A 41,068-nucleotide genomic window follows, 5' to 3' on the forward strand; every position below is an offset into this window, starting at 1 on the left:
GAAAAGCAAGCTTTTCTAAAGTCCGCTCGACTTGCATGTATTAGGCACGCCGCCAGCGTTCGTCCTGAGCCAGGATCAAACTCTCCATAAAAGAGAAAATTTGATAAAGCTCAAATTTTGTGCTGGCATCAATTTTGATGTCCAAAATTTTTGTTTCTCTAAATTAATAGAAGAAACTATGTTCATTAACGTTTTGTTGTTCAGTTTTCAAGGTTCATAATCACAGTTGTTTTACAGCGACCTTTATATCCTAACACCACAACTAAGTTGCGTCAAGTATTAATCATCATGTTTTAACAGCGACTTTAATATCATAACTCATCCTCAACTTGAAGTCAAACACTATTTTAAAATACTATTTAAAAAGTATCTGTCGTTAAGGACAAGTAATAATATACTACATCTATTTTTACTAATCAAGTATTTTTCTAAAAAACTTTTTAATAACTCTAATATCAACTACAAAGAGTAAAATACCAACTATAACAATAATACCTCCAATAATCTGAGTAGCAACTAATTTCTCTGCAAAAACAAAATAAGCTAGAATCGCTGCTCCTATTGGTTCAAATAAAACTGCTATTGAAATAACATTAGTACTTACCCATTTCACAGCCCAATTAAATAAGGTATGTCCTAATAGATTAGGAATTATCGCTAGCAATAAAAACCATAACCACGTCATTGATGAGTATGGCCCAAATGATTCCCCTTTAATAAGCACATAAAAGAATAAACAAATCGTACTGCTCGAATAAACAACCATAGTATAGGTAATTAAGGATACACGTTTTCGAACATCTTGCCCAAATAATAAATATGCTGTAATTAAAGCACAGGCAATTAATGCGAGTAAATCACCATATAACGCACTTCCGCTCACTTTGAAGTCTCCCCAGCTTATTAAAACACTCCCCATTATCGCAATGACTCCAGAAAGAATAGTCTTCACCGAGAATTTTTCTTTAAAGAAAAAGTAGGTTCCGATGAATGCAAAGAGCGGTTGTAGGGTAACTAGTACTGTAGAGCTAGCCACCGAAGTGTATCTTAAAGATTCGAACCATAGTATAAAGTGAAATGCTAGGAAAATTCCTGCTATAGATGAAAAAATCCAATCCCTCTTTGTTAAATCTTTTAATTCTTGAGTGTGCTTATAAAAGAATAAAGGACTCATGATTAATACCGAGAATAATAATCGATAGAATGCAATAACACCTGAATCTGCCTGTGCTAGCTTAACAAAAATAGCTGATAACGAAATAGAAATAACACCAATAATAATAGGTATGAATGGATGTATTTTTGGCTTCAACATATTTTAAACCTCAAATCTTATATTAATAAAATAGGAATCCACTTCATATTCTTTCATTTATAACCATTTTAATCAACAAGAAAAAAGGGGGAGAAAAAATGGACATCACAATATTAAACGAAACTCTTTCGTATGAAATTATAGTTAAACTAGTGATTGCAGCCACTTTAAGTTTAATAATCGGTATTGAAAGGGAATTAAAAAAGAAACCAGTTGGGTTAAAGACAAGTTTAGTTATCGCAACCTTTAGCTGTTTGTTAACAATTATTTCAATTGAAGCTGCGTATACTACACCTTCAAGGGATGATATTAATATTACAATGGATCCCCTTCGTCTAGCTGCTCAAATTGTCAGTGGGATCGGTTTTTTAGGTGCTGGTGTCATTTTAAGAAAAGGTAATGATAGTATAACGGGTTTAACCACTGCAGCCATGATTTGGGGTGCTGCTGGAATAGGGATAGCTGTTGGTGCAGGTTTTTATATTGAAGCTTTTATCACTGTTGTTATTGTTGTAGTGGGGATTGAATTAATTGCTCCTTTCTTATTGAAAATCGGTCCAAAAAGAATTCGCATGAAGGAGCTTGTCCTAAAAGCACTTTTAAAGGATGAAGAAAACATTCAAAATCTGCTTACATTTATGCGAGAAAATGAAATGCATATTGATAATATTCGCATAAGAGACGTTCACGTTACAGCTGACAATGCATTATTTGAAGTTGATATAAGGTTTTCTGCATTATTTAAGAAAGATACTATATCAATTTACCGTACATTGCACACACTACCGTATGTACAAAAAATCGAGCTCGAAAGCTTAGGTTAATGGAGGTAATTATGGGAGGACTATTCAAATTATTAAAAGAAGGAAATAAACCATCACTAATTGCTGCATGTGTAAACTTATTTTTGGGTCTCCTCAAAGGGGCAGCCTTTTTCTTTACTGGAAATGTAGCCATGTTTGCTGAAATGATGCACTCACTCGGAGATTCTGCTAACCAATTCTTTGTATTTATAGGTTCAGCTCTATCAAAAAAAACACCGACTAAACGATTTCCAAACGGTTTTGGTCGAGTAGTCAACCTAGTTTGCTTAGGTGCAGTATTAATAGTAGGGATTCTATCTTATGAAACAGTAAAAGAAGGCTGGCACCATTTTCGTCATCCAGTTGAACATTCTGAAGGTATTTTAATTGCAATAGGTGTTTTACTTATCGGCTTTCTTCTAGAATCCTTTGTGCTCCATAAAGCAGCAAAAGAAGTTCTACATGAGGCAGGTAAAGAAAAAGCAGGTATTATGTCAATCCCAAAATCAGTTGCCTATTTAAAACGTGCTAAACCCGCAACAAAATTAGTTTGGATGGAGGATTTAGTTGCAACAAGCGGTAATATTCTTGCATTATTAGCTATTGTTGTAGCATACTTTACAGGTTTCTATGCTCTTGAAGGCTTAGTATCAATGATTATCGGGTTTATGATGTTCTATGTAGTTGGTCGAGTATTCCTTGATAACGCTCGAGGGGCAATCGGTGAGACAGATGAAGAAATGCATGTTCATATCGGAAATTTAGTTATGGAGGATCCACATGTAACAGATATCAGAAGATTAGAGGTAGTTAAAGAAGGCGAGTTTTTACACGTTGAGCTTGTTGCTGAAACAGACCCTAATCAATCCCTTGCCTATTTAGATGATGTGCGCGATCACTTAATAGAACTAATTATGAGTCAAAAGAATGTAACAAAGGTTACGCTTTCCTTCGATGAAGAAGACGGAAAGACTGAGTGGAAGCATTCTACAAAAGATAAAAAAATACTTAATGATGAAGTAAACAAACCAAATAATTCATAAACGCTACAAACCCTTGTGAAATTATATCACAAGGGTTTGTTTCTTATTTTATAGGGACATCTCTAAGATAGTTCTTACATCCTCAGCCTGTAATTTTTTAAATCTTCCAAACGGACCATTTACCATTGATTTTTCAACAAGGACGTCTAATTTTGAATTATCGATATCATAGTCAGCTAAGCGACTAGGTGCTCCAATGGAAGTCCAAAACTTGCTTAATCGATCAATTCCTTCTATAGCGACCTCTTCTGTTGTTTTCCCTTCTGGATTTACATTGAACACTCGCGTAGCAAGTCCTGCAAATCGCTCAGGGTTCACTGATAAGTTATGCTTCATCCAGTGCGGGAAGATAATAGCTAACCCACCACCATGCGGGATATCATAGACTGCTGAAACCGAGTGCTCGATGTTATGAGTAGCCCAATCTCCACGTGACCCTATAGAAAGGAACCCATTCAAACCAACTGTCCCTGCAAGTAAAATCGTTTCACGTAGCTCATAATTTTCTAAATCATTTATTAACTTAGGAGCTGTATCAATCACTGTACGTAATACACCCTCACACATCTCATCTGTGATAGGTGTGTTCGTAGCATCATGGAAATATTGTTCAAATACGTGTGACATGATATCCACCATTCCATAAACAGTATGGTTTTTTGGAACAGTAAATGTGTAAGTTGGATCCAATATAGAAAATTTAGGGAATACTAATGGGTGTCCCCAACCATACTTTTCTTGAGTTTCTTCATTTGAGATTACAGAGCCTGAGTTCATTTCAGAGCCTGTTGCTGCAAGTGTTAGGATCGTTCCTAATGGTAGTGCATCAACAACATTCGTCTTTTTAATAACAATATTCCAAGCATCCTCATCGACTTTCGCACCAGCTGCTATAAGCTTAGAGCAGTCAATTACAGAACCTCCACCAATTGCTAATACAAAATCAATCGATTCTTTTTTACAAATTTCAATTCCCTTACGAGCAGTCTCTACTCGTGGATTAGGTTCTACACCACCAATTTCAAATACATTCATATTTAACTCTTTTAAAAGCGACATAGCCTCATCATAAAGGCCACTTTTTTTAATACTTCCTCCACCATAAACGATTAAAATATTACGTCCATATTGAGGCAACTCTTGCTTTAACTGTTCAATTTGACCTTTTCCAAAGTGCAAACGAACCGGATTGTGAAACGTAAAATTATTCAAAAAGATGACTCCCCTTTATTAGAAAGAAATAAAAAAGCTATGCAAAGAATTGATCTTTACATAGCTCATTTTAGCAGAATGGAAAACAGAATTCCCGCAATCTGCCCGGCCAGTGATTAAGCCATTTTTATAAACAAATTATACCCACCCGCGGAAGCGTGATGCTTCAGCAGTACGTCGAACACCGACCATATATGCAGCTAAACGCATATTAATGTTACGAGTTGTGGCAGTAGTATATACATTTTCGAATGCATCTACCATTTTTCTATATAATTTTTCACGTACTTCTTCGGCAGTCCAATAATAGCCTTGGTTGTTTTGTACCCATTCGAAGTAAGAAACTGTTACCCCACCAGCAGAAGCTAATACGTCAGGAACAAGTAGAATACCACGATCAGTTAATATTTTAGTCGCTTCAGAAGTTGTAGGACCGTTTGCTGCTTCCACTACAATACTTGCTTTAATATCATAAGCATTTTCTGCAGTAATTTGGTTTTCAATTGCTGCTGGAACTAAAATATCACAATCAAGCTCAAGTAATTCTTGGTTTGTAATTGTATTTTCAAAAAGAGTTGTTACTGTTCCAAAGCTGTCACGACGATCAAGTAGATAGTCAATATCTAAACCGTTTGGATCTGTTAAAGCCCCATAAGCATCAGAAATACCAATAACCTTGGCACCTAAATCACTCATGAATTTAGCTAAGAAGCTACCCGCATTCCCAAAGCCTTGAATAACAACACGTGCGTCTTTAATATCGATGTTGCGTTTTTTTGCTGCCTCTTGGATAACAATTGTAACACCCTCTGCCGTAGCACGGTCTCGACCTTGAGAACCACCAAGCACAATTGGTTTACCTGTAATGAAGCCAGGTGAATTAAATTCATCCATACGACTATATTCATCCATCATCCATGCCATGATTTGAGCATTCGTGAAAACATCTGGTGCTGGAATATCTTTTGTAGGTCCAACGATTTGTGAAATAGCACGAACATAGCCACGGCTTAAACGTTCAAGCTCACCCATCGACATTTGACGAGGGTCACAAATAATACCGCCTTTACCACCACCATAAGGTAGATCCACAATTCCACATTTTAATGTCATCCACATTGAAAGCGCTTTAACTTCATCTTCACTTACCATCGGATGGAAACGTACTCCACCTTTTGTTGGACCAACCGCATCATTATGCTGAGCACGGTAAGCAGTGAATACTTTTGTTGTACCATCATCCATTTTTACTGGAATTCGTACATGTAACATACGAAGTGGTTCCTTTAATAATTCATACATCGCTTCATCATAACCAAGTTTATTTAACGCGTCTTTAATTACATCTTGGGTTGACGTAAAAAGATTTAAATTTTCAGCCATTATTTTCGCCTCTTTAGAAATAGTAATAATTAGTTATATCGCAAACATTGTAACATACTTTAAATCTTATTTGGTTAATAATATTGCCACAATTTAGAATGATTACATTTAATTAGATAAATGGAAAATATTATTAAAAAAATATCATTTATTATAAAAATATGTGCCAAAAAGCTCGAATTATAGACTTTGTAAAAAAAGCAGACGCATACGAACGCCTGCTTCTAGTTAATAACACAAATTATAGAGCTTCAGAAACTGATTTCGCTTGCATATGAAGCACTAAATAATCTGGACCACCGGCTTTTGAATCTGTACCTGACATATTGAATCCACCAAATGGTTGGTAACCAACTGTTGCTGCTGTACATCCTCGGTTAAAGTATAAGTTACCTACATGGAAGTCTTCACGAGCTTTTTCTAAGTGGAAACGATTATTCGATAATACTGCTCCTGTTAATCCATAAACAGTATTATTTGCAATGTCGATTGCTTCATCAAAATCTTTTGCTTTAGCAAATGCAAGAACTGGTCCGAAGATTTCTTCTTGCATTACGCGAGCTTGTGGATCAACATCAGCAAAGATTGTTGGGTTAATGAAGTAACCTTTAGAATCGTCGGCATTACCACCAGCGACTAGGCGACCTTCACCTTTACCAATTTCAATGTACTCAGTAATTTTCTTAAATGCACCGGCATCATTAACTGGACCTACGAATGTATCTTCGTTTGTTGGATCCCCAATTATTAATTCATTAGTTAACTCAACTACACGGTTTAATACAGTTTGGTAAGCTTCTTCTCCAACAATTACTGCACGAGAACACGCAGAACATTTTTGACCACTGAATCCAAATGCACTTGTTACGATTGATTGAGCAGCTAATTCAAGATCAGCATTGTCATCAACTACGATAGTATCTTTACCGCCCATTTCAGCAATTACACGTTTAATCCAAATTTGTCCATCATTTAATACTGAAGCGCGTTGGTTAATGCGTAAGCCTACATCACGAGAACCTGTGAAGCTGATGAAGCGAGTACGCGGATGATCAACTAAGTAATCTCCAACTTCAGCACCAGAACCAGGAATATAGTTAACAACACCAGCTGGTAGACCTGCTTCTTCCATGATTTCCATAAATTTATATGCGATAACTGGAGTTGTTGAAGCTGGTTTTAATAATACTGTGTTACCAGTAACAACAGCAGCTACAGTAGTTCCAAGCATAATCGCAAATGGGAAATTCCATGGAGAGATCACTACGCCTACACCTAGTGATACGTAAGAATATTTATTAATTTGATTTTGATTTTGAGCTAAAGGTTTACCCTTTGCAAGCTCTAACATTTGACGACCATAGTACTCTAAGAAGTCAATTCCTTCAGCTATATCACCATCTGCTTGAGCCCATGGTTTACCAGCTTCTTTTGTTAACCATGCACAAAGCTCAAATTTACGACGACGAGAAATTGCAGCAGCTTTAAATAGAACTTCAGCACGTACAACAGGGTCAACTTTTTTCCATGTATTAAATGTTGAATCCGCAATTTGCATTGCCTTTTCAGCTAATTCTTGATTTGCTTTTGAAACCGTACCAACTACTTCTGCTGTATTAGACGGGTTATAAGAAACGATCTTTTCTTCAGTTGTAACTCGTTCTCCACCGATAATTAATGGATACTCTTTACCAAGCTCACCTTCAACTTTTTTTAAGGCTTCTAAATATGCTTGGCGATTTTCTTCAACTGTAAAATCAGTTAGTGGCTCACTTTTGTACGGAATCATAAATAATCCTCCTTAAAATAATTACGCTTATAGTGCGTGATTAGCTAGAAATTCATAAGTGCAAAAAATATTTGCACTTATTTCACATTTCTATATATAATAATGCAAAAGATTATTGCGTTTTTCAAGCGATAATTGTTATAAAAGTCAAAATTTTTCGAGGTGAATCACTTTGGATGTGAAACTAAACCAAATTATAAAATTTCTTGAATTCGCTATAGAACACGTATCAGTTGGTATACACGCTATAGACCATAAAGGGCATACAATCCTCTACAATAATAAAATGAAAGAAATTGAAGGATTTAATATTGAAGATGTATCAGATCGTTCAATTTTAGAATTATTTGCCTTTAGACAAAACGACAGTACATTATTACGTGTACTTCAAACAGGTTTAAAAGAAATGAATGTAAAGCAAACTTATTGGAATAAGGATGGTCATGAAATTACAACTATTAATGATACCTACCCTATTTTTGATAATGAAACCATTATTGGTGCCATAGAGTTTGCTCGAGATATTACCTCATTAGAAAAGCTCGTTTACCAGCCTCTACGTCGCTACGGTGAACCCTTGACTTTTGACATAATCACCGCAGTTTCAGAACAAATGCAATCTGTCATAGACAACTCAAAAAAAGCTGCTCATGCTAGAGTACCCGTATTACTAGTTGGTGAATCAGGAACAGGGAAAGATTTAATTGCCGAAAGCATCCATCATGAGCTACTACCTGCAAATGATAAATTTGTAACCTTATTTAGTAGAAGAACAAAGCAATCCATACTCGAAAAACTTAATAATTTTTTAAAAACGAATAAAAATTACACCTTCTTTTTTGAGCGAATAGAATTCTTATCCATTCCTATGCAACAGCAATTGCTTGAGATATTTAATGAGCTATCTCTAGAAAGGCATATGTTTATCGGAAGCATTGGAGATGACCCGATTGATTTAATAAGTAATGGACAGCTACTTAAGGATTTATATTATTATTTTGCATCAATGACCATTAATATACCCCCGCTAAAGGCTCGCAAAGAGGATATAATGCCCTTTGTGCATGATTATTTTAGTCGGCATCGAGAACGGTTTGCATCAGATATAAAAGGATTAGCAGAAGATGTAATACAAATCTTCCTACAATATGATTGGCCGGGGAATTTAAAGGAACTCGAAATATTATTAGATGAAATCGCATCAATGATTACAAACGAAAAGCTTGTAACCTACGAAATGCTCCCGCTACACTTCCGTTTTAAAGTGCAGCAGTTGGATGATATAACACATAAACCTGATTTTTTCATCGTTCAATCAAGTAAGGAATTGTTACCATTAGATGATTACCTGCGAGAGGCTGAGAAGTATTATGTACATAATGTACTTAACATGTACGAGGGGAATATTACTAAGACAGCAAATGCCCTTGGAATGAGTAGACAAAATCTGCAGTATCGCCTGAGGAAATTTAAGAAAATAGATGACCCTAAGGATTTGAGTTAAGATTTTTTTTAACAGAGAATTCTCTATCTATAGGGGAAAAAACAGAGAGCAGCTCTCCTGCCCTCTGTTTTTTAATGCCCAGATTGTTCAATCCAATGCTGTAGTTTGTCTTTTAAAGATTTAAAACCATCTGCATCACTTTCATCAACCCGATCTTGTAAGGTTTTTCTTGGCTGATCTTTTTTCTTAAGTGGCGGGGCTTCCTGCAATGCACGAGTAGATAAGCTAATTTTGTCTGATTTCTCATCGATATCTAAAATTTTAACTTGAATCTCTTCGCCCACTTTTAAAAAATCAGCAACATCCTTCACATATCCATACGTAATTTCTGAAATATGAACTAGACCCTGCGATTCGTCATCTAAAGCAACGAATGCCCCATAAGGCTGTATGCCAGTTACCTTACCGGTTACAACTTCACCTACTTCGTATTTTTTTGTCATAAAACGGTTCCTACTTTCTGTATCTACGTAAATGTCATGTTAAATTATAACATATGTGTACTAGACGAACAAAGATTCACCTTAACGATTCAGAAAATAATTTCAAAACTATCCGAAAAATCCACTTTCACAAAATATTTGACTTTCCGACTAAAAAATTCATATTTCAGACAAATTATTAGCATAAGTTATATATTAAAATATAATGTATAAGAGTAAGGTATAAGAAAGAAAGGGCGTGTTTAGGTTGAAACAGAAATTCAATGAGCAACTTAGATTTTTAAGAGAAGAAAAAAATTGGTCCCTTGAGGAGTTATCGAAAAAGGTACAAGTTGGTGTAGAAAAGTTAGCTCAGTATGAAAATGGCGATCTAACTCCTTCTGTACAAACAGTTTTGAAGCTATCAACAGTTTTAGAGGTACCTGCTTCTAATTTAATGGATGGTATTCAAGCATAGAGTGAACTTATGATAAAAAACTCAAAACGATTTAAAACAAACAAAAAAGGACTTCCTAAAAAGTGATGTGTGGCCCAAACATTAGATTAAGTAATCTACGGTTAGGTCAGATCGTCCACAGTAGGAAATCCTTTTTTCTTATTCAGCAATAATTGAAGCTTCTGCCATCTTTATACGATACATTTTGCTTCAAATTTAATTGCAATTAATTTATATGAAATCTCAACACATTTTTCGAAAGGAATCCATTGTAAAAATGAATGCTCGTAAACTTGTTGAATTACTTTTGCAAGCTTACTAGGATCGTCTATTCCCTGGAGTGCCGCAACTACGTCAGCTGTCTCAGTATCGTAGCCATCTTCCCCAATATTAAAAGGATCCCATTCTTCTAAAATCTTTATTGCGGCTTTGTTCATTAGTATATTGTCCAAAGTTTTCACCCTATTTTTACTATTATGTATGCTATTATATAATACAGAATTGAAAAAAGAAATGAGGGATACGATTGTTTAATTTTGATGAGCTTTTTGATCGTAAAAATACGAGTAGTTTAAAATGGGACCAATTCAAAGAACGTCTCAAGCTGCAATATAATGTAGAGGATGCTTCTGACATTCTTCCAATGTGGGTAGCGGATATGGATTTTGCAATACCACAAGTTGTTTCAGATGCTATCAAAGAACGTCTTGATCACCCAATTTTCGGTTATTCATATGTTAGTGATGAATGTAAAAATGCAATTATTGGTTGGTTCGACCGTCGCCATAATTGGCAAATTGAACCTCATACATTAATGTTCCATCAAGGAGTCGTTCCAGCATTAGGAACTATCCTCGAAACATTTACTGAGCCTGGCGATAAAATTTGTATTTCTACACCTGTTTACCCAGCATTCTTTAGTATTCCAAATGCACAGAAACGCGAGGTTGTCGAATGTGATTTAGTACTAGCAGACGACACGATGAAATTTGACTTTACTGAGCTTGAAGAGAAATTCAAATCAGGCGTAAAGGTTTATGTTCTTTGCAGTCCACATAATCCTGGTGGTGTTGTTTGGACAAGAGAAGACCTAGAACAGCTTGTTCAACTATGTATTCAATATGATGTATTGCTAGTTTCAGATGAAATCCATGCCGATATCGTTTTTGATGGCTACAAACACATCCCTACATTAACGGTTAAGGATGCTGACAAAGCTAAAATTATCACTTGTATCGCTCCAACAAAAACGTTTAATATTGCTGGGGTTCATGCAGCTATTATGGTAGTTCCAGATAAAGAGCTTCGTGCAAAGTTAAATGCAGATAAACTAGCACATGGTCGCGACGACTTAAACGTCTTAGCCGCTGCTGGGGTTCAAGCTGCATACGAAAAAGGCGATGATTGGGTAGATTCAATGATTGCCTATGTTTCTAATAATCTAGATTATGTTGTAGAAGAATTAAACAAACTAGATGGCATCCAGGCAACCAAGCCACAGTCTACCTACTTAATTTGGATTGATTACCGTGAAACGGGACTATCTGAAAGTGATATGATGCATCGTCTCTTAGAAAAAGGGAGGCTCGCAATCGAGCCTGGTACAAAGTACAGTGAAGCCGGACGAGGCTTCTTACGCATGAATGTTGCCTGTCCTTTAGAAATTGTAAAAGACGGTGTTGAACGATTTAAGACAGCATTATTATAAATAATAGATTAATAATATCCATTACGAAAAGTCACGACCTTTACAAAGGCCGCGACTTTTTTGTTCTACACATTACAGCTAAACACTTTAAGCTCCAAATATAAGATTCCCTAAAATGATGTTAATCGCAACTGTGAAAGGACTTAAAATCGTTGTATATACAACAATAGCTGCTGCCTTATCAGGAACATTATTATACTCTAAGGCTATTAAAGCCGCACTGCGATTTGAAGGAAAAGAGCTTGATAAGAATAAGGCTTTAGCTAATAGACCAGTAATTCCTAAACTAAATAAAATCAATAAGCTAATTACCTGAGAAAACAATACTCGAATAATGATGGCATTTACAACAACCTTGTCTACCTGCTTCATTCCTTTAAAGGAAATTTGAGCCCCTAATGTCAATAAAGCAATTGCTATAAAACCATCATCAATTTGTTTTAAAGGAATCTCTAATACTGAAGGTATCGGTAAATTGAATAGCTTCATAATAACCGCTAATAACAAACCATAAATAATAGGTATTTTGAGCATCTTTTTTATCTGCTCTTTTGAAATTTTCCCATTTACGGAAGATGCATTTAAAAATCCCCATGTGTAGGTCAGGACATTTTGGATTACGGCGATAATAACCTGAACAGATGTCCCTACTGGATCTGTTTTAAACACTAAGTTACTTACTGGGATACCATAATTTGCTGAATTACTTAAAACTGCCCCGTTCTTAAAGGTTGCAGATTCTTCAAAGGTTAAGTTTAAACGTTTCCCATAGAGAATTGTTAGTACAATTAAACTGACATTATACAAAACTACGTACAGAATTATATTGATAATAATCGCTTTCTCAAAGGAAGTATTATAAATATTAAAGAAACAAACGATTGGTAAAAAGAAATAAATCAATATATTACTAAGCGTATTTAGATTCAAGTTAAACTTATAATTCAAAGCAGTCCCTGAAATTATAAGAACAAACATCGGTAAAATAATTGTTACTATAATTTCGAAGATAATCATAATCGCACTACACTATACAGTTTGATTTAATAATTGATTTAGGTTATTTTCATTTTCAATAGTTAAAATAACGGATTTAATGGTTGCAGATTTTTCAGTACCTAAAATTGGTTCTACTAATTTATTAAACTTTGCTGTTAATGCCTCTAACGTCATAGGGTTTTCAACGCTACCCGTTGCTCGTTCAATATAAATCTCTTCCGTCTCACCATTTTTTAGAGTGATTACCCCTTTAACTGATTCTTCTGGTATGTTTTCATCAATTACTGGGTTAATTTTTTCTCTAAATGCTACCACTTCTGCCGAATTTACAATTTCATCCTTATATTCACTTTCACCCGCATCCCCATACAAGAATGCAACCGAACCTGTATGGTAAATACTAAATTTCCCTTCTAAGCCTGTTTTAGGAGTAGGCTTACCTGTAAGCTCCAATACATATTGGTTAACATAGAGGTTGATTTTCTCTACCTCTTCAACCTTATACTTCTTCCCAAAATGAATACATGCATCAATAGCTGGATGTAATACAATTCCACAAGCATAAGGCTTAAAGCTATTCTTATAAATTTCCCATGTTTTCCCCCAGTTAGTATTTACTTCTTCAAGATTGCTTTCTGGGGCATATACATTTGCAAATCCTCTTTTCGCCTCAATAACCTGTTCTGAACTTGTAAAGCCTTGCTTTGCCATTAAAGCTGCTAATAGACCGTTTTGAGCAGCCTTACCTGGATGGAACGGTTTTGTCATAGTACCAAACATTTCTCTTAAACCAAAAGATTGTGTACCCGCAATTCCTAATGCATAGGTAAGCTCTGTTTCATTTAAATCTAACAGTATCCCTGCAGCAACCGCTGCTCCAAATACCCCAGTCGAACTTGTGATATGATAACCAAGTTGGTAATGACTTGGATAAACAGCATTAGCAATTCGTAATTCAACCTCACATCCCAGTGTAAAAGCATGTATGATTTGCTCGCCTGTTAAATTGTATTTCTGCCCTAATGCTAATACCACTGGTGCCACAGGACCACTTGGGTGATGGATTGTATCTAAATGTGTGTCATCGTAATCAAAGATATGGGATGACATACCATTAATAAGTGCTGCCATTAAGATATCTACCTTTTCTTCTCTACCTAAAATATTGACATCTGCTTCCTTATTAACTTCATTAGCCACAGCTAATACCATGTCTACAGATTCATGCCTAGATGCTCCGATTGCTACACCCATCCAGTTATAAAAACTCTTTTTGGCATGCTCAATTACTTCAGCCGGAATATCTTCATACTTAGTATTTAAAATATTTTTTACCAATTCTTTTGTCACCATAAAATTAATCCCCCTTAATTTTTAACAAAATATTGTCTCTTGATTTCCGCACGTGGAATTTTGCAGTTTCTTCAGCTAAACTCTTATCCCCAGTTTTAATAGCGTTAATAATCATCCTATGCTCTTGAATATTCTCATAGGGTCTTCCTTTGTTCGATAATGATTGAGACATTAACAATGAAATCTGCATTTGCAGGTCACTCATGATTTCTAACAAATAATGATTCCCGGACAATCTGGCGAGAGTGTTATGAAACTCAGAATTTATTTCTGACAGACGTATAAGACTCCCCTGCTCTGCTTCTTTTTCAGCTAGCTCAATATAATTCTCAAGAAGCTTAATATCTTCAGCACTGTGTGATTCAGCAATCCTTCCAACTGAAAGCCCCTCTAATAGTTCTCTTATTTCATATAAATCTTCAATTTTTTCTTTAGAATATAGAGTTACCTTCACACCCTTGTGCGGCTCGTATTCCATTAACCCCTGCTCTATTAGCTTTTTAAACGCCTCTCGAATCGGCGTTCTACTTACACCAATTTCATTTGCAATCGCACGTTCTGTTAACGTTTGACCTGGGACAATATCCCCCATTTTAATTTGTTGAATGATAAAATCATAAACCGAGTTACCTTTGACTGACATTTCATTACCTCATTTATACTTGAATTTCTTTCGAATCTTTTTGCTCCTTATGCTTTTGACGGATTTTCTTCACTAATGGAAGGAAAAACATTAAAATAGCCAAGATTATCAAAACTAACGCTATTGGACGTGTGAAGAAGAACGAAACTCCCTCTGTCGATACAATCATGGCTCTTCTAAAGTTTGTTTCAATCATAAATCCTAAAACCATAGCAAGAACAATTGGTGTGGTAGGAACATGTAATTTTCTAATGAAGTAACCTAATATACCGAAAATAAGCATAATCCAAACCGGATACATTGAATTGTTATATGCATAGGCGCCTACAATACAAATGGTAGATACAATTATTGCTAATATATTCTTCGGAATCTTAATAACTTTTACCCATAAGTTAACACCTAATAGGCCTATTAAAGTCATGATTGGTACAGAAATTAACAAAGATGCAAACAATGTATACGGAATCTCTGGAGTTTCATGAAATAATTTGGGACCAGCTTGTAATCCTTGAATGGTTAAAGCACCTATTAAAATTGCTGCACTTGCAGATCCCGGGATTCCTAAGGCTAACATCGGTGCTAATGCTCCTGGAACCGCTGAGTTATTAGCCCCTTCAGCCGCAGCCACTCCTTGAATATTTCCTTTACCAAAGCTTTCTTTTTCTTTTGATGAATTTTTAGCCTCACTATAAGCAACTAAAGAAGCAACCGTTGCACCAGCACCTGGTATCACGCCAATTACATAACCAATAATTGGTGCCTTAATGATCATGGTCTTCCAAATTTTTTTAAAATCTTCCTTTGTAAAACCCAGTCCCTTTACTTTCTCCACTACTGCCTTCTCGTTTTTAGTATTTTCTAGCATATAAAACACTTCTGATAAGGCGAATAATCCAATTAGGGCCGGTAGAAAAGGAATGCCTCCTAACAAGCTCCCACTTTCAGCAAAACGAGTAACCCCTACAATTGGGTCAATGCCGATACAAATAATGACAAGACCAAAAAACATACCTATTAAACTCTTAACCAATGATCCTTCGCTTAGAACACTAATTAAACTAAGTCCAAAGATAGCTAGAGCAAAATATTCCAACGGGCCAAAATTTAATGCGAACTTTGCCATTGGTACTGCTGTTAAAATTAATAAGATAGCACTGACAAATGCTCCTATACCTGACGATAAGATTGAAACTGTTAACGCTTTATTGGCTAATCCTTTTTGCGCTAGTGGGTACCCATCCCAAGCTGTTGCAGCAGCCGCTGCAGTACCTGGTGCATTTAAAAGTATCGCAGTAATTCCTCCACCATATTCGGCTGCACCGTATAAAGAAACAAGTAACACAAGAGCTGCAATCGGATCCATTCCAAAAGTTATGGGTACTAATATTGCAATACCAATACTAGGAGTTAGACCAGGAAGAGCACCAACAAAATATCCAATTAACGAACCTGCTAATATCATTAGCAAAATTTCAAATGTAAATATATTAGAAAATCCTTCTATTAAGTTAGCTAACATCCTTTTCCCCCCTTACGGTATAGGTATTCCTAACAAAAAATCAAACACTACAAAAATAAAAGCTATTGTAATAACGGTAGAGAATCCTAATCTAGTAACTTTTCGAACGTCATTAATCCATAGCAAAATAGGAATCATTATAATAGAAGCTATATAAAAATTAAAAGCACTTATTAAAATCAAGAAAATCACTAGACCTACCATGGTTAAAACTACTTTTGTAAAGTTTTGGAACTTTAATTTTTCAATGTTTTTTTCAAAAATGCTTGTCATTAAGTTGATTCCAGAAAAAATTATAAGTCCTATGGCAACCAAGAGAGGAAATGCTCTTGGTCCCACATCATTACCTGAAACTAAATTTTGAATTTGGAATGTGTCGATAAGAAAATAGAATCCAATTGATAAGAAAGCAACACTAAATATAATATTTCCTAATTTAAAGGTCATAGCGTAGCCTCCCTATTCAACTCCTAATTTTTCATACCAATTTACCATTATCTTTGATTGATTATTAACATAATCAGTGAACTCCTTATAATCCATATCACCTGTTAGCATTTGTGAGTTTTTCAGATATGTTTGATAGCCCTCAGTAGCAATTGCTTTTTCAAATATCGAGCTTAGCTCTTGTAAAATAGCTTCATCAATCCCCGAAGGTCCATAAACTCCTCTAAATTGCGCCCAGCTCGTATCTACATCAAATCCTGCTTCCTTATATGTTGGCACATCTGGTAAGTCTTCTAATCTTTCTTCACTCATTACTCCTAATATTTTCAAATCCCCAGATTCATAGTATTGAGAAACTTGCCCCGGATTTGAATTTGCTACATCAATATGTTTTCCTAAAATAGCTGTTACTGCATCTCCTGTACTTTCATAGGCAGTCCATACAGTTTCTACTTGAGCTGATTCACTAAAAATATTCCATGCAACATTATGACCGGAGCCAATTGCACCATAACCACCTACTGTTAATTTCCCTGGATTCTCTTTTGCATAATTCACTAATTCTTCTAGCGTATTAAATGGACTATCCTTATGAACCGCAATTACATAAGGATCTATTTGACCTTGTGATATCCAAGAAAAATCCTCTAAATCGTATTGATTCTTTAAAGTGCCTTCTATTAGCCCGATTTGACTAGGTGTCATTGCACCTAATGTATAACCATCTGCTTTTGCGTTAGCTATTTCTGCCATTTGTACTGCACCACTTCCCCCTGGGCGGTTTTCAACAATAAATGTGCCTCCCGTAACTTCTTCAGCAGCTTTTGCTAATTCACGAGCCATTAAGTCTGTTGGTCCTCCCGCAGTGGTATGCACTAAAATGGTAAATTGTTTTTCAAAATCTAAAGTAGTATCAATTGTAGCCGCTTCCCCTTTACCCCCCGATAAAGCGTTTTCATTTCCATTAGAACAAGCCGATAAAATGCAAAGTAAAATAAACATTAATAACAAACTGAACTTTTTCATTTTATTCCCCCCTAGTAATGATGGTATACCATTTGACTAAAGATTATTACAATAAGTCGCAATAGTCAAACTTTTTTTTACATTTTTTGAATAAATGGTATACAATCATATAGTGCGATAATGTAAAATTCAGGAATAAATAAAATCATATAGCAATAATTGTATGGAAGGTATCCTACTTTGCTGTGCTGGATTTACTTTAACAATCACATTACTTTATTAATAAAATAAAAAATAAAAAAAACCAAAATGCGAAATTTTGGTTTTTTTATGACGGATTTGTCTTCTCTTTATTTAGTTAGAAAATAAACAGCCTTATTTTCGTAATTGAGTATCTTTATCCTGGGTGCCTTGTTGTTTAGTTAAAACATATTCTTCTAGAGCTTTTGTTTTTTGCTCTTCTTTTTTAGATAAACGCTTCACTAATCTAAATACGAACACACACAAAATAAAGATTGCTAAAAACTCTAATGCAGCTGGAATATATGATGATTTATCCTCTGGAAAATATAGAAATCCTGCGTAAAGGATACTCATTTTTCACTCTTCTTTCTAATAGTTATTCGATAATAGTAATCGACTCTATTTTAACATCTTCTAATGGCTTATCGCGCATATCCTTTTCAACGTTCGCAATATTGTCAACAATGTCCATGCCTTCAACAACATGTCCAAATACTGTATGTTTGAAGTCTAACCATGGTGTACCACCGTTTTTAGCATAAGCTTCGATAATTTCTGCTGGATATTTTGCTTGCTCTAATTGTGCAATCATATTATTTGGCGTATGTTCCATTTGAACGATGAAGAATTGAGAGCCGTTTGTATTTGGACCAGCGTTTGCCATTGAAAGAGCCCCACGAAGGTTAAATAAGTTCTCGTTAAATTCATCTTCAAAAGAGTCGCCCCAAATTGATTGTCCACCCATACCAGTACCAGTTGGATCTCCACCTTGAATCATGAAATCAGTAATAACACGGTGGAAAATAATACCGTTATAATAACCTGATTTAGCATGTCCTAAAAAGTTTTCAACAGTTTTTGGTGCATGCTCAGGGAATAACTTGATTTTAACTGCACCTAAAGTTGTATTCATTTCTACTAATACTTCACCTGGATTTAATTCTTTAGTTAATTGTGGAAACATTATAATTCGCTCCTTATTAAAAATGTTAGTTTTGGGTATATCTTTAAATAGAAGATTACCTTTTGACACCTCGTTACAGTTTAACATAGAACTTTTAAATTTGCCGCTAATTTACTTTTAGGACTTTCTTCGAGTTACGAAATAAGTTATACTTACCAACAAGAAAAAAACCAATCTTGAAATTCATTTCAAATTTGGAAAACAACGGCTAGGAAGAATGTGATTGAAGTGAATAACCGAAAGCACAATTTTATTATTATTTTAGTATCAAATTTCATCGTAGCAAGCTCTATGACGATGATTATGCCCTTTTTGTCTCTTTACATTGAAACCTTCGGAGATTTTCCTGAGAGCTATGTACAAAAATGGGCTGGCTTAATCTTTGCAGCCACATTTGTTACAGCGTTTATCATGTCGCCGATTTGGGGGCGAATTGCCGATAAATACGGCTACAAACCAATTATGATCATTAACTGTTTCGGCATTGCTCTAAGCATCTTTTTGATGGGTTATGTAGAAAATGTTATACAGTTTTTCATCCTGCGCCTATTTATGGGAATTGTTACAGGCTTTATACCCACATCTATGGCATTCATCAGTAAGCATACACCTAAAAATATTGCGGGAAAAACACTTGGGACACTCCAAATTGGTAGTGTTGGCGGTTCTTTATTTGGTCCTGTCATCGGAGGATCCTTAGCAGATGCAATTGGATTTAACTTTACGTTTATTTATACCTCTATTGCAATTACAATTGCAGCCATCATCATTATTTTTGGCATTCATGAGCCAGAAATTATTCAAAAAGAGAAAAGCGTACTCTATTCAACAAAAAATATTCTTTGGGCTTTGTTCCATCACCCACTAATTCTGAGCACAATGCTTGTTGCTTCTTTAATTCAAATTGGAAATTTCAGCATTCAGCCGCTATTATCTCTATATGTTTCTCATTTAACTACCTCAGAGCAAGTAGCAATGCTTGCTGGTATTACCTTTAGTGCAGCTGGGGTTGGAAATATCTTAATTGGACGATTTTTTGGGAAGCTCGCTGATAATATTGGCTACGAAAAAGTCTTGATGTCACTGTTATTTATCAGTGTTTTCTTCATAATACCGCAAGCCTTTGTAACTTCCCTTTGGCAGCTTATTGTCTTAAGATTCTTGCTCGGTATCTTTTCTGGAGGATTAATTCCTATTGTCACAGCACTTATAAGACGTGAAGCACCTGTAGCGATTCAAGGTGAAGTCATGGGCTATAACCAATCTTTTCGTTTTTTAGGGAATATTATAGGTCCTGTGCTAGGTGGCTTTATAAGTGGATTTGCCGGTATTTCAGCTGTGTTTTACTCGACCGGACTACTATTTCTTATTGCAGCAATTGTCATTTTCATTATTCAAAAACTACCAAAAAAATATTTTGAGGATGTTTTAAAAAGTCATATTTAAGCTCGATATAATAGGAAGGGGATCTACTAATTCTAGTAGCCTCCTCCTTTTTTATTTGAAACTATGATATTCTATCTTTTGTTATGCTCGCATTTTTGGAGGAATTAAATGAAACAAATAGTAGGTTTCTTACTAATCCTTTGCTGCTTTCCATTGCTATTACTACTTGGTACTAAAATTATAGATGAATTTACCTCAGCGAAAGAATATGAGAATACGATTCAACATAATATCAAGCCGCCAGAACAAGCAAATCCACTTCCTGTTACGATGTTAGATCGAAATGGAAATATATTTAGTGAGGAATATGTGGAATGGAGACAGCAGGTTCCATTAGAGGATGTACCAGAAATTATTAAACAAATCTATCTACTAAGTGAAGATAAAGAGTTTTACACACATATCGGCTTTAATGTAAGTGCCCTCGCACGTGCAGTCGTAGTAAATTCTCAAGGCTCCATCGAACAAGGCGGCAGTACAATCACACAGCAGCTGGTTCGTATGCGCTATCTATCAGTTGAACAAACCTATGAACGTAAATTAACCGAGTTATTTTATGCTTATGAGCTTGAACAACTATACAATAAAGAAGAAATTCTAGAAATGTATTTAAATGAAATCTATTTTAGCAATCAGGTATACGGAATCAGTGCAGCTGCAACCTATTATTTCCAAAAACCGTTAGAAGAGCTAACAATTGCTCAAATGGCATTTATTGCAGCGATTCCAAACAATCCTTCTCTATATGATCCTATAAAGAAATTTGATAATACGAAAGCAAGACAAGAACGGTTATTAGATATTTTAGCTGAAAATAAGATACTTACTGTAGAAGAAGCTGCCTTATATAAACAAGAGCAAATTATTTTGAATTTGAAGGTAAAAAAACAACAGCAGCCTGCTTATAGTACATTTGTACTTGCAGAATTAGAGGATCTAGTTGCTTCAGCTGAAGGCTATACAGACCAGCTTAAGGCTGCACAAACTGATGATGAAAAGAAAATAATCGAGGAACAGATTGATGCAAAGGTTCAGCAATTACTACAATCAGGTATCTCGATACACACTGCATTAGACCCGGAAAAACAGCGACAGGATGAACAAAAAATCGATGCGATTCTAGGGAATGGTAATTTACAAAGCAGCTCAGTAGTTATAGATAATTCAACGAGGGAAATTGTTAGTGTTTATGGTGGAAAAAACTATAAAAAATTCGACTTCCATCGGGCTTACCAGGCAGTTCGTCAACCAGGCTCTGCCTTTAAACCAATAATAGTTTATGCACCGCTTTTTGAAACAACCAACTATTCACCAAGCTCGATTGTTAGTGGCAGTAGTTTTTGTGTCGACAATTTCTGCCCTCAAAATTATGGTGGTGGTATTTATGGGAATGTGTCGATTTCGACTGCCTTTAAGCACAGCTATAATACTTCAGCTGTTCGTCTGTTAAATGAAATCGGTTTGGATAATGCCTTTCAATTTGTCGATAAATTTAATTTTCAATCACTAGTTCCACAGGATAAGACCTTTGCAGCAGGATTAGGGGGTCTTAATTATGGTGTAACTGCATTGGAGCTGGCTGACGCCTATACAAGCTTTATAGATGGAAGTTATATGAAAGCCAGAAGTATTCGAAGTATTACCGATGCAGGTGGACATGTTCTTTATAGCTGGCCAACAGACAAAGAAATCGTTTGGACTGGTAAAACAATAGGCAATATTCGTTCATTACTACATGATGTAGTGACAAGCGGGACTGGACGAGGAATCATTTCTAATTCTGCCTATATTGGGGCTAAAACAGGAACAACCAATGATTACAAAGACTTTTGGATTGCAGGGTTAACTAACGAATACACAACTGCTGTTTGGATCGGATTTGATAATCCTTCGTCCATGCAATCTCTCCAGAATGACAAAATCCATTTTAAAATTTTTAATACAATAATGAATTAAGAGGCATGACTTTTAACAGTCAGTGCCTCTTTTTTAATTTCCAAAGGGTAAGCTTGCTAATACCCCATTATAAAGCTTCAACACAACATAACAAATGAATGTGATAAAAATGGCCCAAAATAGAATTTCAAAAAAAATCAGACCCACAGTTCCACCTAATGATAAAAACTGACTCATCTTGTATATGTTATAAATAAAATAACTAAAGATTGTCACTACAAAAATACTAAGTAAGATAAGAATAGATTGTATGCCAAATACTGAAAGCAATGCCCCAAAGAAAAAGATGAGGTAGCCTCCTCTAGCAGCACTAATCATTTCCCCATTATTATGCTTTGAGAAAAACAGCATTCCTACTTCATGAATCGTTTCTCCTATTAATTTCAATGCTGAAAATAGCATAAAAAAACAAAGAGCAAATACACTTAATAACAAAAGGCGTAATTCTAAATCTGTTAAAAACTCCCGCATCCCCGCATATACGCCGATAGAGGTTAAAAATGCTAATGATTCTCCTACCAAATAAATTCCGAAAGTTAAACTAAATAAAATTACAGAAAATAACGGTAAATAACCATACAAATATGGATTTTTCATGACAATTTCCTCTAAACTAAATTTTTTCTACCTATTTATAATAACGGGTAAATAATAAGGTTATCAAGTTCATACTATTCTCACCCAAGTGAAAACAGGGATAATAAATGTTATAATCTTTAGTATTCGAGATAATTCATTGATATTTTTTATTTTTTTGAAAGGGGGATTATTTTTGTTTCAAGTATTTTGTATTTTCATTCCATTACTAGCTGCAATTTTCATGCCTTTCTTCTTTAAGAAAATCAGTTCAATACATACGGGATGGTTTGTTTTAGTCGTACCAGTCTTTCTTGTTATTTACTATGCTACCTTTGTACCGGCTATCTCTAAAGGAGATACAATCATTGAACAGTTAGAATGGATACCATCACTTGGAATATCGTTCGTTTCCTATCTCGATGGGTTGAGCTTATTGTTCTCTTTACTCATCTCTGGGATTGGAGCACTGGTTGTTCTTTATTCAATTTACTATTTAGATCGTACTAGAGAGAAGTTGCATAACTTTTATATCTACTTATTAATGTTCATGTGTGCGATGCTTGGTGTCGTTCAATCAGACAACATGATGACGCTATATCTATTCTGGGAATTGACTTCGATTTCCTCATTCTTATTAATTGGCTATTGGAACAACCGTGACAAGTCTCGATTCGGTGCACTTAAATCTACCATGATAACAGTAGCCGGTGGGATGATGATGCTAGGGGGATTCGTATTACTCTCCATTATGGGAGATACATTCTCTATTCGCGAATTGATTGCCCAAGCACCAGAGCTTGTAACAAATGATCTATTTGTAGTTGCACTTGTTTTAATATTACTCGGGGCATTTACAAAATCAGCCCAATTCCCATTCTATATTTGGTTACCAGATGCAATGGAAGCGCCAACACCAGTTAGTGCCTACCTTCACTCAGCAACAATGGTTAAAGCTGGAATTTATCTAGTAGCCCGTTTCACACCTATTTTCGCCCAATCAGAGGTTTGGGTTTGGTTAGTAAGCGCTACTGGTTTACTGACATTATTCTGGGGCTCCTTCTTTGCACTGAAGCAACGAGACTTAAAAGGGATTCTTGCCTTCTCAACTGTCAGTCAGCTTGGTCTAATTATGTCTTTACTTGGCGTAGGAGCAATTGCTTATCATGTAGAAGGTGCAGAATCGTCAATTTTTAAATATGCAGCCTTTGCAGCAATTTTCCACCTTATAAATCATGCTACCTTTAAAGGAAGCTTGTTTATGATTGCGGGGATTGTGGACCATGAAACTGGTACTCGTGATATCCGAAAGCTAGGTGGATTAATGAGTATCATGCCAGTCAGCTTTACTGTTGCTATTATAGGAAGCTTCTCAATGGCGGGCTTGCCTCCATTTAATGGATTCTTAAGTAAAGAAATGTTCTTAACTGCCATGATCTCAATCGCCCAATTTGATTTATTTAATTTCTCAACATGGGGTATTTTATTCCCTATTATAGCTTGGATCGCTAGTGTATTTACATTTATTTACAGCTTCTACTTTGTATTTAAAACATTTACTGGAAAAGGAAATATCGAGGAATTACCACATAAACCACATGAAGCACCTGTGGGGATGTTAATTTCACCAGTTATTTTAGCTGGTTTAGTAGTTGTATTATTCTTTATCCCAAACATCCTTGCAGATACTTTCATTAAACCAGCAGTAATGGCTATTCAGCCTTTCCTATACAGTAGTCCAGAACAGATTAATATCCATGTAGCTGCATGGCATGGAGAAATTACAACAGAATTATATATGACATTTGGTATCATTGCTTTAGGACTGGTATTATACTTAACGCTAGCTAAATGGCAAAAAATGTACAATCTATTCCCTTCAAAATTAACCTTGAACAATTTATATGACTTTGTTATCTATGAGTTATTTGACAAATGGGTTGCACGCTTATCTGGGCAATATATGACTGGATCAATCCGACGTTATTTAAGCTATATGCTCGGGTCAATTGCCATCATAGTTATTGCAACTTTATTTATTCAGGATGCATTTAGAGTAAGCTTTGAAGATGCTTCACCAATACGTCCACATCAGATTATCGTAATTCTTGTTTTAGTTGTAGGTACAATTACAACTGTGTTTGCAAAATCGAGAATTACTTCAATTGTTGCATTAGGATTAGTGGGATACACTGTTTCGCTGTTCTTCGTAATGTTTAACGCACCAGATTTAGCACTTACACAATTAGTAATTGAAACGATTTCAGTAGCACTATTCTTACTTGCTTTCTATCACCTTCCTCAGTACAGGAAGGAGGAGGAACGAACTCGTTTTAGATTTAGTAGAGCGTTTGTATCTATAGCAGTTGGTGTAATGGTAACGCTTGTTGCTCTTTCAGCTCATTCTCAAAAATTTATCGGTTCTATTTCTGAGTACTATAAAGAAACAGTGTATTCCTTAGCAGGTGGAGGAAATATTGTAAATGTAATTTTAGTGGATTACCGCGGATTCGATACATTATTTGAGGTTGCTGTTTTAGCCATTGCCGGTATTGGTATCTTTGCAATGATTAAGCTTCGCTTGAGCACGAAAGGAGATAAACTATGAAAACAAATGATGTAATTATGCAGTTTACTGCTAAACTTGTCTTTTTCATAATTTTCTTCTTCGCCGTTCACTTATTCTTTGCTGGTCACTATACGCCTGGTGGAGGTTTTGTTGGGGGCTTAGTAACAGCAAGTGCGATTGTTCTACTAATTATTGCATTTGACTTAAAAACGGTTCAAACGATTCTGCCGATCAATTATATTAATATGGTTGCAATCGGTTTAATTCTTGCATTAGGTACAGCTGCATTTTCCATGTTTACTGGTAAACCATTTTTCACACATTACTACGATTATTTCAATTTACCTATTTTAGGAAAAACATCTCTTCATACCGCAGCTTTATTTGATTTAGGTGTATATTTGGTTGTTGTTGGTGTGACGATGACCATTATTCAAACGATTGGGGAGGATGAATAATGGAGATAGTTATGGCATTTGTTTGTGGATTTCTATTTATGGCTGCTGTTTACTTAATACTCTCTCGTAGTCTTCTCCGAATTATTATTGGAACTGGATTATTGAGTCACGGTGCACATTTACTGATTTTAACAATGGGAAGCTTCAAAGGTACTGTCCCACCTGTTTTAAGTGATGGTGTAACAGATTTCGCCGATCCGCTTCCACAAGCGTTAATCTTAACAGCTATTGTTATTAGTTTCGGTGTTACAGCCTTTTTCTTAGTTCTTGCCTACCGTGCATATTCTGAACTAAAAACAGATGATATGTCGTTAATGAGAGGAAGTGAAGAAAATGAGTAACTTTCTTTTACTGCCTATAATTATTCCCTTTTTCTTCGCCATGCTATTGCTGTTCGGGCAGAAGAATATTGCTTATCAACGTATTACAACTTTATTAGGGCTTGTAATTTCTATCATTTGTGCAATTGGTCTTGTATCAAATGTTTATATGGACGGTCCTCAAACCGTCACTCTCGGAAATTGGCCAGCACCTTTTGGTATTACAATGATGGGAGATATGGTTGCTTCAGTTCTAATGCTAACAACCTTAGTAATTTCTCTCTTCATAGTATGGTATGGATTTGGCTCTATCGGAAAAGAACGTGAGCAATTCTTCTATTATCCTGGGATTATGTTTATTATCACAGGGGTAAACGGAGCCTTTACTACGGGGGATATATTCAACTTATTCGTATTCTTTGAAGTATTATTAATGGCTTCTTATTTATTGATTGTACTTGGTGGAGAGAAAGCACAGCTTCGTGAATCCATTAAATATATTTTAGTGAATGTGATCTCGTCTGCACTATTTGTAGTAGCAGTTGCTTACCTCTACTCAGTTGTAGGTACGCTAAGTATGGCAGATATTTCACTTAAGATTGCTGAAATAAACCAACCAGGGATTATTACTGTGATTGCTGTTTTATTCTTGTTAGTGTTCGGTATGAAGGCTGCGATTTTCCCGTTATACTTCTGGTTACCAAGCGCTTACTCTGCACCACCTATTCCGGTTCTTGCGTTATTTGGTGCTTTACTAACTAAAGTCGGTGTTTATGCTATTACACGTACATACACGTTATTCTTTACACATGACTTATCCTATACACATGAGTTACTACTCATCTTAGCTGTTGTTACTATAATAGCTGGATGTATTGGAGCACTTGCTCACTTCGATGTGAAACAAATTATTATTTACAATATCATCATTGCAGTTGGTGTTATTCTATTCGGTGTAGCTCAGATGAACGAAGTAGCTTTACAAGGAGCATTTGTTTATCTAATCCATGACATGATTATTAAAGCTGCATTATTTATGTTAATAGGCATTGTGATTTATGTAACCGGTACGTCTAATTTACGAAAAATGGGTGGTCTAATTCAAACTTATCCTACACTAGGCTGGTTCTTCTTAATAGCTGGCTTTGGTTTAGTAGGGGTACCTCCCTTAAGTGGATTTGTAGGAAAACTACTTATTATTCAAGGTGGGTTTATAGCTGGTAACACATGGTCTACCTTAGTAGTATTAGCATCCAGTATTATTGTACTTCTATCTGTTATGCGTATCTTTATCTATGCTTTCTGGGGAGAGCAAGGACAGCTTTCTACTGACGTACAAAAAAGAAAGTATAATCGTATGTTTATTCCAACAATGCTTTTAGTAATTCTTTCGATTTTCTATGGTATCGGTGCAGAATGGCTAAATCCATTTATGAGTGATGCAGCTAAAATTTTAATGGATCCATCTATTTATACTGATGCAGTTATGAAAGGAGGAGAATAAATGTCCTTTCAAATCTTACTAAATCTATTTTTAGCTTTTTTATGGATGTTTTTATCCTCTAATTATTCCTTGTCTCGCTTTATAATTGGTTTCTTGTTAGGACTAGCGCTCATTATCGCTTTCCGCAAATTCTTTAAATCTAGACTCTATATTGACCGAGTTTGGTCTGTTATTAAGCTATCCTTCCTCTTTATAAAGGAGTTAATCTTAGCAAATGTTTCTGTTTTAGTTTTAGTACTGAGACCAAGACTAGAATTACAGCCAGCTTTCTTTAAATACGATACAAAGTTAACAGAGGATTGGGAGATTACTTTGCTTTCAAGCTTGATTACCCTTACTCCTGGTACTGTAGTTGTCCATGTTTCAGATGATTCAAAATCATTATATATCCATGTACTTGATAGTAATGATATTGATGAAACAATTGATTCTATTAAAAATACATTCGAAAAAGCGATATTGGAGGTGAGCCGTTCATGACAACTTTTATTTGGGTAGCAATTATTATTATTGTCTTATCCATCGTTGGCCTGGTGTATCGTCTTGTGAAGGGCCCGACCCCTTCTGATCGCGTTGTGGCATTAGATGCAATTGGTGTTGCTCTAATCTGTTTAGTTGGTTTGTTTTCAATCATCGTTGATACAAGTTTCTTTTTAGACATAATTTTACTGTTGGCGATCCTATCTTTCATCGGTACAATTGCCTTCTCTAAATATATAGAGAAAGGAGATATTATTACCCGTGACAATTCTCGCTAATATCTTAATTATTTTCTTTATCAGTTTAGGGGTACTATTCCTCGTTGTAGCTGCTATTGGCTTGTTTCGCTTACCAGATCTTTATACGCGCGCGCATGCAGCCTCTAAAAGTGCTACATTAGGTGTTATGTCTATATTGCTCGGTGTTTTCTTCCACTTCTGGTTAATGGAAAATCATTTTAACCCGACGATTCTATTAGGGGTATTATTCCTGTTTATAACAGGTCCTGTAGGTGGACATATTATGAGCCGCTCCTCTTATATAGCTGGAGTTAAACCGTGGGCTGGAACAGTACGAGACGACTTGAAGCCTGAAATTGAACGTATGAAAAAAGAACAGAATATTAAATAGAATGAAAAAGAAGTGCGAATTTTTAGGTTCGCACTTCTTTTTATTTACCAGTGTCTTCTGTAAGGACCGCGTCTTTGTGGGAATCTTGGGTATCCATAGTATGGATACGGCTGATAAGGATAAGGTCTACCGAAGCCTCTATTATCAGGAACGATTACGTTACCAAGTAAACCACCTAAGAATCCGCCTAGAAATGGATATCCAAACTCAGAAAATCCACCGCCATATCCACCATAACCACCATAATAATTTACCAATAACATCTACCTCCTTTTCATTAATAACTTATGTTAGAAATGAAAAGTAAGGTATGCTATATGCCCACTAGACTTAAAGTTCTCAAAAAGTAAGATATTTAATTGTTTTGTTCGCCTAATCGTTCTACAAACGTTGCGAGAGTTCTTACCATCACACCTGTCGCTCCCTTTGGCCCTAAATCATGCGCATTTGAAGCATTTGAAGTTCCAGCAATATCTAGATGAATCCATGGTGTTTCCTCTACGAATTCACCGACAAAGCCACCACCAAAAATCATATGACCATCACTGCCCGGTGAGTTATTTAAATCAGCTACATCTGATTTGCGAATGCGCTTTTTATCTTTTTCTGTTAAAGGCATTCCCCAAACAAATTCACCAGTCTCAATGCTAGATTCGATGAATGCATCGAAGAACTCTTCATTATTTGTTAGAGATCCTGTTTTATCGAATCCTAGCGCTGTGATAACCCCACCTGTCAAAGTAGCTACATCTATTAAGTAGTTAGCTCCCTGCTGCTTTGCATATGTCACAGCATCTGCCAGTACAAGGCGCCCTTCTGCATCAGTATTTAATACTTCCACTGTTTTGCCACTATACATTGTAATGACATCATCTGGTTTAAAGGCTTCACCAGAAATCATGTTATCAGTTGATCCGATAACGGCTACAACGTTTTTATTTGGTCGTACTTCCCCAATAATTTTCATAGCTCCCAGGACAGCTGCTGCTCCCCCCATATCGCCTTTCATACCAACCATACCAGTTTTCGTTTTAATAGAATAACCACCTGTATCGTAGGTTACACCCTTCCCAACTAGACCAATAACATCTTCCCATTTTTCAGTTGCTTGGTATTTAATCGTGATTAGACGAGGCTCTTCAACAGACCCTTTATTGACGCTTAAGATCCCGCCCATACCAAGCTCTTCTAGTTCAGTTTTTGTTAGGATTTCAATCTCAAAATCATATTGTTTTGCTAATTTTTCAGCATAATTGCCAAGCTCAGTTGCTGTTAATAAGTTTGGAGGTAAATTTACTAAGTTACGTGCTTCGTTTACAGATTCTGCATAGATTTTACCAACCTCATAAGCTGCCGCAATCTCATCAATATCTCCATTTGTTACAAAATGTACTGTATCCATATATACATCAACTTCATTGGATGTTGTTTTATAGTTAGGTGTTTGATAGAATCCTAGACCAGCTCCTTCAGCAAATAAAAAGGCAATCGTCTCCTCATCAATTGGGTTTGCTGTGAAGGATTCTAACCAAATAGAAACTTCATTTACTTTTAAAGCTCGTAGTTGCTTCCCAACAATCCCAAAAGTCTCTCTTAGTTCATTTTCAGTTAATGTTTTTGTATCACCTAATCCAACGAATAAAACACGCTTCAGCTGACCATTTTGACCTGTATAAGGAAGCTTCGTTAATTTCTTTCGATCTGTGTCGATATCACATGTACGAATCCAGTCTTCAACACTTTCACCGTAGAACGAAACGAAATCCTTCCACCCTTCAATGTGATCACAATTTTTCTGTACCCCTACGATAAGTACTTCGGTATTTACCTGATTAAAGGTTTTTGCTTCTTTTACAATTTTCATTTTTAAAATTCCTCCATTTTTACCGCTACTTTATATGTACTACTTTCCCAAATTGGGTATGAATGTATCTATATTCATTATAGTAAAGATATACCTAATTTTCGAATATTTCAAATTACGAATTGGTATATGTTGAAATTACATCGTTCGGATATGCTATACTTTAGACAAAGATAAGAAAGGTAGGGATTGTTAGTTTTGGCACTCCTTCAAAATACACCAATACTTTTATCCATTTTTTCAATACTATTTGCGCAATTTATAAAAGTCCCTATTCATTTAATTGCGACAAAAAAGTTAGATTGGTCTTTAATGACCTCAACTGGTGGAATGCCAAGTTCTCATTCGGCAGCAGTGACAAGTCTCGCTACAGCAGTAGGCTTTGAAACTGGAATGGACTCCCCAATCTTTGCAGTAGCTGCAATGTTTGCTGCGATAGTTATGTATGATGCCACTGGTGTACGTTGGCAAGCTGGGCAGCATGCAGTAATTATCAATCGTATACGAAATGAGTTAACAGTCTTTTTCAACGAAGTAAAGCATTGGCCAGAAAAAAATGAAGATGAGAAAATAAAAGAGTTAAAAACATTATTAGGACATAAGCCGAGTGAAGTTTTCATGGGCGCTTTAACTGGAATCTTAGTATCTGTTCTATTTTATAATTTGTTCTAATAATTTTATGTACAAAAAAAACTGACCCGAATTGGCGTCAGTTTTTTTGTTAGAACATACGATATCCTGCTTTTCGAAGGTAAATCATCACAATACCTGCAACAATTGCCCCTGCAAAACCACCAATCAAAATTGTGATATCTACAACCTGCAATGCTTGCAGCTTATCTAATAATGCTGGAAAAGCAGTATTTGCTTTAAAAATATAATCTAAAAAGCTAACTTCATCAATAATAAATATAACCACGATTGGGTAAACGATTGCCATTAACCAAGTCATACGTAGCAACATGTTTAATAAGAAACCGATTCCAAAAAACATGACGAAGAAAAGTACGACTGAGATGATTAACTGGACTAACGATACTGAACCACTCATTTTATGTATAACCTCCGTTTTCCTCTCATTAGTTTACATGATAAAAGCCCTCCTTTCAAATATAAATACAGTTGCAACAGAGCTAGATATGAACAACTTCTGAACTTTTGCTATGCTCAGAATCGGTGTGAATGCTGCTACTTATTAAAGAATAATCGATAAGAAGAATATTCAAAGACATCGCCAGGATTGATGCCATCTTTTTTAAAGAGCTGATGATGAATCAACTCATGGCTTGCCATTTCCTCCAGCATTACAGAAGCCTCACCACTATCAACAAGCTCTTCAACAGATAGCCAGCAAGCTTCCGATACTTCAGATTCTTGTATTTTGATAAATTGTTCTCCATCTGTCGGTATACAATAGAAAATCGCCATATTATCACTTATTTCCCCACGAATAACACCCGTACGGAAACCAATCAAGCCGGACACCTCACATTGTATCCCAGTCTCTTCTAATACCTCTCGCACTACTGCCTCATCTGCCGTCTCCCCAACCTGTACAAAACCAGCAGGCAATGACCATATGCCTTTAAGCCCACTATACGTCTTCTTCACCACAAGCCACTTGCCGTCCCCATTAATGACTACTCCAGCAACCCCAAGCCATACCTTCCCACGATCCTTTTTCATTTGCTTCCTCCTCGTTTCTATTAATTTATCTGTTATTGTTAGTATACGCTTAAGTAGGAGAGTTTAAGAAATGAAAAAACCTTCTGCAAGGGAGTTATTGCCTTTTGAGAAGGTTGAATTTATTTAGATTAAGTTTAATAGTTTTTTAATCTTTAATAAATAGTTTTCATAGTTTGAGGTTTGTGTAAACTTCTTAAAATATTCAAAGAAGTATTTGCCTGACTTTAAAGTACTTTCGAGAAATTCAAATTCTGGTAAGATAAATTCTTTTGAATCAATTTTATTAATAAATAAAGTTGAATTCCCACACGCTCTTTTAATCGAAATTCCCTCGGGCTCTATCATCTTTGCTTCACCATTATTAATATACTCCTCAAGCCAATCGATAGTTATTACCCATCTAAGAACTAAGTAATTCCGAAAATCCTCATTGAATAATTCTTCTTCATTATAAGTGAGTTTAATAAAGCCATAGGTTGTATCCAGATGCTTTTTAATTATTACAGATAGCTCCTTAGCATTATTACCACTGAGAATGAGTGCATCAAAATTCAAATTTGAACTAACTGAAGATGGGAATAATTCAGCATTCGGACCACCAAGGACTATACTTTCGACTTTTATTGGCATTATTTTTTACTACTTTCATAATAAAATTTTCATTTTAAATCTATTTATTTCTTTCAAGAAAGTAAAAAGCCTTTCAATTCCTAACGTTTCGTAAAACATCGAATCAAAGAGGCTCTTAACTCAAATCTCATTTATCTAATTTTTGGTGATATAATTCTATTGAACATTTCAAAGTAAGATAAATTATTACTCACAAACCTCCGGCGTACCTTCAACTTTAGCTGTTCTAAACGAAGTACCACAGCCACATGAAGCAATGGCATTTGGATTATTGATGGTAAAACCGCCACCCATTAACGATTGTTTGTAGTCAATTTCCGTACCCATTAAGATTGGTGCGTCTTCACGGGAAACAAGAATTTTCAAACCGTGTTGCTCATCTATATAATCATCTTCACCTTGGCTCTGGTCAAAATTCATGCCATATGAAAGACCGCTACACCCTCCACCATGGATTGTTACACGTAAAAAAGAGCCTTCTTCTTCATTATGCTTTTGCATTTCTTTCACACGTACTGAAGCAGCTTCAGATAAGTTAATTACCTTCTTTTCACTTGTCATCCCATTCACCTTCCTTCTACCTATATAATATCAAGGAGCAATACAAAAATAAAGATATGTGCACTCAGTGCTACAATATGCATTCACAATAATTCCCAATACATTATCATTATAATAATACTAACCAAACTCATAAATAGGTCAATTTATTCACTACTTTCTAGTATGCAGATGATATAATAGTCTTAATATAAAATAAATGGGAGGGGTCAAACTATATGGAATTATCACCTTTCTATGAGAAAAAAGTTGAGTGTATCTGCTGTAATAAAGCATTTACTACAACGAAAATTCGTTCTAAGCTAGTTAAAGTTGAAAGTACCGATACTGATTTTTGTCCAACTTATTCTGAAACATCTGTGCCAGCTTTATACTACAATGTTTTTGTCTGTGAGCATTGTGGCTTTTCTTTTACTGAAGACTTTTCTAAATATTTTGGCCCTAGTATTAAAGAACAAATTCTAGAGCAGATTTCAAAAAAATGGGTGCCACGCAGCTACAACCATGAACGCTCACTTGCAGAGGCATTAGAAACTTATAAATTAGCATTTGTTTGTGGGTCAATCAAAAAAGAAAAATTCATCACGCTTGCCGGACTTACATTAAGAATTGCCTGGATTTATCGCAAGCTTCAGAATGTTACCCAAGAACAACGATTCCTTAAAATCGCTCGCGATCAATATATTGAATCTTACTCAACTGAGGATTATGCCTCAACCCAGATGTCAGATACGCGAGTTATATATATGATCGCAGAGCTTTCCAGAAGAATTGGCGATTTGGATTTAGCAACTCGCTACTATTCTAAAATAATCGAGAACCAACGTGTTGGCGGTGAAGCAAAAGTAATCGAAATGGCTAAAGAACAATGGCAGCTTGTTCGAGAAGAGCGTGAAAAAGTTAGAGCAGCTGAGGCTGTTTAAAATAAGATGTCTTAAAAGTTATAGTAGTAACTTTTGAGGCATTTTTTTGTGGAGGAAATTAATGATGGATTGGAGATGGGTTTGTTTTATTTTGATTTGAAACTACCGATGCGTTTCGTCCCCTTCATGAAACGCGTTTTGAGCTGCGATTATCCATCCGATACACTTCATCCCCTCTATGAACTCATTACTCACTAACCAAGGTCTCCTTTCACGTTTCATTCCCTTCATGAACGCGTTCTAAGCTATGATTACCCTTCCAATGCACTTCATCCCTTCGATGAAACGCATTTCACACTAACCATAATCTCCCTTCACGTTTCACCTCCTGCATGAAAGGTGTTTCGATCTTCGATTACCCTTCCGTTGCACTTCCTCCCCCATCAACCGCATTAAAATTTACTCTCTCCTCCCCAACCAGTCAAACCAACAAAAAAAAGCCCGATTCAGAAAACTTCACCGTTTTCCGAATCGGGTTTCATTATATTCTTTATATTAGAATACTTGCTCTACTTCGATGATTCCTGGTACTTCTTCTAATAGTGCACGTTCGATACCAGCTTTTAGAGTGATTGTAGAACTTGGGCAGCTTCCGCATGCACCTAATAGGCGTAAACGAACGATACCGTCTTCAACGTCTACTAATTCACAGTCTCCTCCATCGCGTAGTAAGAATGGACGTAATTTATCTAAAACTTCTTGTACTTGTTCTTTTTGTTGTTCTAAATCTGTCATTTCCCTCGACTCCTTTCATTAAAATAATTATAATGTGAAGAAAGAAAAAAATCCATAATTTGAGTTCATGAAAGGTTGATTCTATGAAAGAAAATAATCCCATTATTGAAGTTTTTGGTGCCGAAGTGATTTGTGCTAGCTGTGTCAATGCTCCATCTTCAAAAGATACATATGAATGGCTACAGGCTGCAATCAGTCGAAAATTCCCAAAGGACTCGTTTTCTATTCGCTATATCGATATTGAACAGCCTTTAGAGAACGAGCGTGATAAGGAATGGGCAGAACGTATTCAAAATGATGAGTTCTTTTATCCACTGGTTCTTATCAACGGTGACGTCATCGGTGAAGGATATATTCAAATTCAACCAATCTTCTCTACATTAGAAAAACTTGGATTTGTAGCAACTGAATAAAATCTTACTTAACTAAACAAAATCTCTATAGGCTCGTTAAGCTTTAATGTAACAAGTTTATAGAGATTTTGTATTTTTTTATTATGCTTCAGTTAATTGAAAATTATTTGTTCTTATTGAGAATCGTTTTGGCGTTTATACATCCAAAGTAGACCTGATTTCATTAAACGAGCAATACGACCTGTTACTGTTGTATCTGCTAAATGAACAAAGCCTTGTTTCTTCCCTAAAGAACCCATGAAACCTTTAAGCTTGATTGGTGGCATTTTTTCAGGAAGTGGTTCGTTTCTCCAACGCTTACTTAATACTTTGACAATACGCTCCGCTTGTTCTTCAGCTAGCTGGGCGCTTGCTGGTAAGTCCGATGAAGCACAGTCTCCAACTACGAAAACATTCTCATCATCTAATAGGTGGAAATATTGGTTCACGATTGGACGACCTTTGCGATCCTTTTCTGCATCCATATTGCGTACAATTTCAACTGGTTGAACGCCAGCTGTCCAAACAACAGCATCCACTTCTATCACTTCTTCATGATTGTAGAGCTTCGTTGGTTCAACTTTAGTAATGTTTGACTCAGCAATTACTTCAACATCATGCTTGATAAACCAATCTTTTACATAGTTACTTAATTTCTCAGGGAAATCACGTAAAATACGTGCTGAACGGTCAAATAATTTAATTTTTAAATCTGAACGACTTTCACGTAATTCACTTGCTAGTTCAATTCCACTTAATCCAGCTCCAACGATACCAACAACCGAGCCTGGTGGCAGACCTAACAGCTTTTCAAAAGTTTTGCGTGATTTAGCGATTGTTTGAATGCTATAGCTATTTTCTTGTGCTCCTGGTACGTTGTGGTAGTCATCCTCACAGCCAAGACCAATTACTAAGTCATCATAAGAAATTGTTTGGCCATCCTCTAGATAAACAACTTTTTCTTTGCGATCAATATTAGTAATTTCACCATAAACTCGTTTTAAGCGATCATGCTCTGGGAAACTAACACGAACATTTTTGTCTGTTGTCGTACCTGCTGCTAATGCATAAAACTCTGTTTTTAAGCTATGGTGTGGTGTTCTATCAACTAAAGTTATCATTGTATCTTCTGGAAAGTTATTTGGTAATAGGCGCAGTAAAATACGCATATTTCCGTAACCTCCACCTAGTAAAACTAGTTTTCTCATAAAATACTCTCCTATATCTGATGTCGATTGTTTAAGTAAAAATCGTTCACAATTTATCCATAAAGAGTATAACTTATTGTGAGATGTTTCACAATATCTTTATCTAATTTTTTGTGAAAAGTTTCACAAAAACTCATTCATTGACGAAAGCTAAAAAACAGAGTAGAGTGTCTAGTGAGGTGACAACGGCGTGAATCCATTAGTAGAGTTTTGCATTAGTAATCTAGCAAATGGTGCTCAAGAAACCTATGATGTTCTAGAAAATGATCCAGAGATCGATGTTCTCGAATATGGGTGCTTAAGCTACTGTTCATTATGCGACCAAAATTTATACGCACTTGTAAATGGTGATATCGTAGAAGCTGATACACCTGAAGAATTGACTAAAAAAATCTATCAATACATTGAAGAAAATCCTCTTTTCTAAGGAGGATCATTCATATTGAAAAATTCCGCGCACAATTGTACGCGGAATTTTATTTTATACGATTTCTAGCTCTTCTATACAATAAGTAGGCTTATTGTCCTTTTGTAAAACAATCTCCGTACTCACTACCCCAGTATTAACATGAATCGTATCGCAGCCAAATCGGATCCCACATAATATATCGGTATCATAATTGTCTCCAATCATCACCATTTCATCCTTTTTGAATCCATACTCTTCCTGAATCACTTCAAGCATAACTGGCGAAGGCTTTCCTACAAAGATTGGCTCCACTTGCGCTACATTTGCTACCAGACGTACAAAGGAGCCGTTCCCCGGAAGAAATCCTAGCTCACTAGGAAAACGAATATCTTCATTTGTTCCTACTAATTTTGCCCCTGCCTGGAGTGCAAGGGATGCCTTTACTAACTTCATGTAGTCTACTGTTCGATCTATTCCCATGACAACCACATCTGGTCGTGCTTCATCAGTATCCACAAGATTTAATCCCTCTGCCTCCAAAGCCGATTTGATACCATCAGATCCAATCATAAAAATAGTTGCATCCTTATAATGCTGTGTAACATACTTTGCAGTTGTTAAAGCACTGCTATATATTCTATGGGTAGGTGTATCAATTCCAATATCGGCTAAAACCTTTTGTAATTGCCCTGGTGTTTTTGAGGAATTATTTGTTACGAAAAAATACTCTAGCTGTTCTTTTTGCAGCTGATGAATAAATCGAACAGCAGAATCAATTCCCTTTTTCCCACGATAAACAGTTCCGTCTAAATCAAAACAATAGGCTTTATATTTTTTCATTCAGCATTCTCCGGTAAAAATGCTGAAACCGGACCAAGCTCGTTTTCTAAATAGTTAGTTACAAGTGGTGTGAACTGTTTAATGGCCTCTAAATTGTCTGTAAGCACTTTCAGAACAATTTGGTTATCTACTTGTACAAATTCACGCACTAGCATTTTACGCAAGCCCACAACCTCTTTAAAAGGCATTTCCATCTCAGAAGTAATTACTTTTTCATCTAACAGGATTTCGATAATATCTTCATAGCTTCCTGGGTCACGCATGATGAATCCATCGATTATTAAGTTCCCTACATCCATTAAGGCTTCCATTGTATTATGACCAATACGTTGTAAAGCTAGGGCTGTAATATCATTCTGTAACCAATTCTGTTCTTTTTCAAAAATAGTAATTAGCTCGTCTAGGTGCTTTAAAGTTACTGAAATTTTATTACGATCTACAAAATACATAAATGGTTCCCCCATTATTTAAAGTTGATAGTTATTTCCCTTATATAGTAACATATTCTTTATAGTTGGAAGGAGTCCTATACAAAATGGAGCGTTTTTTCTTATATGATGATGTAGAAGAGTCAAAAACAAGATTTGTCAGCTTTACTGGCAAAAAATTACGTTATGATTTAGCGATTATGCAATCCTCTCGTTTTTTCGGGAAGGTATTAGTTTTAGATATGCAAATGGGTCGCTTTGCGATTATCGGCCCAGATGATGTAGAAGAACCTGGATATCTGGAGCACGTCTTCAACAAAACTGAAGAAGAAGCTGAGGATTTACGTGAGTATCTAAATGAATTATTGGCTTAAAAAATGACACTTGATGTTTTCCATCGAGTGTCATTTTTCTTTCTATGATGCCTCTTCTACTGTCATTTCAGTCTTTACTGGTCTTTTTAACGGTGTGAACAATGTAATCAGTAAAGCAAGAACCGCTAAAATTGCCATAAAGTAATAGGCGTCTCCTGAAGCAAATATTGATGACAATGCTTTAATGCCCTCTGTTGTACCTTGAGCACTTAAATCCACTGCATAGTTTGTTTGTTTTCCTGTATAAATTGTGACAATTATTGCTGTACCAATCGCACCAGCAATTTGACGGACTGTATTATTTACTGCAGTACCATGTGTTACTAGCTCCTTCGGTAAGGCATTTAAAGCTGCTGTATTTAATGGCATTGTTATAAAACTTAACCCAATACGTAAGAAAATCGTACGAATCATTAGGAATGTAAAGGTTGTTGTTTCACTTAAGTCAGTTACAACCCACATTGACGGAATGACGAATAGTAAACCGATTATAAATAAAGGCTTTGCACCGAATCGGTCAAATAATTTCCCAGTAACAGGCGATAATAACGCATTAATAATTGCCCCTGGAAGTAATAATAGACCTGCATCAAATGCCGTAAAACCACGACCATCTTGTAGATAGATTGGTAACAGAATCATATCCGCATATAACATCATCGTAACGATAATGTTAATAAGAGAGGTCATAGTAAATGTTTTATTCTGAAATACACGTACATTTAAGAATGGATCGTTGGAACGTAATTGGTGAATGGTAAAATAAGTTAACACTAACAATCCACCGATAATTTCTGTCAATACCCACACATCATCCCATCCATGACTTCCTGCATTACTAAATCCATATAATACTAGTCCAAAGCCAAGAGTTGAAAGTATCACACTAAATATATCTAATTCAGCTTTAGACCCTTCATTTACATTAACTAAATATTTTAGGGCAAGTAGAATGACAAGAGTAACAAAAGGTATGATGCCAATGAACAACCACCGCCATGATACATATTCAATTAAAAAGCCCGACAAAGTAGGAGCAATTGCTGGCGCGAAGATTAGGGCAATCCCTACAAGCCCCATCGCACTCCCTCGTTTTTCAGGCGGGAATATAAACATAACGATACTCATCATCAACGGCATAATAATTCCTGCTCCAGCTGCCTGAATCATACGACCTGTAAGTAATATCGCAAAATTCGGAGCAACTGCACAAAAAATTGAACCGATTAATAATAATAGCATCGAGCTAAGAAACAATTGACGTGTTGAGAAACGCTTCATTAAAAAAGCGGTTATCGGAATTAAAACACCGTTAACCAGCATGAAGCCTGTTGCCAACCATTGCACCGTTGTTCCATTTACACTGAACACTTCCATAAACTTACTTAGAGCAACATTTAAAATCGTTTGATTTAAAATGGAGATAAACCCTCCAAGTAATAGCACAAAAAGTAATATTTTCTTATTTATTTGTTGAGTCATAACTTATAATAGGCCTCCCTTTACTTTATCAACACAGTGACGATAAAATGAATTGTAGCAACTTTTAAATTAAGAAACCACCAACAGTTTTTCATAAATCGTCAACTATACAACACTTCAAATTAAAGTGTTGATAAACCATTTATTTAATAGATAAAGGAAGGGTTAAAATGTCATCAAAGAAGGAAGATCCTCGTGCCATTCGCTCAAAGCGTTTGTTGAAGGAGGCGGTTATATCTTTATTAATCGAAACACAGAGTATACATGAGTTAACTGTACGAAAAGTTACTGAAAGGGCTGAGTTGAATCGTGCTACCTTCTACTTACATTTCATAGATATGCGTGATTTAATGCGCAACGTGGTATATGATATTTACGATGACCTGTCTATGAAATTATCGCCTTTGCTTCGTATAGAGCGTGGGAGCCAGGAGCATTTACTTACTTTCCTCGATTATTTTTATGAGCATCGAAAGTACTTAGCTGTGTTATTTGAAGAAAAAGCGTTCCAAAGAAAGCTGCATGACTTTATAGTAGAGTTCATTCAAGCAAGACGTGACGCACTCGATATAAATAATGAGGAAGAACTTGTTTCTAGAGATATTATTGCAGCCTCAATTCTTGGCATTTTAATGTGGTGGATTCGAGATGGTAAAAACCATAGCTCCGAATATATCGCAGAGCAAATGTCCGTTTGGCTACTTAGGAAATAATATGATTGACTTCAAAATCGAGTAGGAGGGAGTGATTAACTCCCGACCTCTCACACCACCGTACGTACGGTTCCGTATACGGCGGTTCAATTAAGATGAATAACGCAAAGT

Annotated in this window: 46 protein-coding genes and 1 rRNA gene; 20 read left to right on the top strand and 27 right to left on the bottom strand. The window is 35.8% G+C overall.

Annotation, left to right across the window (positions count from 1 at the left end; translation table 11 throughout):
• Together BJ095_RS15255 and BJ095_RS15260 are read right to left on the bottom strand one after the other, a co-directional pair.
• Window positions 1-91, bottom strand: a 16S ribosomal RNA gene (locus tag BJ095_RS15255); the annotation flags it as partial.
• A 321-nt stretch (window positions 92-412) separates the two neighbouring features.
• A complete protein-coding gene (locus BJ095_RS15260; RefSeq protein WP_107936806.1) occupies window positions 413-1,315 on the bottom strand; it encodes a DMT family transporter in 903 nt (300 codons plus the stop codon).
• A gap of 98 nt (window positions 1,316-1,413) precedes the next feature.
• On the opposite strand from BJ095_RS15260, the gene BJ095_RS15265 reads away from it, so the two are divergent.
• The gene (locus BJ095_RS15265; protein WP_107936808.1) at window positions 1,414-2,139 is read left to right on the top strand and encodes an MgtC/SapB family protein; all 726 of its coding nucleotides are present in this window, start codon (window positions 1,414-1,416) and stop codon (window positions 2,137-2,139) included.
• 11 nt (window positions 2,140-2,150) lie between these two features.
• Window positions 2,151-3,161: a cation diffusion facilitator family transporter gene (locus BJ095_RS15270; protein ID WP_107936810.1), complete on the top strand. Its 1,011-nt coding sequence runs from the start codon at window positions 2,151-2,153 to the stop codon at window positions 3,159-3,161.
• A gap of 48 nt (window positions 3,162-3,209) precedes the next feature.
• Here BJ095_RS15270 and BJ095_RS15275 read toward each other — a convergent pair whose 3' ends face one another.
• The 3 genes from BJ095_RS15275 to pruA form a co-directional block, all read right to left on the bottom strand.
• Entirely contained in the window at window positions 3,210-4,373 is a 1,164-nt protein-coding gene (locus BJ095_RS15275; RefSeq protein WP_107936812.1) for an iron-containing alcohol dehydrogenase, read from the bottom strand.
• A gap of 138 nt (window positions 4,374-4,511) precedes the next feature.
• Window positions 4,512-5,756 carry a Glu/Leu/Phe/Val family dehydrogenase gene (locus BJ095_RS15280; protein WP_107936814.1) on the bottom strand — a complete coding sequence of 415 codons (1,245 nt, stop codon included), beginning with the start codon at window positions 5,754-5,756 and terminating at the stop codon, window positions 4,512-4,514.
• Between the two features lie 241 nt (window positions 5,757-5,997).
• A complete protein-coding gene (pruA, locus tag BJ095_RS15285) occupies window positions 5,998-7,545 on the bottom strand; it encodes an L-glutamate gamma-semialdehyde dehydrogenase (RefSeq protein WP_107936816.1) in 1,548 nt (515 codons plus the stop codon).
• A 172-nt stretch (window positions 7,546-7,717) separates the two neighbouring features.
• Here pruA and BJ095_RS15290 point away from each other — a divergent pair, with 172 nt between their 5' ends.
• Window positions 7,718-9,049, top strand: coding sequence for an AAA-type ATPase lid domain-containing protein (locus tag BJ095_RS15290; RefSeq protein ID WP_404427078.1), 1,332 nt, complete (start codon window positions 7,718-7,720; stop codon window positions 9,047-9,049).
• A 71-nt stretch (window positions 9,050-9,120) separates the two neighbouring features.
• On the opposite strand, the gene yugI is transcribed toward BJ095_RS15290, so the two are convergent.
• A complete protein-coding gene (yugI, locus tag BJ095_RS15295) occupies window positions 9,121-9,492 on the bottom strand; it encodes a S1 domain-containing post-transcriptional regulator GSP13 (RefSeq protein ID WP_107936818.1) in 372 nt (123 codons plus the stop codon).
• Between the two features lie 247 nt (window positions 9,493-9,739).
• Here yugI and BJ095_RS15300 point away from each other — a divergent pair, with 247 nt between their 5' ends.
• Complete coding sequence (locus BJ095_RS15300; RefSeq protein ID WP_107936820.1) at window positions 9,740-9,949, top strand: helix-turn-helix domain-containing protein; 210 nt, start codon at window positions 9,740-9,742, stop codon at window positions 9,947-9,949.
• A 170-nt stretch (window positions 9,950-10,119) separates the two neighbouring features.
• Here the strand turns inward: BJ095_RS15300 and BJ095_RS15305 are convergent, their stop codons facing one another.
• Window positions 10,120-10,380, bottom strand: coding sequence for a DUF1871 family protein (locus BJ095_RS15305; protein ID WP_181418095.1), 261 nt, complete (start codon window positions 10,378-10,380; stop codon window positions 10,120-10,122).
• Between the two features lie 74 nt (window positions 10,381-10,454).
• Between BJ095_RS15305 and BJ095_RS15310 the strand changes: the two genes are divergently transcribed.
• Window positions 10,455-11,636, top strand: a complete 1,182-nt coding sequence (locus BJ095_RS15310; RefSeq protein WP_107936824.1) for a MalY/PatB family protein — start codon at window positions 10,455-10,457, stop codon at window positions 11,634-11,636.
• Between the two features lie 87 nt (window positions 11,637-11,723).
• Here BJ095_RS15310 and BJ095_RS15315 read toward each other — a convergent pair whose 3' ends face one another.
• The 8 genes from BJ095_RS15315 to BJ095_RS15350 form a co-directional block, all read right to left on the bottom strand.
• Window positions 11,724-12,653 (bottom strand): AEC family transporter, encoded by a 930-nt coding sequence (locus tag BJ095_RS15315; protein WP_107936826.1) that lies wholly within the window; start codon window positions 12,651-12,653, stop codon window positions 11,724-11,726.
• Window positions 12,654-12,665: 12 nt separating this feature from the next.
• Window positions 12,666-13,988, bottom strand: coding sequence for an MmgE/PrpD family protein (locus tag BJ095_RS15320; protein WP_107936828.1), 1,323 nt, complete (start codon window positions 13,986-13,988; stop codon window positions 12,666-12,668).
• 4 nt (window positions 13,989-13,992) lie between these two features.
• Window positions 13,993-14,631 (bottom strand): GntR family transcriptional regulator, encoded by a 639-nt coding sequence (locus BJ095_RS15325; RefSeq protein ID WP_107936830.1) that lies wholly within the window; start codon window positions 14,629-14,631, stop codon window positions 13,993-13,995.
• Window positions 14,632-14,644: 13 nt separating this feature from the next.
• On the bottom strand, window positions 14,645-16,153 hold the full coding sequence (locus BJ095_RS15330; protein ID WP_107936832.1) for a tripartite tricarboxylate transporter permease: 1,509 nt from the start codon (window positions 16,151-16,153) through the stop codon (window positions 14,645-14,647).
• A gap of 12 nt (window positions 16,154-16,165) precedes the next feature.
• Window positions 16,166-16,600: a tripartite tricarboxylate transporter TctB family protein gene (locus tag BJ095_RS15335; RefSeq protein ID WP_107936834.1), complete on the bottom strand. Its 435-nt coding sequence runs from the start codon at window positions 16,598-16,600 to the stop codon at window positions 16,166-16,168.
• A gap of 12 nt (window positions 16,601-16,612) precedes the next feature.
• Window positions 16,613-17,626, bottom strand: coding sequence for a tripartite tricarboxylate transporter substrate binding protein (locus BJ095_RS15340; protein WP_107936837.1), 1,014 nt, complete (start codon window positions 17,624-17,626; stop codon window positions 16,613-16,615).
• A gap of 315 nt (window positions 17,627-17,941) precedes the next feature.
• Window positions 17,942-18,163 carry a hypothetical protein gene (locus tag BJ095_RS15345; RefSeq protein WP_107936838.1) on the bottom strand — a complete coding sequence of 74 codons (222 nt, stop codon included), beginning with the start codon at window positions 18,161-18,163 and terminating at the stop codon, window positions 17,942-17,944.
• Between the two features lie 22 nt (window positions 18,164-18,185).
• On the bottom strand, window positions 18,186-18,773 hold the full coding sequence (locus tag BJ095_RS15350) for a peptidylprolyl isomerase (protein ID WP_107936840.1): 588 nt from the start codon (window positions 18,771-18,773) through the stop codon (window positions 18,186-18,188).
• 228 nt (window positions 18,774-19,001) lie between these two features.
• Between BJ095_RS15350 and BJ095_RS15355 the strand changes: the two genes are divergently transcribed.
• Both BJ095_RS15355 and BJ095_RS15360 read left to right on the top strand, forming a co-directional pair.
• Window positions 19,002-20,219, top strand: coding sequence for an MFS transporter (locus BJ095_RS15355; RefSeq protein ID WP_107936896.1), 1,218 nt, complete (start codon window positions 19,002-19,004; stop codon window positions 20,217-20,219).
• A gap of 108 nt (window positions 20,220-20,327) precedes the next feature.
• On the top strand, window positions 20,328-22,175 hold the full coding sequence (locus BJ095_RS15360) for a transglycosylase domain-containing protein (RefSeq protein ID WP_107936842.1): 1,848 nt from the start codon (window positions 20,328-20,330) through the stop codon (window positions 22,173-22,175).
• Window positions 22,176-22,208: 33 nt separating this feature from the next.
• Here the strand turns inward: BJ095_RS15360 and BJ095_RS15365 are convergent, their stop codons facing one another.
• Window positions 22,209-22,772: a DUF5366 family protein gene (locus tag BJ095_RS15365; RefSeq protein WP_107936844.1), complete on the bottom strand. Its 564-nt coding sequence runs from the start codon at window positions 22,770-22,772 to the stop codon at window positions 22,209-22,211.
• Between the two features lie 223 nt (window positions 22,773-22,995).
• On the opposite strand from BJ095_RS15365, the gene BJ095_RS15370 reads away from it, so the two are divergent.
• Genes BJ095_RS15370 through mnhG form a run of 7 tightly spaced genes read left to right on the top strand, consistent with a single transcriptional unit; the run spans window position 22,996 to window position 28,712 of the window.
• Entirely contained in the window at window positions 22,996-25,359 is a 2,364-nt protein-coding gene (locus BJ095_RS15370) for a Na+/H+ antiporter subunit A (RefSeq protein WP_235867685.1), read from the top strand.
• Window positions 25,356-25,778 (top strand): Na(+)/H(+) antiporter subunit B, encoded by a 423-nt coding sequence (locus BJ095_RS15375; protein WP_107936848.1) that lies wholly within the window; start codon window positions 25,356-25,358, stop codon window positions 25,776-25,778. The genes BJ095_RS15370 and BJ095_RS15375 overlap by 4 nt, the downstream gene beginning before the upstream one ends.
• A complete protein-coding gene (locus tag BJ095_RS15380) occupies window positions 25,778-26,119 on the top strand; it encodes a Na(+)/H(+) antiporter subunit C (RefSeq protein WP_107936850.1) in 342 nt (113 codons plus the stop codon). The genes BJ095_RS15375 and BJ095_RS15380 overlap by 1 nt, the downstream gene beginning before the upstream one ends.
• Entirely contained in the window at window positions 26,112-27,602 is a 1,491-nt protein-coding gene (locus BJ095_RS15385; protein WP_107936852.1) for a Na+/H+ antiporter subunit D, read from the top strand. The genes BJ095_RS15380 and BJ095_RS15385 overlap by 8 nt, the downstream gene beginning before the upstream one ends.
• Complete coding sequence (locus BJ095_RS15390; RefSeq protein ID WP_107936855.1) at window positions 27,603-28,082, top strand: Na+/H+ antiporter subunit E; 480 nt, start codon at window positions 27,603-27,605, stop codon at window positions 28,080-28,082.
• Entirely contained in the window at window positions 28,079-28,360 is a 282-nt protein-coding gene (locus BJ095_RS15395) for a Na(+)/H(+) antiporter subunit F1 (RefSeq protein ID WP_107936857.1), read from the top strand. Before BJ095_RS15390 ends, BJ095_RS15395 begins: the two co-directional genes overlap by 4 nt.
• Window positions 28,344-28,712 carry a monovalent cation/H(+) antiporter subunit G gene (gene mnhG, locus BJ095_RS15400; protein ID WP_107936859.1) on the top strand — a complete coding sequence of 123 codons (369 nt, stop codon included), beginning with the start codon at window positions 28,344-28,346 and terminating at the stop codon, window positions 28,710-28,712. Before BJ095_RS15395 ends, mnhG begins: the two co-directional genes overlap by 17 nt.
• Before the next feature lie 44 nt (window positions 28,713-28,756).
• Here the strand turns inward: mnhG and BJ095_RS15405 are convergent, their stop codons facing one another.
• Both BJ095_RS15405 and BJ095_RS15410 read right to left on the bottom strand, forming a co-directional pair.
• Complete coding sequence (locus tag BJ095_RS15405) at window positions 28,757-28,969, bottom strand: hypothetical protein (protein ID WP_235867683.1); 213 nt, start codon at window positions 28,967-28,969, stop codon at window positions 28,757-28,759.
• A 98-nt stretch (window positions 28,970-29,067) separates the two neighbouring features.
• Window positions 29,068-30,576: a leucyl aminopeptidase gene (locus tag BJ095_RS15410; RefSeq protein ID WP_107936863.1), complete on the bottom strand. Its 1,509-nt coding sequence runs from the start codon at window positions 30,574-30,576 to the stop codon at window positions 29,068-29,070.
• Between the two features lie 198 nt (window positions 30,577-30,774).
• Here BJ095_RS15410 and BJ095_RS15415 point away from each other — a divergent pair, with 198 nt between their 5' ends.
• The gene (locus BJ095_RS15415) at window positions 30,775-31,248 is read left to right on the top strand and encodes a divergent PAP2 family protein (RefSeq protein WP_107936865.1); all 474 of its coding nucleotides are present in this window, start codon (window positions 30,775-30,777) and stop codon (window positions 31,246-31,248) included.
• Window positions 31,249-31,297: 49 nt separating this feature from the next.
• Here BJ095_RS15415 and BJ095_RS15420 read toward each other — a convergent pair whose 3' ends face one another.
• The 4 genes from BJ095_RS15420 to BJ095_RS15435 all read right to left on the bottom strand — a co-directional run bounded on the left by BJ095_RS15420 (window position 31,298) and on the right by BJ095_RS15435 (window position 33,453).
• Window positions 31,298-31,627 carry a YuiB family protein gene (locus BJ095_RS15420; protein WP_107936867.1) on the bottom strand — a complete coding sequence of 110 codons (330 nt, stop codon included), beginning with the start codon at window positions 31,625-31,627 and terminating at the stop codon, window positions 31,298-31,300.
• A 137-nt stretch (window positions 31,628-31,764) separates the two neighbouring features.
• Complete coding sequence (locus tag BJ095_RS15425) at window positions 31,765-32,262, bottom strand: NUDIX domain-containing protein (protein WP_107936869.1); 498 nt, start codon at window positions 32,260-32,262, stop codon at window positions 31,765-31,767.
• 123 nt (window positions 32,263-32,385) lie between these two features.
• Window positions 32,386-32,892: a hypothetical protein gene (locus BJ095_RS15430; protein ID WP_107936871.1), complete on the bottom strand. Its 507-nt coding sequence runs from the start codon at window positions 32,890-32,892 to the stop codon at window positions 32,386-32,388.
• Window positions 32,893-33,078: 186 nt separating this feature from the next.
• Window positions 33,079-33,453, bottom strand: coding sequence for a HesB/IscA family protein (locus BJ095_RS15435; protein WP_107936873.1), 375 nt, complete (start codon window positions 33,451-33,453; stop codon window positions 33,079-33,081).
• A gap of 218 nt (window positions 33,454-33,671) precedes the next feature.
• Between BJ095_RS15435 and BJ095_RS15440 the strand changes: the two genes are divergently transcribed.
• On the top strand, window positions 33,672-34,376 hold the full coding sequence (locus BJ095_RS15440) for a DUF2225 domain-containing protein (RefSeq protein WP_107936875.1): 705 nt from the start codon (window positions 33,672-33,674) through the stop codon (window positions 34,374-34,376).
• Between the two features lie 495 nt (window positions 34,377-34,871).
• On the opposite strand, the gene BJ095_RS15445 is transcribed toward BJ095_RS15440, so the two are convergent.
• Window positions 34,872-35,111, bottom strand: coding sequence for a NifU family protein (locus BJ095_RS15445; protein WP_107936877.1), 240 nt, complete (start codon window positions 35,109-35,111; stop codon window positions 34,872-34,874).
• Between the two features lie 83 nt (window positions 35,112-35,194).
• Between BJ095_RS15445 and BJ095_RS15450 the strand changes: the two genes are divergently transcribed.
• The gene (locus tag BJ095_RS15450) at window positions 35,195-35,524 is read left to right on the top strand and encodes a YuzD family protein (RefSeq protein ID WP_107936879.1); all 330 of its coding nucleotides are present in this window, start codon (window positions 35,195-35,197) and stop codon (window positions 35,522-35,524) included.
• Window positions 35,525-35,637: 113 nt separating this feature from the next.
• On the opposite strand, the gene BJ095_RS15455 is transcribed toward BJ095_RS15450, so the two are convergent.
• A complete protein-coding gene (locus BJ095_RS15455; protein ID WP_107936881.1) occupies window positions 35,638-36,711 on the bottom strand; it encodes an NAD(P)/FAD-dependent oxidoreductase in 1,074 nt (357 codons plus the stop codon).
• A gap of 190 nt (window positions 36,712-36,901) precedes the next feature.
• On the opposite strand from BJ095_RS15455, the gene BJ095_RS15460 reads away from it, so the two are divergent.
• A complete protein-coding gene (locus BJ095_RS15460; protein ID WP_107936883.1) occupies window positions 36,902-37,138 on the top strand; it encodes a YuzB family protein in 237 nt (78 codons plus the stop codon).
• Window positions 37,139-37,192: 54 nt separating this feature from the next.
• Here BJ095_RS15460 and BJ095_RS15465 read toward each other — a convergent pair whose 3' ends face one another.
• Both BJ095_RS15465 and BJ095_RS15470 read right to left on the bottom strand, forming a co-directional pair.
• A complete protein-coding gene (locus BJ095_RS15465; RefSeq protein WP_107936885.1) occupies window positions 37,193-37,960 on the bottom strand; it encodes a TIGR01457 family HAD-type hydrolase in 768 nt (255 codons plus the stop codon).
• On the bottom strand, window positions 37,957-38,409 hold the full coding sequence (locus BJ095_RS15470; protein WP_107936887.1) for a DUF86 domain-containing protein: 453 nt from the start codon (window positions 38,407-38,409) through the stop codon (window positions 37,957-37,959). Before BJ095_RS15470 ends, BJ095_RS15465 begins: the two co-directional genes overlap by 4 nt.
• A gap of 86 nt (window positions 38,410-38,495) precedes the next feature.
• On the opposite strand from BJ095_RS15470, the gene BJ095_RS15475 reads away from it, so the two are divergent.
• A complete protein-coding gene (locus BJ095_RS15475) occupies window positions 38,496-38,762 on the top strand; it encodes a DUF3055 domain-containing protein (RefSeq protein ID WP_107936889.1) in 267 nt (88 codons plus the stop codon).
• 42 nt (window positions 38,763-38,804) lie between these two features.
• On the opposite strand, the gene BJ095_RS15480 is transcribed toward BJ095_RS15475, so the two are convergent.
• Complete coding sequence (locus tag BJ095_RS15480; protein WP_107936890.1) at window positions 38,805-40,244, bottom strand: DHA2 family efflux MFS transporter permease subunit; 1,440 nt, start codon at window positions 40,242-40,244, stop codon at window positions 38,805-38,807.
• A 170-nt stretch (window positions 40,245-40,414) separates the two neighbouring features.
• On the opposite strand from BJ095_RS15480, the gene BJ095_RS15485 reads away from it, so the two are divergent.
• On the top strand, window positions 40,415-40,957 hold the full coding sequence (locus BJ095_RS15485; RefSeq protein WP_107936892.1) for a TetR/AcrR family transcriptional regulator: 543 nt from the start codon (window positions 40,415-40,417) through the stop codon (window positions 40,955-40,957).
• Window positions 40,958-41,068: the final 111 nt, after the last annotated feature.

This window comes from Ureibacillus chungkukjangi, from assembly GCF_003217295.1.
GTDB classification, from domain to species: Bacteria; Bacillota; Bacilli; order Bacillales_A; family Planococcaceae; genus Ureibacillus; species Ureibacillus chungkukjangi.

Bases quoted from the DNA above. Each gene is read 5' to 3' on its own strand.
- BJ095_RS15260 (WP_107936806.1), bottom strand. From the start codon at position 1,315: ATGTTGAAGCCAAAAATACATCCATTCATACCTATTATTATTGGTGTT.
- BJ095_RS15265 (WP_107936808.1), top strand. From the start codon at position 1,414: ATGGACATCACAATATTAAACGAAACTCTTTCGTATGAAATTATAGTT.
- BJ095_RS15270 (WP_107936810.1), top strand. From the start codon at position 2,151: ATGGGAGGACTATTCAAATTATTAAAAGAAGGAAATAAACCATCACTA.
- BJ095_RS15280 (WP_107936814.1), bottom strand. From the start codon at position 5,756: ATGGCTGAAAATTTAAATCTTTTTACGTCAACCCAAGATGTAATTAAA.
- pruA (WP_107936816.1), bottom strand. From the start codon at position 7,545: ATGATTCCGTACAAAAGTGAGCCACTAACTGATTTTACAGTTGAAGAA.
- yugI (WP_107936818.1), bottom strand. From the start codon at position 9,492: ATGACAAAAAAATACGAAGTAGGTGAAGTTGTAACCGGTAAGGTAACT.
- BJ095_RS15315 (WP_107936826.1), bottom strand. From the start codon at position 12,653: ATGATTATCTTCGAAATTATAGTAACAATTATTTTACCGATGTTTGTT.
- BJ095_RS15320 (WP_107936828.1), bottom strand. From the start codon at position 13,988: ATGGTGACAAAAGAATTGGTAAAAAATATTTTAAATACTAAGTATGAA.
- BJ095_RS15325 (WP_107936830.1), bottom strand. From the start codon at position 14,631: ATGTCAGTCAAAGGTAACTCGGTTTATGATTTTATCATTCAACAAATT.
- BJ095_RS15330 (WP_107936832.1), bottom strand. From the start codon at position 16,153: ATGTTAGCTAACTTAATAGAAGGATTTTCTAATATATTTACATTTGAA.
- BJ095_RS15335 (WP_107936834.1), bottom strand. From the start codon at position 16,600: ATGACCTTTAAATTAGGAAATATTATATTTAGTGTTGCTTTCTTATCA.
- BJ095_RS15340 (WP_107936837.1), bottom strand. From the start codon at position 17,626: ATGAAAAAGTTCAGTTTGTTATTAATGTTTATTTTACTTTGCATTTTA.
- BJ095_RS15345 (WP_107936838.1), bottom strand. From the start codon at position 18,163: ATGAGTATCCTTTACGCAGGATTTCTATATTTTCCAGAGGATAAATCA.
- BJ095_RS15350 (WP_107936840.1), bottom strand. From the start codon at position 18,773: ATGTTTCCACAATTAACTAAAGAATTAAATCCAGGTGAAGTATTAGTA.
- BJ095_RS15360 (WP_107936842.1), top strand. From the start codon at position 20,328: ATGAAACAAATAGTAGGTTTCTTACTAATCCTTTGCTGCTTTCCATTG.
- BJ095_RS15365 (WP_107936844.1), bottom strand. From the start codon at position 22,772: ATGAAAAATCCATATTTGTATGGTTATTTACCGTTATTTTCTGTAATT.
- BJ095_RS15370 (WP_235867685.1), top strand. From the start codon at position 22,996: ATGCCTTTCTTCTTTAAGAAAATCAGTTCAATACATACGGGATGGTTT.
- BJ095_RS15375 (WP_107936848.1), top strand. From the start codon at position 25,356: ATGAAAACAAATGATGTAATTATGCAGTTTACTGCTAAACTTGTCTTT.
- BJ095_RS15380 (WP_107936850.1), top strand. From the start codon at position 25,778: ATGGAGATAGTTATGGCATTTGTTTGTGGATTTCTATTTATGGCTGCT.
- BJ095_RS15385 (WP_107936852.1), top strand. From the start codon at position 26,112: ATGAGTAACTTTCTTTTACTGCCTATAATTATTCCCTTTTTCTTCGCC.
- BJ095_RS15390 (WP_107936855.1), top strand. From the start codon at position 27,603: ATGTCCTTTCAAATCTTACTAAATCTATTTTTAGCTTTTTTATGGATG.
- BJ095_RS15395 (WP_107936857.1), top strand. From the start codon at position 28,079: ATGACAACTTTTATTTGGGTAGCAATTATTATTATTGTCTTATCCATC.
- BJ095_RS15410 (WP_107936863.1), bottom strand. From the start codon at position 30,576: ATGAAAATTGTAAAAGAAGCAAAAACCTTTAATCAGGTAAATACCGAA.
- BJ095_RS15420 (WP_107936867.1), bottom strand. From the start codon at position 31,627: ATGAGTGGTTCAGTATCGTTAGTCCAGTTAATCATCTCAGTCGTACTT.
- BJ095_RS15425 (WP_107936869.1), bottom strand. From the start codon at position 32,262: ATGAAAAAGGATCGTGGGAAGGTATGGCTTGGGGTTGCTGGAGTAGTC.
- BJ095_RS15430 (WP_107936871.1), bottom strand. From the start codon at position 32,892: ATGCCAATAAAAGTCGAAAGTATAGTCCTTGGTGGTCCGAATGCTGAA.
- BJ095_RS15435 (WP_107936873.1), bottom strand. From the start codon at position 33,453: ATGACAAGTGAAAAGAAGGTAATTAACTTATCTGAAGCTGCTTCAGTA.
- BJ095_RS15440 (WP_107936875.1), top strand. From the start codon at position 33,672: ATGGAATTATCACCTTTCTATGAGAAAAAAGTTGAGTGTATCTGCTGT.
- BJ095_RS15445 (WP_107936877.1), bottom strand. From the start codon at position 35,111: ATGACAGATTTAGAACAACAAAAAGAACAAGTACAAGAAGTTTTAGAT.
- BJ095_RS15450 (WP_107936879.1), top strand. From the start codon at position 35,195: ATGAAAGAAAATAATCCCATTATTGAAGTTTTTGGTGCCGAAGTGATT.
- BJ095_RS15455 (WP_107936881.1), bottom strand. From the start codon at position 36,711: ATGAGAAAACTAGTTTTACTAGGTGGAGGTTACGGAAATATGCGTATT.
- BJ095_RS15465 (WP_107936885.1), bottom strand. From the start codon at position 37,960: ATGAAAAAATATAAAGCCTATTGTTTTGATTTAGACGGAACTGTTTAT.
- BJ095_RS15470 (WP_107936887.1), bottom strand. From the start codon at position 38,409: ATGTATTTTGTAGATCGTAATAAAATTTCAGTAACTTTAAAGCACCTA.
- BJ095_RS15475 (WP_107936889.1), top strand. From the start codon at position 38,496: ATGGAGCGTTTTTTCTTATATGATGATGTAGAAGAGTCAAAAACAAGA.
- BJ095_RS15480 (WP_107936890.1), bottom strand. From the start codon at position 40,244: ATGACTCAACAAATAAATAAGAAAATATTACTTTTTGTGCTATTACTT.
- BJ095_RS15485 (WP_107936892.1), top strand. From the start codon at position 40,415: ATGTCATCAAAGAAGGAAGATCCTCGTGCCATTCGCTCAAAGCGTTTG.